Source organism: Streptomyces sp. NPDC005648, assembly GCF_040605395.1.
Classification (GTDB): domain Bacteria; phylum Actinomycetota; class Actinomycetes; order Streptomycetales; family Streptomycetaceae; genus Streptomyces.
The window spans coordinates 1-56,366 of sequence record NZ_JBEXCS010000043.1 but is presented as its reverse complement, the minus strand read 5'-3'; the positions used below and the strand labels follow the sequence as shown (position 1 = coordinate 56,366).

The following is a 56,366-nucleotide window of genomic DNA, read 5'->3' as shown; positions in this document are numbered from 1 at the left end:
ATGTAGCTGACGTACATGTGGAACAACCCGTCGGGCGCCCGCACGATCTCCGGGGCCCAGAAGGTGTTGGTTCCGGGTTCGAACGAGAGGCTGTCCAGCACGCCGCGGTAGAGCCAGTCGCGGCCGTCCGTGCTGGTCGCGACGCCGATGGCGGTGCCGTGCACCCAGGCGACGCCGGGGGCGGCCACGTCGGAGCGGCGCTGTGTGTAGAACATCCACCACTGTCGGCCGTCGTATTGCACGACGGGATCGGTCGGGCCCGCGTGGACGGGGTCCTCGTACAGGGGTGCCGGGGCGGGGGCAAGGGAGGCCATGACGACCTACTTCTGCCGGCGAGCGCCGGCTTCGTCGGGAAACGTACGCCGCAACCGGGTTAACCGGATGTTACGGCTGGGGAAGCGGGATCAGGATGTCCGGCAAGTACATCGTCGTCAAGCCTCTTCTGTCCGCCTTTTGCCGGACCGAAATCCAGGGGCGCCTTCGAGTAGCCCCACTCAATCCTCTGTCTCAGCAGTTCAGAGCGTCTGTCTTTGTCGCATTCTCCAAGCTTCGGTCGGCACGCAACGAGCTCCCTCCCGCGTCATCGGAGTTCTCGCTCTTTGACAACGATGAATCAGCGATGCGAAGCTCGCCCTGCCCCACCCCCACAGACGAGGAGACCAGCCCCAGTGCCTCAGAACCCCCACCGCGAGCACCCAGCCGCAGGCACGGCACAGCCGGCCCTCGGTGCGGGAGCCGCACGGCCCGCCGGCTACCTCTTCGCCCACTTCGCAGGCGAACACCGTGCCGACGGCGAGCGGATCCGCTTCTCGCTCTGCGACAGCCCCCGCATGGACCGCTGGACGGAACTCACGGGCATTTCCCCGCTCGCGCCCCCTGGCGGCGGTGCGCGGGATCCGTTCCTGGTACGGGCCGCGGACGGTAGCGGGTTCCATCTGCTCGCCACCGACCTGCGCATCCATGGCAGCGAGGGCTGGGAACAGGCGATCGCCCACGGCAGCCGCAACCTGCTGGTGTGGAGTTCGGCCGACCTGCGCGGCTGGGACGGGCCGCACCGGGTCGAGGTCATGCCGGAGCGGGCCGGATGCGTCTGGGCGCCCGAAGCCGTGTACGACCCCGACCGGGGGGAGTACCTGGTGTTCTGGGCCTCCACCGTCTACCCGGACGACGACCCGCGGCACGAGAGTCCCTCGTACCAGCGGATGTACTGCGCGACCACCAAGGACTTCCGCACGTTCGGCAACCCACGCGTGTGGGTGGACAAGGGCTTCCCCGTCATCGACTCCACCGTCGTGGAACACGACGGCTGGTTCTACCGCTTCACCAAGGACGAGCGCCCACCCGGCACACCGGACGCCCCCCACGCCAAGTTCGTCTTCGTCGAGCGCTCCCGGGACCTGCCCGCCCAGGACTACGACTTTGTGGCGCAGGGCGTGGGACGCGGCACCGAGGAACAACCGGGCCTGGCGCACGCCGAGGGGCCGATCGTGCTTCCGGCACCCGACGGACGGGGCTGGCTGCTGTTGCTGGACGAGTTCCTCGGCCGTGGCTACGTGCCCTTCCGGGCCGACCACCTGGACAGTTCCGTGTGGCTTCCCGCGACCGACCCGGAGTTCTGCGTCCTGCCTCCGGGACTCCGACACGGGTCGGTGCTGCCGCTCACCGAGGCAGAGTGCGCGGGCCTGCGCTGTCCCGCCCCGGCCGAGGCCTAGGGTGCGGACATGTCCACGATGCATGAAGTGGCCCAGCGGGCCGGGGTGTCACTGAAGACGGTCTCCCGGGTGGTCAACGGCGAGCCCAACGTCAGCGAACAGACCCGGCGAAAGGTCGACGCAGCCATCGCCGAGCTGGACTTCCGGCCCAACTCCGTCGCCCGCAACCTGCGCACCGGCCGGATCGACCTCGTCGGACTCGCCCTGCCGTACCTGTCCCAGCCCTACTTCTCCTCGCTCGCGGAGGAGATCATGCGGGAGGCGGAGCGTCACGGGCTCACCGTGCTGATCGAACTCACCGAAGGAGACGCCGACGCCGAACTGGCGCTGGTGCGGGAGCACGGTCCGCACCTGGGCGGGCTGCTGATGTACCCGGTGGGGCTGTCGGACGAACAGGCCCTGACCGTGGCACGGACCGTGCCGACGGTGTTCATCTCCGAACGTGCCTACGACGCGCCCGTCGACCGGGTCGCCATGGCCAACCGGGAAGGCGTCCGGGCCCTTGTCGGGCACGTGGCCTCGCTGGGATACACCCGGATCGCGGCCCTCGGCGCCGATCACAGCGGGGGGCCCGAGCGGGCCGCCGCCCATCTGCGCCTGGAGGGGTACCGCGACGGGCTGCGCGACGCCGGTCTGCCCTACGTCCCCGACCTGGTCCTCGAAGTGGGGACCCCCCACTGGAACCGCCAGGAAGGAGCCACGGGCATGCGCCGGCTGATAGAGCGCAACATCCCGTTCGACGCCGTGATCGCCTTCGCGGACGCGTTGGCACTGGGCGCCCTGCACACCCTGCAGGAAGCGGGTCTGAGAGTCCCGGCCGAGGTGGCCGTCGCAGGGTTCGACGACACGGACGACGCCCGGTACACCTACCCGCCGCTCACCTCCCTCGCCCCCGGCAGGGCCCAGATCGCCCGGGAAGCCCTGTCTCTGTTGAACGACCGCATGAACGGTACGGTGGACCGGGATTCCGGCCGACTGATCGTCGCCGACCACCAACTGACCGTCCGCGAATCGACGTTGGGAGGGATGGCCGCATGGGGCGGAGCGTGACCATGCGTACCGTGGCCGAAAAGGCGGGCGTCTCCACGAAGACGGTTTCCAACGTCATCAACGGTACCGGCTCCTTCAGCCCGGAGACGGAACACCGCGTCCGGGAGGCCGTCGAGGAACTCGGCTACCGGATAAACCCCTTCGCCCGCGGCCTGCGCTCGCAACGCACCGGCACCATCGCGCTGGTCCTCCCGAACGTCTACCAGCCGTTCAACGCGGAGCTGGCCGAACAGGTCATCCGGGCTCCCGAGACCCAGGGGCTGAAAGTGGTCGTCGAGACCACGCGCGGAGACGCCGAACGGGAACGAGCCGTCCTGTCCACCTCCCACAAGGAACTCGTGGACGGGGTCATCTACGTACCGCAGGCCCTCACACCCGAGGAGTATCTACCCCTGCCCCTCACCCAGCCCACCGTCGTCCTCGGCGAACGCCCCCCTCAGGCGGCCGGGATGCATCTGGACTACGTCGAGATCGCCGACGAGCAAGGCACTCACGCCGCCGTCAGCCATCTGCTCGCCCAGGGCCGACGCCGCGTCGCCGCCCTGTGCGAACAGGCGGCACCACGCGCCGGCGGCCGACGTCTGAACGGCTACCGCAGAGCACTGGCGGACGCCGGGGTCGCCTACGACGACTCGCTGGTGATCGGCGTGGACAACGCCGACCTGTGGTCCTCCGGCGCCGGTGCCGTGGCCCGCCTGCTGCGCACCCGAGTCCGCTTCGACGCCCTGTTCTGCTACAACGACGTGGTCGCCATCGGCGCCCTGTCGGTCCTGGCCAGAAGCGGCGTCTCCGTCCCGGACGACGTGGCCCTGGCGGGCTTCGACGACATCGAGGCGGCCCGCTTCGCCTCACCGCCCCTGACCACCGTCGACCCGCAGCGCGCGTCGATCGCCCGCAGAGCGGTGGCGCTCCTGCGCGCCCGCATGGACATGGGGGACTTCCGGGATCTCCCCGGCCGCTGCGAGAGCGCCGGGTTCGTCCTGCGTGTGCGCCGGTCGTCCTCGGTCTCCGCGGAAACCTCCGCGGCCGACTGACCGGACGGGCGCCGTCGCTTCGCGGAGCACCGGCGGGACCCGGTGTCTGGCGGATGTTCAGGGTGCTCCGTGCGGCCTGCGGAAACGGACGCGGGCGAGGTGGGTGCGGTCAGGACCTGCGATGCCACCACCCCAACTCCGGGTCTGCCAGCGGCTCGTGATGTGTTCTCCCGAGGAGAATCTCGTCCAGGCGATCCACCTGCACCCGGAGTTCGCCGGCAGCCCTTGGCGGAAGCATGAACAGAACGTCTTGAAGCATGTCCCGGGCCCACCCCTCGCCGCAGCACGGGCAGGTGAACTCAGCTTCCCACTGCCTCCATGGGCGCTTGGTGCCGTGGACGCGCACGGACCACACGCTCAGCGCCACTGCCACGATGCCCGGAGACAATCGCTCCCGTTCAAGGACACGGACGGCGGCATTCGCGGCTCCCGAGAGACCTGGGACATCGCGATACCGCACCCAGGGCCTTCCCCAGCCGCGTTCCCGCGATCGAAGTGAAGCGGGTGTTCTACGCGGCACCGGCGTCAGGAAAGCGTGTCGTTTACCGTTCGCGGCGTTCTGGTGCCGCAAGCTCAGACCGCGCTGCCGATGATTTTCGTGTGCCGCACAGGTCTGTACCCGGGACAACAACTCACGGAAGGCTGGCGCCATGCGGAAGCTGATCTACGGCATGAACCTGTCCCTGGACGGCTACATCGCCGCCCCGGGCGACGACATCGGCTGGAGCCTGCCGAGCGACGAGCTGTTCCAGTTCTGGTCCGATCAGTTGCGGGCGACCGACCTGTCGCTCTACGGGGGCAAGCTGTGGCGGACGATGAGTTCGCACTGGCCGACCGCCGACGAGCAGCCCGACGCCACCCCGGCGGAGATCGAGTTCGCGCATCGCTGGCGGGACATGGCGAAGGTGGTGTTCTCCTCGACGACCGACAAGGTCGACTGGAACACCCGCCTCGTCACCGGCGACGCGGTCGCGGAGATCACCCGGCTCAAGGCCGAGGACGGCGGCCCCATGGACATCGGCGGCGCGACGCTCGCCGGGGCGGCCATGCGGGCCGGGCTGATCGACGAGTATGTGCTGGCCACCGCGCCGGTCCTGGTGGGCGCCGGCACGCCGTTCTTCGCCGCGCTGGACAGCTGGGTGAACCTGAACCTGGTGGAGACGCGGACGTTTCCCGGCGGCGTGATCCTGACCAGGTACGAGACAAGGCGCTGAGCGTCCGTCACGCTGAACTGCTCGGGATAGCCGCAGAGGTCTCTCCGGAGTGGCTGCTCCCGCGGTGCCAAGCTGCGTACGACGTCGAACTCGATGCACCCAGGAACCGATCTCGACCTTGCTCTCGCTCCGGTCGATCACCTTGAAGTCCAGGACCTCGCACCAGAAGGCCGCCAGCCTCTCTGGATCATCGCAGTCCACGGTCAACTCGGTGAATCTGCTTGTCATGCTTCTCCCAGACAGCGCGGACGGGGTGCAGCGTAGGGCGGCTGCCCGACAGATCCGAGATCCTATTGAGATCTGGTGTCCGCAAGCGGGGAGACGATCAGATCCCCGCCGGGAACATCGCATTTGCGCCGTCGCCGCACACGTTCGGCAGGTGGTCGAAGGGAGCCGCCCACGACCGCCGGCCCGGCGGGCCGCACTGGTCCGCACACTCATCCGCTCAGAGGATGAACGGCTGTCCTTCAACGATGCCGGTCTGCAGCCGGGCTTGGCCGCTGTGGGTGTCGACGTGAAGGAGGAAGGCGTAGGGGCGCTGCCTGCACCTGCGCGCGATGCGTCGCCAGTTGGCCAGCAGAAAGGCGACGCTGGCCTGTGTCGCGACGTCGCTGCTGCCGGCACAGATGGTGATCTTCGGCCCCGAAGTCTGTGTGGAGAAGGACTGGATGGTGGCGATCTCCGTATCGGGAGCGCTGTTGCGTCCTGCGAAGAACTGTCCGTTCAGAGGCCCAGTCCTGACCCGTAAACCCCATTCACCGTCGCCCCCTTGTTGCTCGGGTACCGCCTGGGCGGCGGGGTGTTGGAAGCCAAGCTCTGTGAGGTGGTTGTAGACGGGACCTCCGATGAGCACCAAGCTCCGTCCTGCCACCTGGCTGGGCAGGTGCGAGAAGGGATCCTCAGCTTCGAACGCGGCGGCGAGGCTGCTGCTGGGTGGGCAGAATTCCGTACCTTCCACGGGGCCGGCGGCACCGATTCTGCCGGACGGCTGCACCGGCGTACGCGGACGTACCAGTCGGACAAGTGGATCGGTCAGGGAATCACGCAGAGCGACGGCAGCCTCGAACTCCCGGCGGGACACGACGTTGCCGACGAACCCGTCTCGCCGGTAGCCGCCTACCGTCCCGCCGCTCTGCACCTGGATATCCGGAAGGACGATCAACAAGCGGCGGTCACCCGCGGCACCCAGAAGGTGTGCCAGCCCGCGGGTCTGCCGACGCAGAAGCAAATATCCGAAGCCGAGTGCCAGTACTGACCAGATGAGGTCGGCTAGAAGATTTCCCACAACGTCCATCACTGTCATGAGTGCCGCACGAATATGTGAGAGTTCACCACGGATCTCCGCTCCGCAGGTTGGTGATGAGATCCCCGTCGGGGTCAACGGTGCTATGTCTGGGGAGCCGGAACATCACGGCGCCTCGATCCGGCCCTCTGGCCTCGATTCCGTGCTCGGTCTCGACGAAGGTCTGCCCACGCCATTTGTCCCAGCCCAGCCGCTCGTAGAACGAGTACTTGCTGGCAGCGAACACCCCGATATCGTAGTTCAGCCGAATCTCAGCAGTGGCCATGGCTACGATAGTGCTGCCGAATCCGCGGTGACACCAGTCGTCCAGAGTGGCCATGGACTCCCCGTACATACCGCGCAGCACTCGGTCGCCCTGCCGCATGTAACGTGGCACCAGGGCGCCATGAGCGACGAGCTTGTCACCGTAGCGCAGGAGGTAATGGATGCCTCCCAAGCAGTGGTCCCATGCATTGTCGTCGTACCGAGCGCCGAATACCTCTACGAGCATCTTCCGCAGCTCATGGAGCTCTTTTTCGCTGAGCTCCTCTGTGTGACGTACTTGCACGGTGACGGGTTCGGTGAGCCGGGCCACATTCCCATTGTGTGTCATGTGAGTCTCTCGAACGGCAATGTGAACCGCAACGGGTGGAACATCTCGGCGTAATCGCAACCGATCGCCAGTCCGTGCCCGTGGGCTTTGGAGCGCACCGATTCGGCTTGTAATGCCCTGCGCTTGCTCACCTGTGAAGCGTGAACGGCCAGCAGTTCGATCTTCTGCTGAATCACGGAACTGATGTTGACGCCGATTCCGGTTTCGAGTTTCGGTGAATTCGGGGATTCGAAGAGGAGGACGTTCGCTACATTCCGGGTCGCCACGCGTACTGCCTGATGCGTCTGCACATGATCCTGGTGCATATCTGCCGGGAGATGTGTGTATACCAAGTCCGGTGCGCTGGCGGAGACCTCCGGCTCTATGAGATCAATGAGTTCGTGCGGTCGGCCAAGGTGAGCGTCGGGCAGGTTGAGCAGGATCACTTTTGCGCCGAGGAGTTGCCCGGCCCGCGCCTGTTCGCTTGCGCGTACCGTTGTGTCGCCGCCGCGGGCACCATCGCTCATCACCAACAGAGTGAGGGAGGCACCCGCCGCCGCGTGGCGTAACAGGGCACCTCCGCAGCCGAACTCGATGTCATCGGGATGGGCTCCGACTGCCAGGACTCGCTCCCACATACGCACACCCGTTCAAGTGCCGAGTCACGATCTTCCGGCCTTCACTATGCATAGGCAGGTAGTTGAAGTCACATAAGAGTGTCGTAAATAGGAACTTTCTACGGCGTTTTGATGATGTATTCGTATGTCATCAAGATCTGAACCTACGGTCCTCGGTGCGGTGGTCGGCGAGGTTTCGGCAATTCCAGCGCCGTGGAGTAGTGCGCGCGCTGAGGCCGGGCGTGGTGGTCGCCGCGCGGCAGGGTGACGCTGAATGTGTCGTCGTACAGGAGCACCGTAGTGCCCTTGGCGGACTAGCCTGGAAGAAAGCGGCACCGGGACGGACGGACCTTCCGATGCATCTTCCCACCGGGGGGACGTGAAGAGGGAGGCGACGAGCCATGCCCTGGAATCTGAACGGTACGTATCTGGAGAGCTGCAACTGTGACGTGGTGTGCCCCTGCACCACCTCGGGACTCACCGCACCGGCCGACCACGAGCGCTGCCAGGTGACCCTCGCGTTCCACGTGGACAGCGGGAACGTGGACGGCGTGGACGTGTCCGACCGCAGCGTGGCCGTCTTCATCGACGCGCCCCGGGTGATGGCCGAGGGCGGCTGGCAGGTGGCGCTGTACCTCGACGGCGGGGCCGACGACGGGCAGGCGGATGCGCTGGGGAAGGTCTTCTCCGGTCAGGCCGGCGGGCCGATGGCGGCGCTCACCCCGCTCATCGGCGAGGTTCTCGGTGTGGAGCGCGTTCCCATCGACTACCGCGACGACGGCCGTCACCACGCCGCGCGAGTGGGCGACGCCATCGACATCGAGATCGTGGACCAGATTGCCCCGCAGTTCGGCGAGGACGGGCCGGTCATGAGCCTGACCGGCATGTTCCATCCGGTGAACAGCACGCTGACCATTGCCCGCTCCACCCGGGCGACGGGTGACGGCGTGTACGGCCGGTCGTGGGACTTCGCCGGCGGCAACGGACACGCGGCGCCCTTCACGTGGTCGGCGTGACCGGTCGGCCGGTCACCGTGGGGCGTGGGGCGGGTCCAGCCGGATTGCTGCTGGTCGTGGCGGCCGCTGCCTGGGTCTGGGTGGTGACGGGCTGGGGCGGTGTGCAGGCGATGCCGGGGACCATGGGCCTGGGGCTGCTCGCCTTCCTGGCCGTGTGGACGCTGATGATGGCCGCGATGATGCTGCCCGCCACCACGCCCGTCGCCGCACTGTACGCACGCACCATCAACGTGCGCCGGGCACCGCGCATGGTCGTCTTCACCGTCGGCTACCTGCTTGTCTGGGCCGCGGCCGGGCTGCCGGTGTACGGGCTGGCCGTCGGTCTGGAACGGGCGGCGGACCTGCCCTCCGCCGCGGGCACCGCCTTGGCCGCGGCCGTGTTCGCGATCAACGGCGTCTACCAGCTCACGCCACTCAAAGACCGCTGCCTGGCGAGATGCCGTTCGCCGATCGGGCTGATGCTGCGCTACACCTCCTACCCGGGGCCCTCGCGCGATCTGCGCGCGGGAGCTCACCACGGGGCGTTCTGCCTGGGCTGCTGCTGGTCGCTCATGGTGCTGCTGGCGGCCTTCGGCGTGATGAACCTGTGGGCCATGGTGGCCCTGACCGCCGTGATCACCACCGAGAAGCTGGCTCCGGCCGGCCGCTTGGTGGCCCGTGCTGTGGGGGTCGTCTCGATCGCCCTGGCCGTCGCCGTCTTCTGGGTCCCGGCGCTCGCTCCGGGACTGACAGGCGGCGGTATGACCGGGATGTGAGGACGCAGGCCTCGGCGCTCGTTCCCGGCCCGGTACATGTCGGTGGCCTTTCGGGGGATGAGCGGGTTCAGGGCGCGAGGACGGGTGCGTAGTCGTGGAAGCCGCGGCCCGACTTCCGGCCGAGCAGCCCTGCCTCCACCATGCGCTGCAGCAACGGCGGTGCGGCGTACTGCGGGTCCTCTCGGCGTAGGTCCAGCCGCTGTCCTCGAAGACGAGGGCGGTCCATGTGCCACAGACCTGATCGCACGCGGCAGGGGCAGCCTCGCCGCATCCGTGGTCAGCGACGACCTCGCCTGGACGACCGCCTTCGTCCAACAGGCCGCACCTTGGCACGGACGACTGCACCTGCTCGACGCCGTGGGCGAGCTCCGCGGGTCCGGAACGCGGCGACGCGAGCTAGGCCATGCACCCCTTAGGTGACCTGCGGGCAGGCGACGGCTGGGACCGGTGCCGCAGTGCTCATGCGGTGGGCGTACGGCCGGCATGAGACGCCGTGTCCCCGGTGGGGACACGGCGTTCGTGGCGGGCGGCAGGCTCAGTCGCGGGTGGGAGGGGTGTAGAAGGAGCCGACGGAGGTCCAGACGCCGTTCTTGACGACCACGCGTTGCACGCTGCGGGTGCCGAGATGGTCGTCGGCACCGAATTTCATCACCGGCGACACCCCCGGATCCACCGAGGACGCCTTCTGGTACGCGGCGATGAGGGCCTGGGACGTGACCGGCCCCTTGACGGTCTTCGCGATCTGGGCGAACACCTTCGCGTTGCTCCAGCCCCACAGGGCGAGGAACCCGGCGTCCTGACCGGGTTCGTACTTCGCCATCGCGGTACGGAACTCCTTCACCGCCGGATCGGGGTCCGAGGGCGCCTTCACCAGCTGCACCGCCTTGAGGCCCTCGGCGGCGTCCTTGGCCAGCGCGATGGTCGACTCGGCGGCGACGGGGGCGTAGGCGTAGGTGGGCAGCGAAAGCCCCTGCAGCTTGGCCTCCTTGACGAAGGCCGCCGCCTCCGGCGAGGTGAGGACCAGGATCACCGCCTGGGGTTTCGCCGCCTTCACCTTGCTGATCACCGGCGTGTAGTCGGTGGTCTGGTACTTGACCGGCAGCCGGTCGACCTCGACCGAGGGATCCACCTTCTTCGCGACGGGCTCCACCTGCTTGGCGACGTTCACGAACGCGGCCGGGTCGCTGTGCACCACGAGGATCTTCTTCGCGCCGTCCTGCACGGCCCACGCGGCGACGGCCGCGGCCTGGTCCTCGTAGAGGGTCTGTGTGCCGAACAGGCCGGGGCGCGGCGGCTTGTACCAGTTCTCGGCGCCGCCGACCTCGTTGAGGATCGGGACCCTGGACTGGTTGAGGACGAACGGGAAGGCCGCCTCGGCCTGTGAGGTGCCGTTCGCGTTGACGATGGCCACGACCTTGTCCTGCCCGACCAGTTCACGGGCGATCTGCACGGTCTGCTGCGGGTCGGCCGCGTTGTCCTTGACGGTCCACCGGATCTTGCGCCCGTTGACGCCTCCCTGGGCGTTGAGCATCTTGAAGTAGGCGTCGGCACCCGCCTTCTCGGGCACGCCGTACGCGGCGGTGGAGCCGGTCAGCGGCAGCCACGCGCCGATGTGTATCTCGGACGAGCTCGCGGCGGATCCCGCGGAGTCCTGGCCGGCACACGCGTTGGCGGTCAACGCCACCGCGGCCAGGACGGCCGCCGTTCCCGCGGCGCGGCGGAGTTTTCTTACGGTCCGGAACATGGTCCACCTCGTTCGCTACAGGAATCAGTTCACTCGTGAGGTCCGGGCGGCAGCCGCCGCGTCCGGGGCGGCCTGGAGGCCGCCGCTGAAGTACGCCGCCTCCGCCTGTGCGGCGAACGCGGGATCGGCCGGCCGGCCGTGGGCGGCGACGACGCCCTCGTGCAGCACGGCCACCTCGTGGCAGACGGACAGGGCCCGGCTGAGCAGTTGCTCCAGCAGGACGACCGTCAGGCCGTCGCGGGCCAGCGCGGTCAGCCGGTCGTAGACCTCGTCGACCAGGGCGGGGGCCAGCCCGAGCGCAGGTTCGTCGACGATCAGGACGTCCGGACCGACGATCAGGGCCCGCGCGATGGCCAGCATCTGCTGCTCGCCGCCGGACAGGCCGCCGGCCGGCGCGGACATCCGGTCGCGCAGCCGCACCGGCAGCCACTCGACGGTCTCCTCCAGCCGCTCGCGCAGTCGCGCGCCGGTGACACCGCCCGCGTACGCGGCGACCTCGAGGTTCTCGCGCAGGGACAGCGTCTTGAACAGGGCCCGCCCCTCGGGCGCCAGGCTGGTGCGCACGCCCGCGCCCGCCTCCCTGACCCCGTGCGCGGGGGCGAGGGAGCCGTGCAGAATGCCGGCCAGGGTGCTCTTGCCCGCACCGTTGGCTCCGGCGACGCCGAGCACGATCCCCTGGCGGACGTCGAGGTCGACGTCGCGCAGGGCGACCACGCCGCCGTAGGTGTGGCCGATGCCGTGCAGGCGGATCATGCCGCGTCCGCCGGTGTGCTCGGGCGGTCGGGTCCTGCCATCGACCGTTCCCAGGTACGACGAGCGCACCTTTGGGTCCTGCAGCACGGTGTCCGGGGTTCCCTCACCGATGGTGCGGCCGAAGTCGAAGGCGAGGACCCGGTGGGCGACGGAGAAGAGGTCGTCGAGGACGTGGTCGATGACCACCACGGCGGTGCCGCCGGCGTGCAGTCGCCTGATGTGCCCGGCGAGCAGGGCGCGTTCACTCGCGTCGAGGCCGCCGAACGGCTCGTCCAACACCAGGAGCTTCGGGTCCTCCGCCATCGCGCGGGCGAGGTCGAGGCGCTTCTGCAGGCCGAACGGCAGCTCCCCGGGGCGGCGGTCGGCCACCTCCGCGAGGCCGACGGAGTGCAGCAGCCGCGCGACCTCGGCCCGGTCCCGGGCGGTGATCCGGCGACGGGTGCACAACACGTTCTCGGCGACGGTGAGTTCGGAGAAGACCTCCGCGTGCTGGAACGTACGGCCGATGCCCAGCCGCCGCCGCGCGGTCGCCCTCGTCCGCAGCAGGGGCCGGCCGGCGAAGTCTGCGGTTCCGCTCACCCGGCCGTTGCCGGTCAGCCCCGACAGGGCGTTCAACAGGGTGGTCTTTCCTGCCCCGTTGGGCCCGATGACGGCCAGGATCTCGTTCTGCCGCAGGGTCAGGGAGGCGTCCTCCAGGGCCTGGAGTCCACCGTAGGAGACCGACACGTGCTCCAGGCGCAGCAGGACGGAGTCGTCGGTCGGCGGCCGGAGAGGTGCGGGGGCGGTCGAGTCCTCGGCGGGCAGGGGGAGTTGGGCGTCCGGTCGGCGCAGCAGGCGTCGCACGGCACCGCGCGCGGGTTTGCCGAGGAACGGCACGACGCCACCCGGCAGGAAGAGGAGCACGCAGATCAGGACGAGGCCCTGCACCACCGGCTGGGACAGCCCCACGGCGGAGGACAGCGAGGGGTTCCACGTCAGATAGACCCCTCCGGCCACGGCACCGAGGATGCTGCCGACCCCGCCGAGCACACACGCCGCGATCAGCGAGATGCCGAAGGACAGCGAGAACGGGTCGGGGCTGACGAAGCCGGTGAGCAGCCCGAGCAGCACGCCCGCCAGGCAGGTGCAGGCCGCGCTCACGGCGAAGGACAACGACGACTGCGCCTCCGGGGCGATGCCGATCGTACGGGCGGCCAGGGGATGGGACTTGGCGGCCACGAGCCGCATTCGCAGCCCAGAGGCAGCGGCCGGCACCGCCAGCGCAAGCACCACCGCGGCCGCCCCGACCGCGAGGTACTGGGACTCGGTACTGCCGCCGAGGATCGTGCCAAGGCCGAGCGCGCTGCGCAGCTGGACGACCGGGACTCCCTGGTCGCCACCGGTCACGCTGCTCCAGCGGTTGACCAGTTCGAGGGTGACCATGGTGAAGGCGAGGGTCAGCAGGGCGATGTAGAGCACCGAGAAGCGGGCGCCCGCGTAGCCGAGGAAGGCGCCCAGGACGGCGCCGGTCGCGACGGCGCCGAGCACCACCGCTTCCAGGGGCCAGTCGTGGCCGCTGCCGTACGCCGCGAAGTAGGCGCCGATGGCGAAGAAGGCGGGGTGGCCCACCGACCAGATGCCGGACCAGCCGGCGAGCAGGCCGACCGAGAGCACGACGACGGAGTACACGGCCGCGAGCCCGACGGAGTACATCTGGTACGCGGGGATCGCGCCGGAGGCCATGAACACCATCAGCACCGCGCCGGCGGCCGGACCCAGGGCGGCCTTGGCCAGGAGGGAACGGTTGAAGACCATGGATACGACCCCTCAGACCCGTTGGAAGGTGCGGGTGCCGAACATGCCCTGCGGACGGATCAGCAGGACCAGCACGGTGAACGTGAACACGAAGGTGTCCCGGAAGCTGGCGGAGACGTAGTTGGCCGCCAGGTTGTCCAGGACACCGATCGTCAGACCGCCGAGGACCGCCCCGTACATGCTGGTCAGACCACCCAGGAAGATCCCGGCGAAAGCCCGGAACAGCGGGGCGACCAGCGCGGTGGGCACCAGGCCCGAGCGCGGCGCGTACAGACAGGCGGCGAGCGCGGCCAGCCCCAGGCCGAGCGCCCAGGAGATGCGTGCAAGACGCTGGGCGCCCAGTCCGACCACGCGGGCGGTGTCGGCGGACTCGGCGACGGCGCGCATGGCCGAGCCGAGCGTGGTGCGGGCGATCAGATAGCCGACCAGGGTCATCGCCACGGCGGCCACGCCGATCGTGACCAGACTCTGCACCGGCAGCGCGGCACCCGACCAGCGCACCGTCCCGTCGACCAGGCTGGGGAAGGCCTTGGGCTGGTCGCCCCAGATCGATCCGGCGGTGCTCTCGGCGATCAGGGACACGCCCATCGTGACGACGAGCGCGGAGAACAACTGGCCCTGGCCCAGGGGCCGGATCACCGTCTCCCGGACCAGCAGGCCCGCCGCGACGGTGACGGCGACGGCGGCGAGGATGCCGAGCACCGTGGCCACACCGCGGTCGTGCAGTGAGACCGCCACGTACAGGCCCAGTGTCGCGAGCGACGCCATCGCGAAGTTCACGACGTCCGTGGCCCGGTAGATGATGACCAGCCCCAGGCCCATGAGGCCGTAGACGGCTCCACTGGCCAGACCGCTGACCAGGACAAGCAGGAACTGACTCATAGTCCCTCCCCCGAGGAAGGGCGCGTTCGCGCCACGCATGCAAGCGGCATGATCACCTCACGGACCGCGAAGTTAAAGTGAACTCAATTCAGTAAGCTAGGCACTTCGGTGCGCGGCGGGCAACCCTCGTGCACGGGATTTGTGTACGGCGGCCCGAACGGGCTCAGCGGGAGGCGCTCGCCGGCGCCCCGGCGAGCGCGGTCCGCGCCGCCGCCAGACCGAAGACCAGCGCCGGGGCGAGACCGCCCGCGTAGGCGCGCCGGTACAGTCCGCCGGCGTCGGCACCCGCCGCCAGCAGCCCCGGGATCGGACCGGCCCCGCCCGAGTCCGCGGACCGCACGCGCGCCTCCGCGTCGATCAGCAGACCGCTGAAGGTGAACGTGATCGCCGGGGCCGCCTCGACGACATAGAAAGGCGGTTCGTCGAGCGGGAGCCGGTCCAGCAGCCGGCCGGGTGCCGTCGCGGCGTTCGCGCGCACGGCCGCGTTGAACTCCTCCACCCGGTCGCGGATCGTGGCACCGGGATAGCCCCACTCCTCGGGCATCGACGCGAAGTCCTCCAGGCTGTCGGCCACCGCACTGCGGGCGCCGGCGCGATGGCACAGCTGGAACTTGTCCACGCCGGGGATGCCCTCCACGTAGGAGGCGCTGATCCACTCCCGGTGCACGCGCGCGTCGGCGACCAGCAGACCGCGGGCCTCGGGCCGTTCCAGCAGCGCCATCGCGGTCAGATGGTCCCCGATCGTCTCGTCGACGAAGCGCTCGCCGGTCGTGTCGAAGAGCAGGGCGTGCTCACTGTAGTACAGCGCCAGGTCGACGAAGCGCGCGGGGTCGGCCAGGGAGACGCCCGCCGGCATCAGGTGGCCGTAGAAGCCCGCGTCCTTCTTCCCGAAAGCGGCGCCCATCGAGCGGCCGAGCTCGAGGCCGTCGCCCCGGCTGTGCGGGTTGGCCCGCAGTCCGATGCCGGCGGCCTGCTGGTGGACGTGCTCCGCGCGCAGGTCCGGATCGCCCTGGAATCCGCCGGTGGCGAGGAGCGTCCAGGTGGCCTCGATCCGGCGCAACGATCCGTCCGGCAGGACGCACTCCGCGCCCTTGACCACGCCGTCGTCCGCCACCAGGGCGCGGGTCCAGGTGTCGGTCAGCACCTCCTGGCCGCGGTCGCGGATCAGCCGTTCGCAGGTGTCGAGGTAGTGGTTGGTGTCGACCTGGTGGCCCCGGCCGAAACCGAGCACGGGCACCGGCGGGCGGCACTCCACGCCGAGCGAGCGGATCCAGGCCACCCCGTCGGCGAACCCGTCCACCAGGGCGGTGGCCAGCTCCGGGTCGCCGTCCGGGTTGACCCGGCGCATCTCCTCGATGGTCGGGGTCGTCCAGACGAAACCGGCGAAGCGCGCGGAGCCGCCGGTGCGTTCCGCCTTCTCCACCAGGACCACCGTGCCGCCCTCGGCGGCCACGCTCGCGGCGGCCGAGAGACCGGCCATGCCGCCGCCTATCACCAGAAGATCCACTGTCTCCGCATCCATAGCAGGTCCCACCGCCTTCGTGTCGCCGAGTGGGACAAGACGCTAATTGAACTCACTTCTGGAGTCGAGAGGGTGGATGGCGCGAGGTGGGGCGGTACTGGTTCCGGCCGTGTCGGCGGGTGCGCGCCGGTCCCTCGGGATACGGCACTTCAGTCGGGAACCAGCACCGCGCGCCCCCGCACTTCGCCGGAACGGAGTCTCGCGAGGGCCTGCGGTGCCTCCGACAGCGGGAATTGCTCGACCTCCACCCGCAGGACGCCGTCGCGGGCCAGGGCGACGACCGTCCGCAGTTCGGGCAGGGTTCCCCAGAACGGCAGCGAGATCCGCGTGCCGGGAGGCAGGGCGCCCGGTTTGCGGACCGTCAGCTCTCCGCCGCCGCTGCCCACCACGGCCAGCTCCCCGCCCGGCCGCAGCACGTCCACGGCCAGCTCCAGGCTGGACCGGCCGCCGACGAAGTCGAGCACGGCCGCCGCACCCACGCCGCCCGTCCTGCTCCGCAGGTCCGCCGCGGTGCCGGGCCGCAGAAGGGTGCCGAAGTGCGCGCCGCACCGCTCGGCCAGGGCGAGCGCCTCCTCGCGCACGTCCACGGCCAGCACCCGCGCGGTCGTCGTGGCCCGCAGCAGCTGGACCGCCAGATGCCCCAGGCCGCCGACGCCGATGACGACCACGCAGGCGTCCTCGCCCAGGGCGCCCCGGACCGTTTCGATGGCGTGACAGGCCGTGAGCCCGGCGTCCGACAGGGGTGCCGCCTGTACGGCCGGCAGGTCGCCCACCGGCACCAGCAGCCGCCCGGACGGCACGAGCAGCAGATCGGCCATCCCGCCGTCCCGCCCGAGCCCCGCCCCGGTCCCCACGCGGTCCGCGTCCAGCGCCGCCCGCCGGTCGCAGTAGTTGTCGGCTCCCGCCGCGCAGCGCGCGCAACTCCCGCAGCCCCAGGGGCCGTACACGACCACGCGCTCGCCGACCCCGGGGCCCGTGGCGAGCGGACCGCGCTCGACCACCCGGCCCGCGGTCTCGTGCCCGAGGGTGAACGGGAGCCGGTACGGAAGGGCGCCCGGGGGTGCGTCGATGACGTGGAGGTCCGACCGGCACAGGCCTGCCGCCTCCACCTCGATGAGGACCTCTTCGCCCGTCGGGCTCGGCCGGGGCACCTCGGTGAGTTCCGGCGGACCGCCCCAGCGGGTCAGCCGGACCGCTCTCGTCCTGCCTGTTGACATACCCAGGACATTAACAAAAATGAAGTCAGTTCAGTAGTCGGCCGGGAGGTGGTGACCGTACATGGACGGTGAGCATACGGGGCGCTTCGGCGGGCGGGTGGCGCTCGTCACCGGCGCGGGATCCGGCATCGGCGCGGCGGCCGCCCGGCGACTCGCCGCGCAGGGCGCCCGGGTTCTCGTGGCGGACATCGACGGCCAGGCGGCCCGGGCCGTCGCCAAGGAGCTGCCGCGGGCGCACCCCCTGACCGTCGACGTGGCCGAACCGGCCCAGGTCGACGAGGTGTTCGACGAGGCCGTACGGCGGCACGGGCGGCTCGACGTCGTCGTGCACGCGGCCGGCGTCGACGACCCCGCCGCCAAGGAGTGGATCGCGGAGGCGCTGCGCGCGGACCGGCCGCCGGAGGTGACGGCGCGGCTCGGCGACGAGGCCTGGCGCCGCGTCATGCGCGTCAACCTCGACGGCACCTTCCATGTGCTGCGCGCGGCCGTGCGGGTGATGGCGCCGCGCCGGTGCGGGGCCGTTGTCACCGTCGGCTCCTCCTCGGCCTTCGACACCCTGGTCGGCTACCCGCACTACGCGGCCTCGAAGGCCGGGGCCCATGCCCTGAGCCAGTCCGTCGCCAAGGAGGCGATCGCGTTCGGCGTCCGCGTCAACACGGTGGCACCCGGGCCGACCGAGACCGGCATGGCGGCGCGAACGCCAGCGGCGCTGCGGCAGGGCTTCGCGGACGGCCGGGTACGGCCTTACGCGACACCGGAGGAGATCGCCGACGTCGCCCTGTTCCTGGCGAGCGAGGAGGCGGCGAACCTCGTGGGCGCGGTGCTGCTGGCCAACGGCGGACGGTTCACGGTGTGAGCACCGAACCGCCGTGGGAAGCCGCCGGATCCCGGCGGACGGCGGCGCACGTCCCGCGCAGCCGCACGATGTCACAGCCCCGCGCCCCCTGGGAGGGGCGCGGCCGAGGGAGGTACGCATGTTCCGGCTCGACGCCGACTCCGCGCTGCTGCGGGAGACCGAGGAGCAGCGCCAACTGCGCTCCGTCCTGCGGGACTTCCTCACCGAGACCTGCGGACCGGAGGAGGTCCGCAAACAGGCCGACAGCCCGCGGGGCCACGACGAGGTGCTGTGGCACCGGCTCGCGGACGAGATCGGCGTCCATGGGCTCGCCGTTCCCGAGGAGTACGGCGGCGCCGGCGGCACGTTCGCCGAACTCGCCGTGGCGATGGAGGAGACCGGGCGCGTGCTGTGCCCGGCGCCGCTGCTGAGCACCGTCGTCCTCGCGGGGTACGCCCTGCTGGACAGCGGGGACCGGCAGGCCTGCGCGCGCTGGCTGCCGGGCATCGCCGACGGCACGCTCACCGCCACGGTAGCCGGGATCCCGCATCCGGGCGGTGTCACGGCCCAACAGGGCGCCGACGGCTGGGTGCTGCGCGGCGAGACCGATTTCGTGCCCGACGGAGCGGGCGCCGATCTGCTGCTGGTCGCGGCCCGGGTGCCGGACGGGGAGCGGTTGTTCGCCTGCGAGCCGGACCCCGCGACCTGCGAGCGTACGGCTCGTCGCGTCCTCGACCCGACCCGCCGGCAGGCGCTCGTCCGCTTCCGGGGAGCACCGGCCGAGCCGGTCGGTGAGCCCGGCCGGGCGCCGGAGACGGTCGCCGGGGTCCTCGACGCGGCACGGGCGGCGCTGGCCGCCGAGCACGTCGGCGGGAGTGCGCACGCCCTGGACGCCGTCCTCGCGCATGTGGTGCGCAGGACCCAGTTCGGGCGCCCCATCGGGTCCTTCCAGGCGGTCAAGCACCGGCTGGCCGACCTGCTCGTCGAGGTCGAGGGCGCGCGCTCGGCGGCGGCGTACGCGAGCGCCTGTCTGGCCGGGCGGCGGACGGACGAACTGCCGGTGGCGGCGAGCGCGGCCGCGGTGGCCTGCGCCGACGCCTACCGTCTGGCCACCGCCGAGTATGTGCAGCTGCACGGCGGCATCGGCTTCACCTGGGAGCACCCGGCCCACCTCTATCTGCGCCGGTCCCGGGCCGACGAGGCGCTGTTCGGCACCGGCGACGACCATCGTCTGCGCCTGGCCGGGCTGCTCGGGCTCACCGGCCGTACCGACTGACTTCTCGGGCCGACCGGCAGCGGTCGGTCCATTGACAGGGGCATCCACTGCCCACAGAATCGAACTCAATTCAGTTCAGTTTGGAGGAACTCATGGCAGTCGAGGACGAGATCCAGTTCGAGCGCGACGGACATGTGGCGCGGGTCTGGCTGAACCGCCCGCACAAGAAGAACTGCGTGACCGTGCCGATTCTCCAGCGGCTCGACGAGATCATCACCGAGGTCGACGCGGACTCGGAGCTGCGCGTGCTGATCCTGCGCGGACGCGGCAACACCTTCTGCTCCGGGTTCGACCTGGACAGCCTCAAGGCCGACTTCGTCGGCCGCTCCAACGCGATCGACGTCGCGGTGCTGTCGGCGAAGGTCTGCGACCGGCTGTACTCGATGAAGACGCCGTCGATCGCCGTCCTGGAGGGCCACGTCACCGCGGGCGGCTTCGAGCTGATGATCTCCTGCGACTTCGCGATCGCCGCGGACGACGCCCTGATCGGTGACTTCCACATCCGGCGCGCGCTGTTCGGCGGCGCCGGCCCGATCTACCGGGTGCCGCGCATGATCGGCGTCCGCAAGACCAAGGAGCTCATGCTCACCGGCAAGCTGCTCACCGGAGTCGAGGCGGCCGACTTCGACCTCATCAACGCCTCGGCCCCCGCCGACAAACTCGACGCCACCGTCGAGGAGTTCGCCGACCAGCTCGTCGACAAGAGCCCGTTCACCATGTGGATCACCAAGATGACCATCGACCGCAGCCTCGACGCCGACATCCAGTCGCTGATGGTCATGGAGCACCTCGCGGTCGGCGTGATGCTCAACTCCGAGGACGCCGCCGAGGGTGTGTCGGCGTTCCTGGAGAAGCGGGAGCCGCAGTGGAAGGGCCGCTGAGCGAAGTGCCGGAGACCGGGGGCCGGCTGCGCGGCTCCCGGTGCGCCGACTGCGCGGTGGCCGTCTACCCCGCCGACCCGGCGTGTCCGCGCTGCGGGGGACCGGCCGAGCCGGTCGTGCTCTCCGGCACCGGCACCCTGTGGACCTGGACCGTGCAGCACTACGCGCCCAAGTCCCCGCCCTACGTCCCACCCGCCGCCGGCTTCGCGCCGTTCACCGTCGGATACGTCGAACTGCCGGAAGGAGTACGGGTGTTGGCCAGGCTCGACATCCGGCCCGAGGACGCGGAGATCGGCATGCCGGTGACGCTGACGGCCGGCGACGGGGTGCCCAGGGGCACGGGAGCCGCCGTATGAGTGGCGACGACGTACTGGTCTGCGGCGCGGGGATCACCTCCTTCGCCCGTACGGAGGCGAGCGGCCGGCACCTGGCCGTGCAGGCGGTGCGGGCCGCCCTCGCCGACGCCGGACTGCCGTGGTCACGGGTGCGGGTCGCCTACGGCGGCAGCGACGCCGCCGGCAACGCCGACACCCTGGTCGCCGAACTGGGCCTGACCGGAGTGCCGTTCACCAATGTGCGCAACGGCTGCGCGACCGGCGGCAGCGCCCTGGTCTCCGCCGCCCACGCCATCCGCTCCGGCGCGGCGGACGTGGCGCTCGCCGTCGGCTTCGACAAGCATCCCCGAGGCGCCTTCGACCCACGGCCCGCCGACTGGGGGCTCGACGAGGCCTACGGCCGCGACGGGCTGATGGTGACCACCCAGTTCTTCGCCATGAAGATCCAGCGGTACATGCACGACCACGGCATCAGCGCCCGCACCCTCGCCCTGGTCGCCGAGAAGGCGTACGCGAACGGCGTGCTCAACCCGCACGCCTGGCGCCGCAAGCCGCTCGACGCGGACGAGATCCTGGCGTCCGGGATGGTCAACGACCCGCTGACCCGCTACATGTTCTGCTCGCCCGGCCAGGGCGCGGTCGCCCTGATCCTGTGCAGCCCCGCGGTGGCCCGCGAGATCGAGGCGAGGGTCGTCGCCCTGCGGGCAGCGGTCGTGCGCACCCGCCGGTTCGGCTCCTTCGAGGTGTTCAGCCCGTGGGCGCCCCCCGGAACCCCGACCAGCGTCAGCGCGGACGCCGCCCGAAGCGCCTTCGAGCAGGCCGGACTGGGGCCAAGGGACATCGACGTGTGCCAGCTGCAGGACACCGAGAGCGGCGCCGAGGTGATGCACCTGGCCGAGTGCGGGTTCTGCGAGCACGGCGAGCAGGAGTCGCTCATCCCGTTCGGGTCGACCGGGATCGGCGGCTCGCTGCCGGTCAACACCGACGGCGGATGCATCGCCAACGGCGAGCCCATCGGCGCCTCCGGACTGCGCCAGGTCCACGAGATCGTGCAGCAGCTGCGCGGCCGGGCCGGCGAACGACAGGTGCCCGGCGATCCGCGGACCGGCTTCACCCATGTGTACGGGGCGCCCGGCGTCAGCGCCTGCACCGTGCTGACCCGTTGAGAGGAGGACCATGGACGGCATACCCGGCCCGGACGAGTTCCGGGCGCAGGCCCGCAGCTGGCTGAGGACCGTGGCACCGGCGCGCGCCACCCACCTGGAGTGGGGCCGAGGCGACGACTCGGTGGCCGTCTTCGAGAACTGGACCGAGGACGAGGAACGCGCCCACACCGAGCGGACACGGGCCTGGGAGCGCGTCCGCCACGACCAGGGCTGGGGCTCGCTCTCCTGGCCGGCGGAGTACGGAGGACGCGAACTCCCCGCGCACTACGAGCAGTTGTACCGAGCCGAGGAGTCGGCGTTCGACGTACCGCGGCGCACCGAGATCTTCCCGGTCACGCAGCAACTCGTCGCCCCCGCCCTGCGTATCTGGGGCACCGAGGAGCAGAAGCGGCGCCTGCTGCGCCCCCTGCTGCGCACCGACGAACTCGCCTGTCAGCTCTTCTCGGAGACCGAGGCGGGTTCCGACCTCGCTGCCGTCCGCACCCGGGCCGTGCGGGAGGACGACGGCTGGAGGCTGAACGGCCACAAGATCTGGACCTCCGGAGCCCGGGTCGCGACCTGGGGCGTGGCCGTCTGCCGGACCGACCCCGAGGTGCCCAAGCACGCGGGCATCACGGTCTTCCTGGTCCGGATGGACGAGCCGGGCGTGACCGTACGGCCCATCCGGCAGATGACCGGCGGCTCCAGCTTCAACGAGGTCTACCTGGACGACGTGTTCGTCCCCGACTCCGACCGGCTCGGACCCGTCGGAGAGGGCTGGCGGGTCGCCCTCACCGTGCTCGCCGCCGAACGCCTCGACTCCGGCGGACTCGGCCTGGACAACGCCGACCGCGCCCTCGACCTCGCCCGGCACCTGCCCCGACCGCTGAACAACGGCGAACGGCAGCAGGCGGCAGGTCTGTTCGTCCGCGCCCTGGTCCAGCGGCTCATCGCCGTACGGGTCACCTCGGCGCTGGCGGCCGGCCGCGAACCCGGCGCCGAGGCTTCCGTGGGCAAGCTCCACGCCACCGCGACCATGCGCGCCACCACCGACCTCGTCCAGCAACTCCTCGGGCCGCGGCTGGCCGCCGACACGGGGGAGTGGGGCACGTTCGCCTGGACCGAGCACCTCCTCGGCGCACCCGGCTACCGCATCGCCGGCGGCAGCGACGAGATCCAGCGCAACATCCTCGCCGAACGCGTCCTCGGACTGCCCAAGGAGCCGAAGGGAGCCGGGCGTTGAGCACCACGACAGAATTGAGCGAACTCGCCGACCGGGTCCGCGGGCGACTGACTCCACGGCACCCCGACACGCCCCTCGGCGACCTGCGCACCCTGCCGGGCGGCCACTCCGGGCTCACCTACCGCATCGCGGCCGGACCGGTGTCGTACGTCATCAAGGCGGTGCCACCCGGTCGGCGTCCCTCCGGCCGCAACGACGTGCTGCGGCAGGCACGGATCCTGCGCGCCCTCGCCGGATCGACCGTCCCCGTGCCGGAGGTCGTCGCCGTCGACGAGACCGAACCGGCCTGGTTCGCCATGGAGTTCGTGGACGGCGAGGCGATCGAACCGGTCCTCGACGAGCACCGGCTCGACCCGGGACTGTGCCGGACACGGATGCTGGCCCTGGCCCGCGTACTGCGCGATCTGCACGACACGAAAGCGCCGGACGCCGCCGAAGCGCTCGATCCGGCAGCGGAGTTGGACCGATGGAGCCGCACCATGCGCGCGGTGCCGGCCGAACTCCGCCCCGGAGCCGAGAATGTGCTGGAGGCACTCGCCTCCCGTGTCCCGGACGGCGTTCCTCCGGTGCTCACCCACGGCGACTTCCGCCTCGGCAACGTCCTGTGCCGGGGCGAACGACCGGCCGCGGTCGTCGACTGGGAGATCTGGGGACCCGGCGATCCGCGCATCGACCTCGCCTGGTTCCTCCTCTTCGCCGACCACCGCAACTTCCCCCGGCTGGGCCGCGCCGTCCCCGGTCTGCCCACCGAGCGGGAACTGCTCGACGCCTACCTCGACGGCCGCCCCGAACCCCCTGCCCTCGACTGGTTCCGGGCCCTGGCCCGCACCAAGATGGCCGCGATCATGGGTCACAACCTGCGCCGGCACCGTGAGGGCACCCACCTCGACCCCGACCAGGAGCGGCTGCCGCCGACCATCGCGGCGATGATCCGCTCGGCCCACGGCATCCTCGCCCGACGGCCCTGAAGGAGCGCCACCATGGATTTCGCACTCTCCCCTCGGGCCGACGAACTCCGTTCGCGCATGGCCGCGTTCATGGAGGAGTACGTCCTGCCCGCCGAGCCGGTCCACGACCGGCAGCTCGCCGAGGCCGACGACCCGCACGAACTCCCGCCCGTCATGCGCGAGTTGAAGGAGAAGGCTCGGGCCGAAGGGCTGTGGAACCTCTTCCTCGCGCACGGCGACTGGGGCGCGGGCCTCACCAACCTCGAGTACGCGCCGCTGGCCGAACTCGCCGGACGCTCGGTGATGGGGCCCGAGGTGTTCAACTGCTCCGCGCCCGACACCGGCAACATGGAACTGCTCGCCCTCTTCGGCACACCCGAGCAGCAGGACCGCTGGCTGCGGCCGCTGCTCTCCGCCGAGATCCGGTCGTGCTTCGCCATGACCGAGCCCGAGGTGGCCAGCTCCGACGCCCGCAACATCCGCACCCGGATCACCCGCGACGGCGACGAGTACGTCGTCAACGGGCACAAGTGGTACACGTCCGGAATCCTCGATCCGGACTGCCGGCTGATCATCCTCATGGGCGTCACCGACCCGGACGCGCCGACGTACCGACAGCAGAGCATGCTGCTCATCCCGCGCGACACCCCGGGCATCACCGTCCTGCGCGATCTCCCCATGTTCGGCTACACCGACCGCTGCGGCCACGGGGACGTGCTCTTCGAGGACGTACGCGTGCCCGTCTCGGCGCTCCTCGGCGGAGAGGGCGAGGGATTCGCCCTGGCGCAAGGGCGGTTGGGTCCCGGACGGATGCACTACGCCATGCGGGCGGTCGGATTCGCCGAGCGGGCACTGGAGTTGATGTGCCGCCGGACCCTGACCCGCAGCGCCTTCGGCGGCAGGCTCGCCGAACAGGGCGTCGTCCGGGAGTGGATCGCCCGCAGCCGCATCGAGATCGAGCAACTGCGGCTGCTGGTCCTGAAGTCGGCCTGGCTGATGGACACCTCCGGCAACGCGGCCGCCCGGACGGAAGTCGCCGCGATCAAGGTGGCCGCCCTGGAGGTCGCGCACCGGGTGGTCGACCGCGCGGTCCAGGCGCACGGGGCCGCGGGGGTCAGCGACGACACCGTCCTGGCCCGGCTGTACGCCATCACCCGGGCCCTGCGGATCGCGGACGGACCGGACGAGGTGCATCTGCGGACCGTGGCCCGGCGTGAACTGGCCAAGTACCCCGAGGAGTCGGCATGAACGGACGACAACTGGACGGCCGGGTAGCCGTCGTCACCGGCGGCTCCCGGGGCATCGGCCTCGGAATCGCCAAGGCGTACCGGGAGGCGGGCGCCCATGTGGTCATCGCCTCCCGCAAAGCGGAAGGGCTGGCCGCCGCACGCGAGGAACTGCTGCGGATCAAGGGGGACGGCGAGATCCACGAGGTCGTCGCCAACGTCGGCGAACCCGAGGACGCCGAGGCCTGCGTCGCGGAGACCATGTCCAGCCTGGGCCGACTCGACGTCCTGGTCAACAACGCGGCCACCAACCCCTACATGGGCGACCTCCTCGGCCTGGATCTGCCGCGCGCGGAGAAGACCGTACGGGTCAACCAGTACGGCATGCTCGCCTGGACCCGGTACGCCTGGCAGGCGTGGATGAGCGAGCACGGGGGAGCGGTGGTCAACATCGCCTCCGTCGGCGGGCTGATCGTCGATCCGCACATCGGCTGGTACAACGCCACCAAGGCCGCCATGCTCCACATGACCCGCCAACTCGCCTACGAACTCGGGCCGATGGCGCGCGTGAACGCCATCGCGCCCGGACTGATCAAGACGGAGCTGGCCCGCGCCGTGTGGGAGCCGCGCGAGCCCGTCCTGACCGCGAGGCTGCCGCTGCGCAGGCTCGGGACGGTGGAGGACGTGGCGCACGCCGCCGTCTTCCTCGCGTCCGAGGCATCGGCCTGGATGACGGGTCAGACGCTGGTCCTGGACGGCGGGGCCACCGTGCTGCCGATCGGGGTGGACGCGTGACGCCCGAACTGTTCTCGCTGCGGGGGCGGACCGCCGTGGTGACCGGGGCCTCCTCGGGGCTCGGGGCTCGGTTCGCCACGGTCCTCGCGTCGGCCGGCGCCAGCGTGGTCGCCGCCGCGCGGCGACCGCACAAGCTCAAGGAACTCGCCGCCGACGACCCCAGGATCCACCCCGTCGTCTGCGACGTCTCGCGCGAGGAGGACCGGCTCCGGCTGATGGGGACCGCGCTCGACGCTACCGGCCGGATCGACGTCCTGGTGAACAACGCCGGCGCGCCGGGCGCCGTACGCGCGGAGGACGAGAGCGCGGAGGACTTCGCGGGGGTGCTGGACGTGAACCTGGTGGCTCCGTTCCACCTCGCGCGGCTCCTGGCCGAGGCGCCGGTCGCGGACCGCGGCCGTACCCGATCGGTCATCAATGTCTCCTCCGTCCTGGGACTGGTCTCCGGTGCGCCGCTGGGAGGCGCGGCCTACGCGGCGTCCAAGGCCGGGCTCGTCGGGCTGACCCGGGAACTGGCGGGACAGTGGGGGAGGTCGGGGGTGCGGGTGAATGCGCTCGCACCCGGCTGGTTCCGGTCGGAGATGACGGATGAGCTGTTCTCCGACGAACGCTCACGGCGCTGGGTGGAACGCGGCACGATGCTCGGGCGCGGCGGGGAGCGGGGGGAGCTGGACGGGGCGCTGCTCTATCTGGCCTCGGACGCGTCCTCGTACTGCACCGGGCACGTGCTCACCGTGGACGGCGGATGGACGGCGCGATGAGGGTCACGGTCGAGGTCGACGACGACGGGCTGGCGCGGATCGACATGTGCCGGGGAGCGGGCAACGCGATCGATCTGGCGATGGCGCGGGCGCTGCTGGACGCCGCGCGGGAGTGCGAGAAATCGCGGGTCCGGGCGGTGCTGCTCACCGGGCGAGGGCGGTCCTTCTGCGTCGGCGGCGACCTGAAGGAGTTCGCCGAGCTGTCGGGCGGCCGGTTGGCGGAGCATCTCACCGAGGTCACCGACGCGCTCCACGGGGCGCTGCGGATCCTCGCCGGCCTGGACGCCCCGCTGGTGGTCGCCGCCCAGGGAGCCGTCGCGGGGGCGGGTCTGGGCCTGCTGGCGGCGGCGGACGTCAGCCTCGCATCGACTGACGCGGGTTTCACGGCCGCCTACACCGCGATCGGGTACACACCGGACGCAGGGGTCAGCTGGTCCCTGCCCCGGCTGGTCGGACCCCGACGCGCGCTGGACCTGCTGCTGACAAACCGGCGCGTGACGGCCGAGGAGGCGCTGGGGCTGGGGCTGGTCGGCCGGGTCGTCGCCCCGGAGCGGCTGACCGAGGAGGCCGTGGGCACGGCCCGGGCACTGGCCCGTGGAGCCACGTCGGCGTACGGAGTGACCCGCCGCCTGGTCACCCGGGCACTCACCACCGACCTCGCCGGGCACCTCGACGAGGAGTCCCGTCACCTGGCGGCCGCGGCGGTGTCGGCGGAGGGCAGGGAGGGCGTGGCTGCGTTCCTCGCGGGGCGCCGACCGGACTTTCGGGGGCTCGATGGGTGAGGGGCCGGAGCCCTTTCCCGTCGGCATCCGTCCTGTCCCCGATTCGTGACCGACTTGAACTTGGGTCTACTCTCGGACGACCGGACGGTGATCGGAATCGTCCGTGAAGAAGAGGGAGTGGCGATGGCGAGGGCGCGGATCGTGGATCCGGAGGAGGGGCCCAGGTCGAAGCGCGGCGCGATTCTCGTGGCCGCCGTGGAGCGGTTCGGGGAGGACGGCTACGAGAACACCAAGTGGTCGGAGGTCGCCGACCGCGTCGGCATCGGGCAGACCGCCCTCTACCACTACTTCGAGTCCAAGGCCCACTGCCTGCTCACCATCATGCGCCTCGAACTCCAGCGCTCACACGACCAGTTCGTCGAGGCCACGAAGGACGAGACGGAACCGGTGGAGGAACTGCGCGCCGCCGTGCGCACCGCCTTCGCCGTCACCGAGCACGAGATCCGCCAGATGCGCATCCTGCAGGCCAACATGTCGCTGCTCGCCACCCCGCGGAAGTCCAAGCGCGAGGAGACCGAACGCGTCGCGGCCCGCCAGCTGGTGCAGATGGTCGAGCGGGACTGGACCAACCTGCTGATGCGCGGCATGTCCAAGGGCGCCTACCCGGTCCGCGACGCGCACACCCTTGGCCTCGCCGTCCTCGGCATGATCGTCAGCGTCTGGCGCTGGTACCGCCCGAGCGGGGCGATCCCCCTGTCGGAGATCAGCGAGATGATCGAGGGTTGTGTGGTGCGGATGGTCGCGGAATAGGCCTGAGCATCGCGGAAAGAAGCCGCCGCCCCGCTCAACAGGTCTCGGCCCCGCCCCTTGTCGGCGGCGGGGCGGCTGCCTTACAGTCAAACTGAACTGAACTCAGGTTGTTTATGGCGCTGAGGGAGAGCGATCGGCAATGGTGATTCGCGAATACATGGCCAGGATGGACGGCCACGACCCGGACAAGGCCCTCGAACTCCTGGAACCGGACTTCCGGTTCCTCATCTCCCTCCCCGGCGGTCAGCACACCGGCACCTCCCGCGAGGACTTCACCGAATACATCGCCGGCCGCGCTGCGGTGGACCGCCGGCACGAGATCGTCCGGTACACGGTCGACGGGGACGTCGAGACGGCGTACGGCTTCGTCGTCGATGAGGGCGTGACGACCGGGGCCTTCCTCTCCGCCGCGCAGGTGTCGCCCGCCGGGCTGATGGCGCGCTACCAGTCGTTCTTCACTCCCGATTTCGACCTCGTGGACCGGCCGTGAGCGCGCCGGCCACCTCCGCCGCCCCGTTCCTGACCACCTGGTTCGGGATCCTCGACAGCGACGACGCCGACCGCATCCTGGACCTGATCAGCGAGGACTTCTCCTTCTCGATCCTCTTCTCCACCGGGGGCGACGCCGGCACCGACTTCCACGGCGGACGGGCCGAGATGGAGGGCTACCTCGCCCAGCGTGAGGTGGGCGTACGCACCCACCACCTGCTCACCGCCTCCACGGTCGGCCGGGACGAGCTGTATCTCGGCGAGGTCCGCAGGTCGGGCGTACCGGAGGCGACCTTCGTGGCCTCGGCCCGACTGGACGACGAGGGCCGGGTACGGCGGCTGCTGATCGGGCGCTCGCCCGCGGTTCTGTTCACCTGAGGAGGCGCGATGTACAACCTGGTGCTGCTGGCCGCCCGGCCGCCCGAGTGGACCCACGAGCGGTTCATCGCCTGGTGGCGCGGCGATCACGCCGAACTCGCCCGGCGGCTGCCCGGTCTCAGGGCCTGGCGGCACACCGACCTCGACGCCGCCCTCGAACCGCGCTCGGAGGGCTGGGACGGCCTGTCCGTGCTGAGTTTCGACACCCCCGAGGACCTGCGCACGGCACTCCGGAGCCCCGAATGGGCGGCGGCCGTCGCCCAGGTCGGCGACATGCGCGGACGCCGGATCGCCGTCATGGGCGGCGAGATGGAGATGTACGGCGGCTGAGCCCGCCCGGGGCCGAGTCCCCGGGCCGACCCCGCCCACCCTCCTACGCGCGGTGGGCCCTTCGCGACGAGGCGAGGAAGCGGATGCGACAGACAGTGCGGGAGTTCCAGCAACGGTCCCAGGAGGCCGACTTCACGGCCGTCGTCGACGACCACGGACGTCACGGCGCGCGCGATCTGCTGCGGCGGGCGAGTGAGCTGGCCGAGGCGATGACCCCGGACGGCACGCCGGGCGGCACCGTGCTGCTCCAGGCCGACAACTCCTGGCGCACGGTCGCCGCGACGCTCGCCGTCGGACTGACCGGCGGGGTCCTGGCCCTCGTCAACCGGCACACCACCCGCGCCGAGTTCACCGCCGCCCTGGAGGACATCCGCCCGGACGTGCTGATCGCCGAACCGTCCGCGATCGAGGACTGGGGTGGCGCGGGAGCGCTGCCGGACGCGTCGGCGACGCAGGCCCTCGACGGCTGGACCGTCCTGGCCGGCCGGGGCCCGCGCGATGTCTCCCGGTGGTCCGGCGGTGCCGTCATCGGTCTGACCTCCGGCTCCACCGGCCGCCCCAAGGGTGTCGTCCAGTCGGAGAGCGCCCTGCGCTACGCGTGCACGTGCACCGCCGAGGTCAACGGTCTGCGCGAGGGGGACGCGGTCGCCGCCGTAGTCCCGCTCTCCTCCACCGCCGCCTACTGCTTCGGGGTCTGCCTCGCGCTGATGCTGGGCGGGCCGCTCGTCCTGTCCGGGCGGTGGGACCGCGAGGAGGCGCTCGCGCGCATGGCCGCCCATGAGGCCCGGTGGACGATGTGCGTGCCCACGATGGCCCTCCAGATGGGCTCCGCCGCCGCCGGTTCGAAAGTCCTCGACGGGGTCCGCTCGATCACCGTCGGCGGCGGCCCCATGGACCGCGGAGCCCTCGCTCGTGCCGAACGCTCCCTGGGGACGACGATCCTGCGCGTCTTCGGCATGTCCGAGTGCCTCGGCCACACCTCTCCCCGGCCCGACGACCCTGAGGAGGTGCGTCTTGGCCGCGACGGACGGCCCTTCCCCGGCACCGACCTCCGGGCCGTGGCCGCCGACGGCACCGTCCTGGGGCCCGGCACGACCGGCCGCGCCCAGGTCCGCGGCCCGTCGCTCTTCCTCGGCTACGCCCGCGACGGCAAGGTCGAACCGCCGGCCCTCACCCCGGACGGCTTCTTCCCCACCGGCGACCTGCTGATGACCGCCGAGGACGGCACGGTCACCGTCATGGGCCGGGAGAAGGACGTCATCATCCGCGGCGGACGCAACCTCGACATCACCGAGATCGAGCGCGCCGTCGCCGCCCACCCGGCGGTGGCGCGCGCCTGCGTGGCCCCCGTCCCCGACCCGCTCCTAGGCGAACGCGCCGCCGTGCTCGTGGTGGTGGAGGACGGACACGCCGAACTCGGCCTCGACGAGATCACCGCACACCTCGCCCGCACCGGTCTGTCCAAGGCCAAGTGGCCCGAGTTCCTCTTCACCGTCCACGAACTGCCGCAGACCACCGTCGGCAAACTCGACCGCTCCGGCGCCCGCGCGCTCGTCCACGACCTGCACGCGAGGCTCGCCCCCCACCCCGAACAGCACCGCCGAGGAGATGCATGACCACCCCCACGACCCACAGCCCCCGTTTCGACCGCGGCCGCTGGGCGCACCCCGGACCGGAGACCGTGGGACCCGGCGTCCACCGCATTCCACTCCCGCTACCGGACGACGGCCTGCGCGCCGTCAACGTCTACGCGCTGGAGGGGCTGACGGAGGGGCTGGTCCTCATCGACGGAGGATGGTCGATCCCCGAGTCCCGCACGGCACTTGAGGACGCGCTGGGCGAACTCGGCCACGACCTCGGCGAGATCAGCCACGTCCTGGTGACTCACATCCACCGCGACCACTACACCCAGGCCGTCGAACTGCGCCGGCTGCTCGGCTCCCGGGTCTACCTCGGCGCGGGCGAGCGTCGCGGCCTGGAGCTGCTGGGCGAGCTGCGCACCGACGAGCCGATCGGCTCGCTGGCCACCCTGCACGCGGCCGGCGCCCACGAACTCGCCGGGCGGGTCGCCGCGATGTACGACGGCGACTTCGACGCCACCGTCTGGGAGGCCCCCGACCGCTGGCTCCAGGCCGAGGAACTCCACTTCGGCGACGTGCGCCTGACGGTCGTTCCGACACCCGGCCACACCCAGGGCCACGTCGTCTACCTCGACCAGGCACGCGGACTGCTGTTCTCCGGCGACCACGTCCTGCCGCACATCACCCCCTCCATCGGCTTCGAACTCGGCGGCCCCGCCCTGCCGTTGGGCGACTACCTCGACTCACTGCGGCTGATGACCACACTCACCGACGCCCGGCTGCTGCCCGCGCACGGCCCGGTCGGCGACAGCGTGCACACACGGGTCGGGGAACTCCTGGCCCACCACGACGACCGTCTCGCCGAGACACTGGCCGCCCTCGACGGCCGTACCCGGACCGCGTACGAGGCGGCGGGGGAGCTGGGATGGACCCGCCGACGGGTCCCCTTCTCCAAGCTCGGACCGTTCGACCAGATGCTCGCCGTCAACGAGACGGCGGCGCACCTGGACGTGCTGGTGGCCCGGGGAAGGGCCGACCGCACGCGGACCGACGAGGTCAACCGGTATACGCCCGTGGGTGGTTGACGGGTCCGCTCACGGGGCGGTCCAGCCGCCGTCGACTCACCGCGCGGTCCAGCCGCCGTCGACGTAGAGCTCGGATCCGGTCATGAAGCTCGACTCGTCCGAGGCGAGGAAGGCCACGGCGGCCGCCACCTCCTCGGGCGTGCCGAGCCGGCCGAGCGGCGTCCCCTCGAGCATCGCGGCCAACCGGGGTGTGTCGCGCCACAGTTCGCGCGAGCGCGGTGTCTCGATGAACCCGGGATGCAGGGAGTTCACCCGGACACCGCGCTTCGCCCAGTGCAGCGCGGCGTTCTTCGTCATCAGACGCACGGCTCCCTTGGCCGCGTGGTACGAGAACTGGGCGCCGAACCCGCCGACCGTGCCGAAGATCGACGCGACGTTGACGATGGAGCCGCCGCCGGCCCGCTCGATCGACGGCCCGGCGTGTTTCATGCCGAGCCAGACACCCGTCTGGGTCACCCCGAGGACCTGCTCCCAAGACTCCATGGTCTCGGTCACGACCGTGTTCATGCTGGCGATGCCGGCGTTGTTCACCAGCACGGACAACTCGCCCCGCCGGGCGCTCACCTCGGCGACGACCTCCTGCCAGGCCGCCTCGTCGGAGACGTCCAGGGCCAGTCCCAGGGCGCCGCCCCCGACCTCCTCCGCGAGCTTCTCGCAGCGGTCGGCGTCGAGGTCGGTCACCACGACCGCCGCGCCCTCGGCCGCGAGCCTGCGCACGACGGCGTCGCCGATGCCTCCCGTGGCACCGGTCACCAGCGCGGTCCTTCCAGCCATCCTGGAGTGCATCGGATCCCCTTGCGTCTCGGCCCACGTCTTGGCCATGTCGGTGGTGGTCAGTCCCGTACGCCGAGCCAGGCGAGCGCCCCGCCGTCGATGACGTACGACGACCCCGTGATGAACGCGGCGTCGTCGGAGGCGAGGAAGCACGCCAGCGCGGCGACCTCCTCCGGGCGTCCGAGCCGCTCCACCAACTGGGGCGCGGTCAGCTCGCGTTCGGCGGCCTCGGGATCGGTCGCGGTGGCGAGGAAGTCCCGGGTGAGCCGCGTCTCGATGACACCGGGGCAGAAGCAGTTGCAGCGCACCGGGGCCAGGTCGACGGCGGTGACCTTGGTCAGATGGATGACGCCGGCCTTGGTGACGCCGTAGGCGGGTGCGTTGGCGAAGCCGGTGAGGCCGGAGACGGAGGCGGTGTTGACGATGGCGGGCCCGCGCGTGGAGCGGCGCAGATGCGGTGCGGCGAACTTGGTCGTCAGCCAGACCGCCTTGAGGTTGACCTCGTAGACCGCGTCCCAGACCTCCTCCGGGAGGGCGTCGACACCGCGGTCCGGTTCGGCCGTGAACGCGGTCTCGATCACCCCGGCGTTGTTGACCAGGACATCGAGTCCGTCGAAGCGCTCCGCGGCTCGCGTGACCATGCCGGCGATGTCGTCGCGGACGCGCAGATCGCAGACGATCGGTTCCGCGCGGGCCCCGGCGGCGCGTACCAGGGCCGCGGTCTCGGCGGCGGTCTCCGCGTCGCGGTCGGCGACGGCCACGGCTGACGCGCCCCGACGGGCCAGCTCCACGGCGATCGCCCGCCCGATGCCCTGCCCCGCGCCGGTGACCAGTGCGGTCTTGCCGTCCAGGGAACCCACTGCTCCACCCTCCCGAGCCGCTACCCATGAAATGAACTGAACTAGCTTCAATTCATCGGAGTCTACGGTCGGCTGAGCGGGGGCGACAAGCCCCGGGCGGACTGAACCCGATTCCGGCCGTTGAGGGTGAACTCAGAGCCGCAGGACGACCAGGGCGGTGTCGTCGGTGCTGCCGGTCGCGGGGAGGAGGTCTGCCAGCAGGGCGTCGGCCAGGGGCTCCGGGTCGGCGTGGCGATGGCGGGCGAGGGAGTCGGCGAGGCGGGCCAGACCGACGTCGATGTCCTCGTCACGCCGCTCGATCAGGCCGTCCGTGTAGAGGACCAGGGTGGCGCCCTCGGTGAAGGACACGGTGGCCTGGAGGCGGGGGAGATGCTCGGGGCGTGCGCCGAGCGGCGGATCGGTGGCCTGGTCCAGGAAGGTCACGGTGCCTTCGGGGTCCACCAGGGCGGGCGGTGGATGTCCGGCGCTGCTGTAGGTGATGGTGTGGCTGTCCCAGTCGACGAAGGTCTTGACCGCCGTCGTCGACTCGGCCCCTTCGACGTAGCGGGCATACAGCCCCAGCGCGTCCAGCGCCTGCGCCGGGCCCTCCACGACCCGGGAGGCCGAGCTCAGCGCGCTGCGCAGCTGGCCCATGACGCATGCGGCCGCGAGACCGTGGCCGACGACGTCGCCGACGGCCAGTGCGATCCGGTCGCCGGGGGTGGGCAGGTCGACCAGGTCGTACCAGTCGCCGCACACGTTGAGCGCGCCGATGGCGGGCCGGTAGCGCACGGCCGTCCGGTGCTGCTCGATCGGCCGCGGGGCGGGCAGTAGCGCCGCCTGCAGTGCCAGCGCCACCTCACGTTCGCGTGCGTGCGCCTGGCGAAGGCGTTCGTTGACTTCCTGCAGCTCACGCGCGCGTGTGTAGAGCTCCGCCTCCAGGACGCGGGCCTGCCGGTCGCTGCTGCCGGTGCCGCCGCGGGCCCGGATGAGCTCCGTGACCTCCTCCACCCGGTGGGCGATGAGGGTCACTTTCCCGTCCGCGCCGAGGATGGGCGCGTTGACCGGGCTCCAGTAGTGCTCCTGCCAGTGGCCGGGCCGCTCCGGGTCCTCGATGTCGTAGCGCTGCAGGGCCATGGTGTCGCGCTCGCCGGTGGCGACCGCCCGCAGCATGGAGGCCTTCACGTCTCGCATGCCGGCGGCCGCCGGGTCGTTCGGGTTCTCCGGGAAGACGTCGAAGATGTAGCGGCCCACCAACTGCTCGCGGGTGCGTCCGGACAGGCGCTGGAAATCCTCGTTGGCGTCGGCGTACACCAGGTCGGGGGTCAGCAGGGCCACCATGCCCGGTAGGCCTCGGAAGACCGCCGCGTAGTCGATCTGCGGTTCCGTCATGCACTGCCTGCCTCGCCCCGAGCCGTTATATGAGTGATTTTCCACGATAGAGGGCAAAAGGCCGCGGGGGTGCGGGAGTGCTCCGTCCGGGGGCAGTCGGTTGACGCGGTGCCGGCGGCGGAGGGCGGCCGCACGGGCCCGGCCGGGCCACCCTCCTGGGACCGGCTCCACCCGGGAACCCTGGACCAGAAGGGCCCAAAGTTGAAAGTGAGCGGGAGCCGGCGGAGTCGCCCACCGTGGTGGTGATCGAGGCGGGACCCGCCGGGATGACCGTAGCCGGCCGGTTGCGCCGCCGCGGCGTCGACTGTGGGGTTTCCGGAGCGGCGCATCCGCGAGTCCGTGAAGCAGCCGCAGCGGGCAGGGATCGTGGAGACAGGGCACGGCGGCGGGCAGCCGCGCGCCTCGACGCCCAGGGCACGCTGGTCATCGCTCAGTGGGGCCAGGGGGCGGTGCCGCCGTCGACGCCGAGGGCCATGCCGGTGACGTAGCTCGCGCGGTCGCTGAGGAGCCAGGCGGCGGCTTCGGCGATCTCGTCCGGCCGGCCAGGGCGGCCGAGGGCGGCGAGGGAGCTGAGGCGCTCGACGATGCCCGGGTCGCGCTGCTGCCAAGCGACCATCATCTCGGTCATCGTGGCGCCGGGCGCGATCGCGTTGACACGGACACCGTCGCGGCCGTATTCGGCGGCGGCTGCTCGGCTCATGGCGATGACGGCGGCTTTCGTCGCCCCGTACACGCTCTGCCCGGCGGCGCCGAAGGTGCCACCGATGCTGCTGACGTTGACGATCGAGCCACCGGCGGTTCCCTCCGCGGTCATCGCCTGAAGTTCGGCGCGCATCGCCAGCCATACGCCCTTGAAGTTGGTCTCGAGGACGGAGTCGAAGGTCTCGTCGGTGACCTCGGCGAGGCGGCCGCCGCCCTGGCTGCGGCCCGCGTTGTTCAGAGCGCCGTCGAGGCGCCCCCACTCCTCGACGGCGGCCGTGACGGCTCGCTGTATCTCTTCGGCGTCGGTGGTGTCGGTCTGAATGGCGAGGACGTTGCCTCCGCCGGCGGTGATGTCCTTGGCGACACGCTCGAGTTCGGGCTTGCGGCGGGCGGTGATGACGACGTTCGCGCCTTCGCGGGCGAACAGAAACGCGGCGGACCTGCCGATACCGGACGAGGCGCCGGTGATGAGGATGGTCTTGCCCGCGAGCAGGTCAGTCATGGTCGTTGCTCCGTTGTGAGGGTTGTCAGTCGATCCGGGGGCGGATCGCCCATCGGTCAACCGTGTGCCGGGTCGCCGACGAGCGCCTTGATGAGAGCGTCGCGGACGACGACGGACGTCAAGTCGTTGTCGTCGCTTCCAGGGTTCGCGGCGACGGCATGGGCGACACCGCGTAGGGCCGCGCGGAGCGCGTTCGTCGCCAGCGCCGCGGTGATCCCGGGCCGGAGGGCGCCCATTTGCTCAAGCTGGTCGAACCCGGCGCGCAGGAGTGCACCGCTTCGTTCAACCTGTCCTGGCAGCGGGCCCGATGTCGGGTACATCGCCGGGTAGAGACCGGGGTAGGCGAGTGCGAACGCGACGTGCGCGTCCCATCCAGCGGCGAGCCGGGTGCGCGGATCCGCGTCGTCGGTGGCGACAACGGCGTCCTTGCGGTGGAAGTACTCCTCGAACGCGAGATCGACGACCGCTCGGATCAGGCCTGCCCGGTCGCCGAAGTGGTGGTACAGCGACGGAGCCTGTACACCTGCGGCGGCGCAGACCGCGCGCGTGGAGACCGCGTCGACACCGTCGCGCGTGGCGATCTCGAATGCCGCCGCAAGCATGCGCCCGCGGGCGTCACCGACCATGTTCTGTAGCACGGCTACAGACTATAGCACCGCTATAGGAGCCCTGTATAAATCCCACACCCCTTGTCCCTTTTTGCAGGTCAAGCCGCTTCGGCGATCGGAGGGTCAGATGCAAGCGGCGGTCAGGCTTGCCGTGCCTCGGGTGACCCTCACCGCTTCGTTCGTGACGCCTCGGCGTCGGACACGCTCTGGTGGTCTCGGATCTCGCGGTGGTGATCGGCGGGCCAGGCGGCCAGGTACAGGACCGTGGACAGCAGCGAGGTGCCCAGGTCGGTCAGGGAGTGCTCGAATCGGGGCGGAACCTCCGGGTATGCGGTGCGGTTCACGATCCCGCTGCGCTGGAGGTGCTTGAGGGTGAGGGTGAGCATGCGCGGGGAGATGCCGGGGATCGCTTCCGCGAGCTCGGAGTAGCGCACCGGGCACTCGGCGAGCGTGCCGATGATCAGCACGCTCCACTTGTCACCGACCCTGTCGAGGATCTCGCGGATGAAGTTCGTCGCCGCGCTGTCCCAATGCGCGCGAGCGGTTGTCCGGCTCGACGGTCGGGAAACCGCCACCGGCGGGCGGTGTTGATGTTGTCCCGGCTGTCGAGGTTGCCGGTCCCGCGGCCTGCGTCTGGGCGACCGCGGAGGCATCAGCCGGATACGCCGCCGCCCCCTCCCTCCGGCAGGTGCTCACCCTGGCGGGCCCAGACGCGGCCGTACTCGTCCTGACTGCGACCGCGACCGCAGCCGTGCTCGCGGTGCGGCGAAGCAGACCGCACCAGTAAGAGGTCGCGCAGATAGGCGGCAGGCGGGCTCGGCTTGCAGACGGGACAGGCACAGGGTTCGCGATCATGGAGTTGCGCACTCTCTGTGATCGCTGACCTGTGTTGTCCTTATGGCCGGCCGAATCGCTGCGGTGTCGGCGGCTTGCTGGCGGTGGCTGCGGGCGTCGACGCGTCGCAGGCGGGAGCGGCTGCTCGAAGCGCAGCGGTCAGGTAACGGTGAACGATGTCCAGTTCACCCGAGGTGAAGTCCTCGGCCGCATCGACGAGGTTGGCGATGAGCGAGCCGAAGAAGGACCAGCCCAGCTCCACGGCCTTCCGCTCGACCGTCAGCATGACGCGGCGCCGGTCGTTTTCATCGCGCTTGCGACAGACGAGCCCCAGGCGCTCCAACCGGTCGAGCAGGGCAGTAGTGCCCGCCGAGTTGAGCCGCAGCGCCGCACCGAGCCGTCCCGGGGTGACGCCGGTGCCTGCCCGGTCGGCGTCAAGCAGGTGAATGAGGGCCCGCAGATCGGTGGGGTGCAGGCCGTTTCGCGCGGCGAACTCCGCGGCGCGCAGATCGAATTCCACGGTCACTGCGCGCAGTAGATGGACCAGCCGCATCGCGGGGTTGTTGTCATCGCTCACCGGGCTAGTATCTCGCCGAGCGAGAGAATTGGTCAACGAGATGATTCCCCGGAGGGTTCGTAATGTCCTCATCCCAAGAGTTCTTCGCGGCCTACGACGCAATGCTCGCCCGCTGGCCCACTGGTACCACCGAGATCGACGTTCCCACCCCATACGGCATCACCCGCGTCCATGCCTACGGCCCGGCCGGAGCCACCCCCGTTCTCCTCCTGCATGGCGGCGGTTCCACCGGCGCCGTCTGGTTCGCCAATGCCCCGGCACTCGGCACGCACCACCGGGTGCTGGCCGTCGACATCCTCGGCGACGCCGGACACAGCATCCCCAGCGGGCGCCCGCTGCGCACAACCACCGACCTGATGGCCTGGTTGGACGCGCTGCTCGACGGCCTCACTGTTTCCCGCGTGCACCTCCTGGGTCATTCCTACGGCGGCTGGATGGCCCTCACCTACGCCCTGCACGCCACACAGCGAGTGGATCGGCTGGTACTGCTCGACCCGACCCAGTGCTTCGCCAACTTCCGCCCGGGTTTCCTGCTGCGCTCGCTGCCGATACTGCTCCGCCCGACGCAAGCCCGCGCAGGCGCGTACCTGGACCGTGAAACGGCGGGCACGGACACCGACCCGGGCTGGAAGCGGCTCTACGCCTTGGCGGTCTCCGGCTTCACGAACCGGAAACTGGTCGTCGGCCGCCGCCCTGACCCCACCGCACTGAGCGTCCCGCTCCTGGTCCTTCTCGCCGGCCGCAGCGACGCCCACGACGCCGCGAAAGTCGCGGTCCGCGCCCGCAAGGCCGTACCGGATGCCCGGATCGAGATCCTCACCGAACTCACCCACTTCGCTATGCCCACCGCAGTGCCCGCGCAGACGAACCGCCGGATCAGCGACTTCCTGGCAGACAACCACGAGAAGCAAGCCGCCTTGGGCGCGGTTTAAGTGGCTGTTGTCGTTCCGATCTTGAGGAGTGTTGGCCGAACGGGAGCTTCGATCGGGAGTCCTTGCCCCAACCCGGCTGGTCCGCTCCGTGACCTGGGCGCGGCGGCCCGATTGCAGGTCCGGGTCCGGACCCGGCAGCCCCCAGCAGCCCAGACCACGACCCGCCACGATCATCTGCTGGCTCAGAGGCATGTTGATCACGCCGATAGCAGGCCCGTGCTCGTCCTCGTAGGCGAGATCGTTCGAGACAGCGGCACTCGGTGGGCGAAGTACTTCGTGCCGTTGATGAGGTCGATGATCCATCGCCGTCCTGATAACCCGCTGGTCGCACCGCCCTTCTCTCCGAAGATCCCGTCGTCCGGCACTGGCCGGGCGTTCCGCGGTCGACCGCGGTAAACAGGGCCTGAAACGCTCTGGTATGACGGACGGTTACGGCATTCCGCTGGGCCGCGTCCTGGCCGGAGCCAACCGCCACGACTCCCCGCTGCTCGCCCCGACCCTGGACCGCCTGGACGACCTCCAACCGTTACCCGACGACATCACCGTCCACCTGGACGCCGGCTACGACTCCGACAAGACCCGCACCCTGCTCGACGAACGCGGCCTGCACGGCCGGATCGCGCACAAAGGCGAGAAGGCGCCGAGCCAGGCAAGTCGGAGGTGGCACGTTGAGCGCACCCATGCCAGGCAGAGCGCCTTCCACCGTCGCGCCCGCTGCTACGAGCGCCGCCGGGCCACCGTCATCCAAGCCTTCTTCGACCTCGCCGACACGACCATCACCGTACGTAGCCTGATCCGCCAGGCATGGACGACCCACCGCTGGGAGGAACGCCCGCACCGCTGCCCATGAGTACCTGCCTATCTGCGCGATCTCCAAGGAAGGTGCGGCGGTGACCGTCCACGCAGGCGCCGGTCGGCTCCCGACTTGTCGTACGGCGTCGCCTGCTCATGGGGCAGCGGTCTGCGTGGTAGATTGTTGGTTATAGGTCGACCGCTAACGTAGGAGTGAAGATGACAGTCAAGGAAGACGACGCCGGCCGCCGGGCGGTCGCGCAGCACGCACTGGCCGAGCACCTGCGCCTCACTGCCGCGGGACGCGTCGAGGAATGGGTGGAGCTGTTCGCCCCGGACGCGGTGCTGGAGTTCCCGTACGCCCCGGCCGGTGTGCCCCGGCGGGTGACGGGGCGCGACGCCCTGGTCGCGCACATGAGCAACTTTCCCCAGACCTTCGACGTGGACTTCGTCGACCTGGTCTTCCACGACACGGTCGATCCGAGTCTGGTGATTGCCGAGTTCCGTTCGAAGGGCACGGCGCTGCCGACCGGTAAGCCGTACGAGCAGACGTGCATCTCCGTCGTGCGGACCGATGAGGACGGGCGTATCAGCCATTACCTGGACTACTGGAACCCGCTGGTGGCGATCGAGGCGCTCACGCCCGACGACGTGCCGTCCGACTCCGGCCTCGGCGTGACGTTTGGGGGCTGAGAGGAGGCATGTTTGACTGATGTCCATGCCTGCCGCCGGTACCAGCACGAAGAGCGACGAACGACGCCGGGCCATCATGGCCGCTGCTGTCGACTGCTTCGCGCAAAAGGGTTTCTATGGTACGACGACCCACGAGATCGCAGCGTGGGTCGGCGTCTCCCAGCCGTATCTCTACCGCCTGTACCCCAACAAGGAAGCGCTGTTCGCGGCGGCGGTGGACCATGTGTCGGTGGTCATGACCGATACGCTGGTCGCGCACTCACCGGCGTCGGGCGGGGCCGGTCTGTCGCCCGAGGCGAGGTTGGATGCCGCACGCGGCGCCTACGCCGCGCTCGTCGCGGACCGCAATGTCCTGCGCTTCCTCATGCACGCCAACTGCGCCGTCGGAGAGCCGCTGGTGGCACAGGCGGTGCGCCGGTGCTACGCGAAACAGGTCGACACCGTCCGGCAGTTGCTGGGCGACGACGAGGCCGTACGGCGCTGGTTCGGCGCCGGAATGCTCGACAACGTGGTCGCCGTACTGGGGCTGGCCGACGTGGATGAGCCGTGGGCCCAGGTCCTCACGGCTCGATGAGCCGCCACCCGCCACCCGCGACACACTTCGCCGCACGTGTGACCTCCATGATCGGCAGGAGCTGACACCTTGTCAGTCATGGGTGTCGCCGAGCAGGTGTGAGCGGATCTCGTTCTTGAGTACCTTGCCGACCTTGGAGCGGGGGAGGTCGGGCCAAACCTCGATCTGCTTGGGGGCCTTGACGCTCCCGATCCGGGCCTTGACGAAGTCGCGTAGCGCCGCGTCGGTGACGTCCGCCGTGCGTGCGGGGGCGTGCAGCTGGACGACGGCGGTGACCCGTTCGCCCCATGTGTCGTCGGGCAGGCCGATGACCGCGCAGTCCTGGACGGCCGGGTGTTCCATCAGCGCCTGTTCCACTTCCGCGGAGTAGACGTTGAACCCGCCGCTGATGATCATGTCTTTGGCGCGGTCGACGATGAACAGGTAGTGGTCGGCGTCGAGGTAGCCGATGTCCCCGGTGTGGTGCCAGCCGTGGCGGGAGGCTTCCGCGGTGGCGGAGGGGTTCTTGTAGTAGCCCGCCATGACCAACGAGCCGCGCACCACGATCTCGCCGCGCTCGCCGGGCGGCAGCAGCTTCCCGTCGGGATCCATGATGGCGACGGTCACCAGGGGGGAGGGCCGGCCGGCGGAGGTGAAACGCTCTACGGCCAGGGAGCCGTCGGGGCGGAAATGGTCCTGGGGAGCCATCGTCGAGATCATCATGGGTGCCTCGGACTGGCCGAACAGCTGGGCCATGACGGGGCCGATGCGTTCGATGGCCTCCTGAAGCCGGGCCGCGGACATGGGGGCAGCGCCGTACCAGAGGCAGCGCAGCGAGGTCAGGTCGGCGGCGGGCAGGCCCGCGTGGCCCAGGAGCATGTAGATGAGCGTCGGCGGCAGGAAGGTGTGGGTGACGCGGTGGCGTTCGACGAGTGCGAGGAACCCGGTGAGATCGGGCGCCGGCATGATGACGATCTCGCCGCCCAGCGACAGAACGGGGAAGCACAGCACCCCGGCCGCGTGCGTCAGCGGGGCCAGCGCGAGGTAGACCGGGCGGGGGCCGAAGGGGTAACTCATCAGCGTCAGCGCCGACATGGTCTCGATGTTGCGGTCGGTCAGCATCACACCCTTGGGCCGGCCGGTGGTGCCGCCGGTGCCGACGAGCATGACGGTGTCGTCTGCGGGTGCCGCCTCCCACGGACCGGCGGGCAGGCCGTCCAGCCATGCGTCGAGGGAGTCCGCGAAGGACGGGGAGGCGTCGAGGCAGACCAGGGTGGTCAGCTTCGGCAGGTCGGGAAGGATCTTGGTGACCAGAGGGGTGTACGCCTCCTGGAAGATCAGGCAGACGCAGTCGAACAGGTCCAGCAACTCCCGGTTCTCGGCGGCCTCGTTGCGCGGGTTGACGGGGCACCACACCGCGCCCGCCCGGGAGATGCCGAACACGCAGGAGAAGGCGGTGGGATCGTTGGCGGACAGCACCGCCACCTTGTCCCCGGGCCGTACGCCCGACCGGTCCAGTGCCCGGGCCACCTGCCAGGACAGTTCCTGGACCTCGCCGTAGGTGAGCGTGTCTGCCCCCGTGGTGAGGCAGGGGGCGTCGGGCCCCAGGGAGGCGCCCTTGTCGAGATAGTCGGTCAGACGCACGGCGTCATCCTCGTTTCTCCGGGTCTTTCGGGGGAGTGCGGGACTCAGCTGCGGACGGTGAGGACCGGGTCGAGGACGAGCCCGAACGCCTTGAGCGCACCGAGCAGTTCACGGTGGCCGAACGCCTGGCAGGCGGAGGCCGGACCGACCCGCCGCGGCGGCTGCTGCAGCAGCGAGTACGCGGCGTACGCCTGCAGGAGCCCGGTCTGCTTGTAGTTGCTGTGGCCGTGGATCACGCAGTGGGCTCGCCCCAGCGGACCCGAGGCGTGGACGGAGTCCACGGTGGTGTTGACGCGGGGGTTCTCCCGGGGCGGCATGCCGGCCTGCACCGAGGCGGCCACCTCGGCCAGGGCGGCGTCCTGCTGTTCGGCGGGCAGGGTCTTGATCTGGGATTCGACCATCTTGACCGTCTCCACCACGCCCTGCATCACGGAACGGTCCATGACACCGCCGAGGGCCTTGCAGGTCGCGACCCTGGGGTCGTTCTTGAACCACACGGGATGCAGGGTGCCGCCCCACGGCGTGGCGAGTGCCGTTTCGTGCTGCCCTGGGACGGCGGCCTCGACGGCGGTGAGCGGGTCCCACGTGCGGAACCGGTTCTCCTCCAGGTAGTGCCAGTCGGCCTTGAGGATGGTGAAGATCGTCTGGGTCGAGGCGTACGTGGGGAAGCCCTTCCACAGCACCAGGATGTCGAGGGTGTCCAGGCCGGGGGTCTCCAGGCAGATGTTGGCGGCGATCTCGCCGGTGGTGTACATCTGCGCGACGCCGGGGGACAGGAGCAGCCCCTTCTCGGCGTAGGCGTCGCCCCAGCGGGCCTGGGCGTCCAGGGCCCAGTCCTGCTCGCCCGTCGTGTCGAGATAGTGGCAGCCGGCGGCGAGGGCGGCCTCGACCACCTCCGGCCCGTACTTGATGAAGGGACCGACCATGTTGCTCACCACCTGGGCGCCGCGGAAGAGCTCGGTGAGCGGTCCGACCGCGTGCTCGACCTCGACGACCTCGTGCTCCACGGTGTCGATGCCGGGGACCTTGTCGAGAACTTCCTGGATACGGGCCTTGTCGCGTCCGGCGGCGATGAAGGGGATGTTGTACTCGCGGAGGTACTCGCAGACCAGACGGCCGGTGTAGCCGGAGGCTCCGTAGACGACGACGGGCTTGGCGTTGCTCATGATCGATCGGCCTTTCGTGCGGGGTGGAGGTGTCGGCGGGGGCCTGTCACATGCCCATGCCGCCGTCGACCGGCAGGCCGGCCCCGGTGATGAAGCGGGCGGCGTCGGAGGCGAGGAAGACCACGGCGTCGGCGATGTCGGCGACCTCGCCGAGGCGGCCGAGCGGGGTCTGGCCGATCACTTCCCCGACCGCCGCCTCGGCGCTGGGGAAGAGCCCGAGGCTCTCCATGTCCGCGGCGAGCCGGGCGCCCATCTCGGTCGGTACCAGGCCGGGGTAGAGACAGTTCACGCGCACGCCGTAGCCGAGCTTGCCCGACTCCATCGCCGCCACCCGGGTCAGCCGGTCCACCGCCGACTTTGTGGCGGAGTAGCCCGAGATGCCGGGGAAGGCGATGGTCGCCGCGACCGAGGCGATGTTGACGACCGCGCCGCCGGCGCCGGCCGGACCGCCGGGGCGCATCGCCCGGAAGGCGTGCTTGATGCCGAGGGCCGTCCCGAGGACGTTCACCTCCAGCATGCGCCGGACGTCGGCCGGGTCGAGGTCGACGACCAGAGCGGAGATCTCGATCCCGGCGTTGTTGACGACGATGTCCAGGCCGCCGAGTTCGCCGATCGTCTGCGCGACGGCCGATTCCCAGCTCGCGTCCTCGGTCACGTCGAGGTGGACGAACCCGGCGGTGGCGCCGGATGCCCGGAGGGAATCGGCCGTCGCCTTGCCCGTCTCCTCCTGGATGTCGCCGATGACGACGGAGGCACCGGCCCGGGCCAGCGCCTCCGCCATCCCCGCGCCCAGTCCTCGGGCCCCGCCCGTCACCAGCGCCCTGCGCCCCGTCAGGTCGAACACGCTCATGGAACATCTCCTCGTCGAGATGGCTGTGTGCCGGCTGCGTGCCTGCAACGCCAGAGTCGAGCACGCCTTGACACTCGTCAAGAGTTTCTTGGACGACTGTCAAGATTTTTCTGGACGAGCGTCAAGGGAAACTCTGGGTGCGGGCCGTCGATCGCGATAGCCTGGGGCTGAGTCCGCGGGGTGCGGGCCACCGGAAGGGCGGACGGAAGGCTCACCGTGACCCAGACCGCGGACAAGAACCAGGACCGGATCTCCCGGCGCCAGGTCGACAAGTTCGCCGAGCGGCGGGCGCAGTTGGCGACGTCCGCGCTGCAGACCCTCTCGGAGCTCGGCTACGCCCGCACGAGCCTGCGTGAGATCGCTCAGAACTCCGAGTTCTCCCACGGCGTCCTGCACTACTACTTCCGCGACAAGGTGGAGCTGATCACGTACTGCGTACGGCAGTACAAAGCCGAGTGCGTCACCCGCTACGACCGGATCGTCGTCACAGCCGACACCGCCGAGGAGCTCAAGGAGGGCTTCGCCGAGGCGATGGCCGGCACCCTGCGCGAGGACGCGACGATGCACCGGCTCTGGTACGACCTGCGCAACCAGAGCCTGTTCGAGGAGTCGTTCCGCGACGACGTCCTCGCCATCGACCAGAGCCTGGAGCACATGATCTGGCGCATCGTCAGTCTCTTCGCGGAGCTGTCCGGCGCGTCCCCGATGGTTGCGTCGCCCATGGCGTACGCTGTCTTCGACGGGCTGTTCCAACAGGCGCTGCTGGGGCAGCTGAGTGGCCGTGAGAGCGCCGCGGCAGAACTGAAGGCGAGCGTGACACAGCTTCTGGACCGGCTGGTGGCGCCCGTCTGAGCACGGCGGCACAGCCGAGCGGACTGAACTGGGCGTTGGCTCGGGCGCTGGGGGAGTCAGGGCGGGCGTGGCCATCGCGACCACCCCGTCCGCTACCCCTGATCGATGCCGCGGGCATCATCCGACTCCATCAGCCGGCTGACCGGTGCGGAGTCTCCCGGCAGGCCATCAACCCCATCGAAACCGAGCGGTACGACCCCAGCTTGCAGCGATAGCGTCCCGCAGCCATCGCAGCCATCGCAGCCATCGCAGCCATCGCAGCCATCGCAGCCATCGCAGCTGGCAGAGGGCACGGCTCGGCGCTAGAGGCCGACCCCGGTCCGGGGGCGCACGGTCATGCGCAGGGCGCGCGGGCGTACGGTGAGCCGGGCGACCTGGCGGATGACCTGGCCCTCGGGGAGTTCCAGCCGTACCGAACGCAGCATCGTCGCGAGTGCCACGACCATCTCGGTGAGGGAGAAACGGTCCCCCATGCACTTGTGCTTGCCGTCCCCGAACGGCACGAACGCTCCCGGCGGAGGCTCCTGAGCGGCGTCGGTCCAGCGGTCCGGGTCGAAAGTGAGCGGCTCGGGGAAGCGCTCGGGATCGCGGTGCAGGGCGTGCTGGCAGTAGGCGAGCTCGGTGCCGGCGGGCAGCGTCCACTCACCGAGCCGGGTTTCCTCGGTGGTGCGGCGGGTGACCAGCCAGCCGGGGTGGTGCAGCCGTAGGGTCTCGGTGATCACCCGGTTCAGGTACGGCAGCCGGATCACGTCGTCGAAGGTGACCGGCCGTTCGCCGAGGACCTCGTCCAGCTCGGCCAGGATCCGGGCCTCGACGTCGGGGTTGCGGGCGAGCTCGTACAGGGCCCAGGACAGCAGGGACGCGGTCGTCTCGGTGCCCGCGACGCCCAGGAGGAAGATCTCGGAGGAGATCTGATGCCCGGTCAGCGGCTCGCCGGTCTCCTCGTCGATCGTGCGCAGCAGCATGGAGAGCATGTCCCCGGTGTCGTGCCCGGAGGCACGCAGTTCTTCGACGGCGGTGTTGATGGTGGCGCGCACCCTGGCCCGGGCCTGGTCGAAGCGGCGGTTGAAGGGCAGCGGCAGGCGCTCGGCCCAGTCGGGCAGCATCATGCGCAGACCGACGCCGCTCATCACCACCGACACGTCGCTGCGCAGCTGGCGGAAGACGGCGTCATCGAGGCTGCCGGCGAGCACCGTCTTGGCCAGCATGTCGAGACTGAGGCCGACCATCGCCTCGTGTACGTCGAGGGGCCGTCCGCGCTTCCAGGTGGCGACGGTGGCCGTCACCTCGGCGCGCATGAGGTCGACGTACCGGTTGATTTCGGTGTGGGCGAAGGCGGGTTGCAGCTGGCGGCGTTTGCGTACGTGGTCGCGGCCGGTGGCGGTGACGACGCTGTCGCCCAGCAGCTGGCCCAGCTTTTCGTAGAGCCGGCCCTTGTCGAGGCTGGCGCCCGGGGACTTGAGCATCTGGTGGATCAGGGCCGGGTCCTGGACCACGATCGTGCGCGTCCCGGGCTGCAGGACGATCTCGACGAGTGGTTCCCGTGTCTCGCGCAGCGAGTCGATGAAGCCGAGGTTGTCGCGCATCTTCAGCGCGTGGCCGATGAGCGGAAACGATCCTGCAGCCCGGGGTATGGGGGGAGGCGCAGTGGACGTCACGGGTCATCCCTTCACGGCAGTCATGGGCGCCCCTATGGCTTCCCTGGACCTTCCCCAGCGCAATCGTGTCATGAACGTGTCTTTTGCCACGTGGGTCGATCCGGTTGGTCACCTGCGGTGCCGGGTATCAGTGCGGTCACGCCGGCGAACTGTTCCGGCTCCTCGTACCCCAGCAGTCAGTGGTAGCCGTCGATGTCGCGGCAGCGTCCTTGAACCCGTGCAGGCGTCATGGCGTCGCTCTGGCCGGGAGCACTGCCTCGGGTGACTCGGGCAGGGTCTGGCCGCCGTCGACGGTGAGGACCTGTCCCGTGACGAAAGAGGCGCGCTCGCCGGCGAGGAACTCGACGGCGTCGGCGATTTCCTGGGGCCGGGCCAGGCGGCCGAGCGGGATCGTTGCCGTCGTCGGCGCGAGGTAGTCCTCACCCATACCGTCCAAGCCTTCCGTCGCCACGTTCCCGGGAGCCACCGCGTTGACGGTGATCCCGTAGGGAGCGAGTTCCAGGGCCGCCGTGCGCATGAAGCCGAGTTGGGCCGCCTTGCTCGCCGCGTAGTGGCTCCACCCCGGGAAGCCGGTGACGGGACCGGTGATCGACGAGGTGAGCACGACCCGGCCCGCCGCCGACTCGCGCAGCAGCGGCAGACAGGCCGCGAGGGCGAGCATCTGGCTCTCGACGTTCACCGCGAACACCTCGCGGACATCGGCGTACGTCAGTTCGGCCAGCGGCTTGTTCGGGAAGATTCCCGCGTTCAGGCACAGGACGTCGAGCCCGCCGAGTGAGGACGAGGCGGCCAGCGCGAGCCGCTCGGCGGAATCCGGCAACCCGGAGTCGAGGGCGAGGGCCTGGACCATCTGGCGCTCCCGTGTCACCTCGGCACGGAACTTCTCCACGACCGCTTCCGGGACGGCACGCCCGGTCAGCAGTACGTCGCGTCCGGCGCGCAGTCGCGTGAGTCCCTCGGTGATTTGGCTGATGCGTCGGCGGACGTTGTCGCGGGTCTCGGACCGCTGGGTGATCTCCAGGACGTTGGCGGCGACGGCGCAGCCGAGTTCGGCGCCTCCGAAGGTCGCCATGTGGGCGAAGCCGTCGCGCTGCAGCCAGCCGCTCGCCGTCGGACCGAGCAGGGTGGCGCTGATCGGGTAGAGGCCGCCGCCGAGGCCCTTGCCGGTCACCAGGATGTCGGGGGTGACCCCTTCGCCGTGGATCGCCCACAGGTCACCGGTTCTGCCCAGGCCGGTCTGGACCTCGTCGGCGATGTAGAGGGTGCCGGTGGCCTCGCAGGCCTGTTTGACGCCGGCCAGAAAGCCGGGCTCGGGCAGGGGAAAGCCGTACGTCGCCGGAACGGTCTCCATGATCACGGCGGCGGTGTCCCGGTCGGCGAGAGCCGTCTCCATCGCGCCGAGGTCGTTGAAGGGGACCTGCGCGAACTCGGCGGGGTTGTCCGAGTGGAACAGCTGCGAGAACCGCGCGTCTCCCGTGGCCACGGCCAGCCCGGTGTGCCCGTGGTACGCCTTGACGACCGACACGATCCTGCGCCGCCCGGTGGCGTACCGCGCGCTCTTCAACGCGACGTCCACCGCTTCCGCGCCGCTGGATCCGAAGACGACCTTGTCCGCGCCGGGCGTGGCCTCGACGAGTTGACGGGCCAGCGCCGCGCGGCCAGGGGTGGGGAAGTGGTGGTTGCCGATGTCGAGGTGACGGATCGCGTGAGTGAGGGTGTCCACCAGCTCGGGGTTGCGGTGCCCCAGGTTGTAGGTACCGCCATTGAGATGGACGTCAATCACCTCGTGCCCGTCGACGTCGGTCAGGCGGTACCCGGACCGGTCCCCGACGACGAGCGGAACACCCTCGTCCTGCCAGAACGACGTCTTGTCGGGATTCCAGTACCGCCGCGCGTCCGCGAGGACCTCCGCCTTCGACGCGTACCCGTACATGGACAACTGCTCGACACCCACTGCCCGACCTCCTCGCCTGCGGCTCCGTGAACGACTCCACCGTGGGCGGGGGTGTTTGCGGCGCCATGTGGTGGCTGGATCGGGTGCGTAACGCTTGAGGTCCGGTTGTGGTCCGGTGCCCGACCGGCGACGTCTGTTGTTCCTGGGCGGTGAGCCCACCCCTGTGCGTAACGCGCCTGGGTCGTGCCGGATGCGCTTCACGGTGGACTTGCGCACGGCCTGTCGAAAACGTACTGTCGAAAACGTGTTTTCGATGTGTGGTCGTCCGGGTGGACGGACGTGGGCCGGCAAACGGGACGACGGGAATCGCCGATGAGCAAGCAGGCACCGGCCTCAAGCCGGCGCAAGCGGCTGACGGAGGAGCGTGAGCGCGAGATCCTCGACGCCACCTTCGACCTGGTCGCCGAGGTCGGCTACGAGCAGGCGACCGTGGACGAGGTGGCCCGGCGGACGAAGGCGAGCACGGCCACGCTGTACCGGCAGTGGGAGAACAAGCCCAAGCTGGTGATCACCGCGATGATGGCCCGCAAGTACCCACCCCTGCCGCACATTGACGCAGGCAGCCTCCGCGACGACCTGGTGACGCTGGCCCGCATGATGCCGGCACCGCACCCCAAGGGCGCCCCCACCCTGGGCATCTGGCAGGCAGTCATCTCCGACCCGGCCCTCGCCCAGGCACTGCGGGACGTCCTGTTCGCCCCCTACCTCGACGCGCTGCGCACCATCCTGGCCCGGCATGTCGAGCGCGGAACGATCCGTCCCGACAACCCGGCCCTGGCACACGCCGAGATGTTCCTCATGGGCAGCGTCTTCGTGGAGAAGCTCTTCACCGGCACCGAGGCCGACGCCGACCAGCTCATCGCGGTCATGGATGCCCTGCTGCTTCCGGCGCTGACCAGTCGCAGCTGACCCTTCCTCATCCGGCTGACGTCCCTTGGACCGGCCACCACGCCGCACGACGGAACAAAGGAACTTGTTGGCCATGAGCAGCACTGCGACCGATACCGTCCTGGTCACCGGAGGCTCCGGGTTCCTGGGCGGTCGTGTGATCGCCCAGGCACTCGGCGAGGGGTACCAGGTCCGCACCACCGTGCGGTCCCTCCATCGGGAGGCGCGGGTCCGCACGGAATTGGCGGCCATGGGCGTGGACGCGGATGAAGAACTCACTTTCGTGGAGGCGGACCTCACCGCGGATGAGGGGTGGGCCGAGGCGGTGGCGGGCTGCCGCTACGTCCTGCACACCGCCTCGCCGTTCCCGGGCGGCGAACCAGACCACGAGGACGACCTGATCCTCCCGGCGCGGGAAGGCACGCTGCGCGTGCTGCGCGCGGCCCGCGGCGCAGGAGTCGAACGCGTGGTGGTCACCTCCTCGTTCGCCGCCATCGGCTACGGCAGGCCCGCCACCGAGCAGCCCTTCACCGAGGACGACTGGACCGACCCGGACAGCGACATCCCCGCCTACATCAAGTCCAAGGTGCTGGCCGAGCGAGCGGCCTGGCAGTTCGTCGAGCGCGAGGGCAACGGCCTCCAGCTCGCCACCGTCGCCCCGGTCGGCATCTTCGGCCCCGTCGTCGGCAGCGACCACTCCTCCTCGATCAGCATGATCACCGGCCTGTTCAGCGGCGCCATACCGGGCACACCCCGCCTGTACTTCGCCGTCGTCGACGTCCGTGACGCCGCAGCCCTGCACCTGAAAGCCATGACCGACCCCAGGGCCGCCGGCGAACGCTTCATCGCCTCCGCCGGTGACGCCGTCTCCCTGCACCGGATCGCCCTCGCCATCCGCGACCGGCTCGGCGACGCGGCCAGTGCCGTACCGGCGACCGAGCTTCCGGACGAGACGGTACGCAGGGCCGCCGAGGCGAACCCGTTGCTGAAGGCCATGCTGCCCAACCTCGGCAAGGTCCGACACGTCAGCAACGCCAAGGCCCGTACCGTCCTCGGGTGGAACCCCCGCAGCAGCGACGACGCCGTCGCGAGCACCGCCGAAAGTCTCCTGGAACTCGGCCTGCTGCCCATGAGCCATCCCGCATAGTCGCAAGCGCAAACCCGCGCACTCGTTCCCGACGGAGGAGATATGTCAAAAGCGATCACGCTGACGAACTTCGGTGGTCCTGACGTGTTGCGGTGGGCGGACGTGCCCACGCCTCAGCCGACCGAGGGGCAGATCAGGGTGAAGGTGAAGGCCGCAGGCGTCGGCCCGACCGACCTCGCTCTGCGGTCGGGCCGTCTCAAAGCCTTTTCGTTACGGGAGAACGCCGTCCTCGGATTCGAGGTGGCCGGCACCGTCGACGCCTTGGGGCCCGGAGTGAGCGGAACACAGATCGGCGACGACGTAGCGGCGCTGCTCTTCGACCTCGGTGGATACGCCGAATACGCGGTCGCCTCGATGTGGGTCGAGAAGCCGGCGTCCGTCCCGTGGGCAGCCGCGGCCTCCCTGCCGGCCTCGGCGGAGGCGGCAGCGGGGGTCCTGCGGCAGTTGGGGGTGAAGACAGGCGACAGGCTGCTGGTGTTCGGTGGTGGCGGAGCCGTCGGCTTGATCGCGACCCAATTGGCCATCGCCCAGGGCGTCACAGTGGTGAGTGCCGTGGGCGAGCGGGACGACGCACTGGTCACGTCCCTGGGTGCCACGCCCGTACGCTACGGCGCGAAGCTGGTGGACGCGGTCCGGAGCCTTGGGGCTGTCGACTTCGCGTTCGACGCGTCCGGCAAGGGGGTGCTGAGCGATGCGATCGCGTTGACCGGGGCCGCCGACCGAGTCGTCACCTTGTCCGACCCCGCGGCGGCGGACTTCGGCGTCACCCTGTCACATCCCACTCCGGAGCGGGCTCCTCACGCGTTGGAGGACACGATGTCCATGATGGCGCAGGGGCGGCTGCGACTGCGGGAGTACAGGACCATGCCCATGCGGGAGGCCGGCGAGGCGCACCGTCTCCTTGAAGGCGGTCATGTGCACGAGCGCATCGTGTTGACCCTCTGATCACGCTTCTGGGCACGCAGTTCGCCGTCGCCGAGGGCCGCGCGAACGACGTCCGTGTGAGCTAGGGAGCGAGCACGGCTTCCCTGGGGGGTTCCGTAGGGGAGCCGTGCTCGCTGGAGGATGGTCAGACGGGGAGGTTGCCGGTCAGCTCCAGGGGGAGGCGGTGAGCCAGCTGGTGTCCTGGGCCCACGAGGATGTGGCGTCCCAGGCGTTGGAGCCGCCGTTGCTGGCTATGTAGACCGTGTAGTTGTAGTGGCGGAGGTACTTCGTCGGGTAGTTGACGGACTGGAAGGAGTGCCCGACCCCGCTGTTGCCCGTGGTGGGGCAGAAGGTGGCGTCCTGGGCGAAGGTGCTGCCTCCGTTGTCCGTATTGAGGTAGAGCTCGTAGTTGTAGTGCCGCAGGTATTGGCCGGGGTCGTTGGCGGACTCGAAGGACAGGCAGGAGCTGTTGGCCAGGCCCGCGCGGACGATCCAGGTGGCGTCGGCCTTGTCGGTGGCCGAGCTGGAGGAGCTGATGTTGGAGATGACGACCTTGGTGTCGGCGTCGTCGTGGCGGAGGTAGTCGGTGGTGCAGCAGGGTGAGGTGGTGGCCTGCAGGGAGATGCGGGAGCCGGGGGTCAGCGAACCGGTGCTGGTCGAGCCACTGTTGTAGCCGGCGGCGGTGATGTTGGCCTGTACGGCGTTCTCGGTGGCGTCCGAGGGATAGCCGGAGGTCATGACGCCTTCGTAGAAGGTGCCTTGGGCGCCCTTGCTGTTGTCGCCGCCGATGCCGAGGATGATCGCGCCTTCCTTGTGCATCGGGTTGTAGCCGGAGACGTTGGGGCGTACGCCGCTGTAGTAGGTGGACAGGGCGCCGGACTGGGCGTCGCCGCCGCGGATGGCCCACTGGTTCGGGCCGCCCTTGACCATGGCGGTCAGGAACCGGTTGGTGACGGTGGGGTCACCCGAGTTGAGGTGCTGGTTGACGCCGGAGAACAGGCCGTTCTCCAGGTCGGCCATGATCCAGGGGCCGTTGCCGCTGCCGTAGCCCCAGGACTTGCTGTTGCCGAAGTAGATGGCCTCCATATGGCCGTTGCCGGTGTCGGTGCTGCTGGTCTCGGCGTTGCCGTAGTCGAAGCAGCAGCCGCCGTTGAAGTGCGTGCCGTCGAAGATCGCGTACTCGCCCTCGGCCTGGTCGCCGGTGGCGATGCCGTTGGTGTTGTTGTTGCGGTAGCCGGTGCCGGGCGCGACGTACACGCCGTACGCCTCGTGTCCGCCGACGGTGACCGGCGCCTCGAAGGCGTTGGCGAGGTTGTCCGGTCCGCCGGCGGCTCCGCCCGCGGGCGCCTGGGTGAGGTTGTTGCCCTTGCCCGACTGGTCGTAGATGACGGTGATGACACAGCTGGTGTTGGCGCAGAAGGTGTCCTGGGCGGCGGCGTTCGCGTAGCCGCCGGCGCTCAGGACGCCGATGTTCTGAGTGGCGTTGTCCGAGGCACGCCTGACCTGGTAGAGCGCGCCGTTGTACGCCGCGTACAGGGCGCGGGTGGTGCTGTGCGCGGCGACGCAGGGGGTACCGCCGGCGGCGTAGATGTCGCACGGCCCCTGGGCGGCGGCCTGGGAGGGGGCTGCTGTGGCGGTGAGGAGGCCGGCGGCCAGGGCGGCGGTCGCACCGGCCGCGAGGAGTGCGCGTCTGACGCTGCGTATCCACTGTGGCTTGAACATGCGGAGACTCCTTCACAGGATGGGTGATGGGCGTGTCGGCGAATCCCGGGGTCCGGCTGCGCGGACGGCGCGGGTCGCGCGGACGCCTACCGGGTTCGGCGCGGCTACGGCTCTCTTCGGCACCGGACCCGGGGCTTGTCGCTCGTCAGCTCCAGGGGGAGGCTGCGAGCCAGCTGGTGTCCTGGGCCCACGTCGACGCGGTGTCCCAGGTGTTGGTGCCGCCGTCGCTCGCGATGTACCCGGTGAAGCTGTAGTGGCGGATGTACTTGGCCGGGTAGTTGAACGATCTCAGCGAGTAGCCCGTGCCGCTGTTGCCCGAGGTGGGGCAGAAGGTGGCGTCGGCGGCGAACTGGCTGGTGCCGTCGTTGGGTTGGAGATGGAGCTGGAACGCGTAGTGCCTGAGGAACTTGCCGGACGCGTTGGCCGACTCGAAGGAGACGCAGTTGCTGTTGGCCAGGCCGGCGCGGACGATCCAGGTGGCGTCGCCCTTGTCCGTGGCCGAACTCGAGGAGGTCACCGGCGCGATGACGACCTTGTCGTCACTGGTGTCGTGCTGCAGGTAGTCGCTGGTGCAGCAGGAGGTGGTGGCCTGCAGGGACAGCCTTGCGCCCGGGGTGAAGGGAGTGCTGGTGCTGTAGCCGACGGCTGCGATGTTGGCCTGGACCGCCGCCTCGGTGGTGTCGGAGGGGTAGCCGCTGACCATGGCGCCTTCGTAGAACGTGCCCGCGCTCGCGTTGTGGTTGGTCTGGCAGCAGTCGCCGCCGCTGCCCAGGATGATGGCGCCCTGCTTGTGCATCGGGTTGTATCCGCTGGGCAGTGCGCCGCTGTAGAACTGGGTCAGGCTCCCGGACTGGGCGGCCGCGCCTTTGAGGGCCATCTGGGTGGTGCCGTTGTTCTTGAGCATCGCGGTGACGAAATGGCTGGTCTCGGAGACCTGGTTGGGGTTCCACGCCTTGCTGCCGCCGGTGAACAGGCCGTTCTCCAGGTCCGCCTGCACCCATGGACCGGTACCGCTGCAGCCGCCGAACCAGCATTCCGTGCTGAAGTTGATGGCGTCCATGGCGCCGTTGCCGTCGGCGTGGTGGTCGGTCTCGGTGTTGCCGTAGTCGAAGCAGCAGCCGTTGTTGGCGTGGGTGCCGCTGGTGATCATGTACTCGCCCTCGGGTGAACTGCCGGTCGGCACGCCCCCGGTGGAGTTGTAGGCGAAGTAGCTGTTGCCGGGGTTGATGTACAGCGCGTAGGCCTTCTGGCCGCCCACGCTGACCGTTTCGGCGGTCGCGCCGGCCGCCGTGTCGGCGCCTCCGGTCCCGCCGGGTCCCTGGTACACCAGGGTGTTGCCGCCGCCGGTCTGGTCGTACACCCGGGTGATGGTGCAGGTGGTGCCGGCGCAGAAGGAGTCCTGCGCCGCGGCGTCGGCGACCCCTCCGGCGGACACGACCCCGATGTTCTGCAACGCGCTGTCCGATGCCCGCTGCACCTGGTAGAGGGGGCCGTTGTAGGCGGCGTAGAGCGCGCGCGTGGTGCTGTGCGCGGCGACGCACGGGGTGCCACCCGCCGCGTAGATGTCGCAGGGTTCTTGTGTGGTGGCGTGCGAAGTGCCGCTGAAGGCGACCAGGCCGGCCAAGGCGAGAGCGATCGAGGCCAGGAAGACGGTCACTTTGCGGCGCAGGCGGCGGAAGTTGAACAGGGCGGGCACCTTGAACTCCCTTGTTCGTCGGTACGGAGCGGCAGGCCGCGCCCCCAACCGGCTTCGCGGTGGGCTCTGGAGGGCGGGCTGATCGGGCTGAGGTGGGCGAACGCGTCCGGCGATCGGGGACGGGGATCGGAACACGCTCTGTGATTGTTAGCGCTAACAATTTTGGACGGACTGGGTCGTTGGTCGATACTGCCTGGTGAGTGGAGTTGTATGGTGAGCGGGTCCAACGGCGGGGCAACCCGGAATTGTTAGCGCTCACAATTTGAAGGGCAATCCGACTTCCCTTTGGTCGGCCGGATCAAGGCATGACTATCGACGAACGCCCCATCGGCGTCAAGAGGTTGAACCGCACGTTCCACGAGCGCGGCGAAAGGGGGCCGCAGTGCCAGATGCGTCTCATTCGTTGAGCCCGCAGGTGGCGGACCGGGGTGCGGGCGACGGCGCATGAAGGACTTGACCAGCTTGGTCCCTGCGACCTCGACGACGCCCGGAGCGGTCGTGACCCGCTCCGACTCGGCGGCCATGGCCAGGTCGTCGGCCTCACCCGCGCGTTCGGCCGGCTGCACCCAGGTCGCGGCCATCGACCTCGCCGCGGGCAGGAAGTTGTGGACGAAGACCGTCGACTACGGCGGCCAGCCGATGAAC

At 70.2% G+C, this 56,366-nt stretch carries 54 protein-coding genes and 2 pseudogenes (1 of these 56 running past the window's edge); 31 read left to right on the top strand and 25 right to left on the bottom strand.

All coding sequences use genetic code 11. The annotated features are described in order from the left end of the window. Positions 1-314, bottom strand: the beginning of a protein-coding gene (locus ABZT17_RS24180; protein WP_356351659.1) for a glycosyl hydrolase. Its footprint begins 625 nt before the window's first position; 314 of the gene's 939 nt are visible here — the first part of the coding sequence; the start codon lies at positions 312-314; its stop codon lies off the left edge, out of view. A gap of 354 nt (positions 315-668) precedes the next feature. Between ABZT17_RS24180 and ABZT17_RS24175 the strand changes: the two genes are divergently transcribed. The 4 genes from ABZT17_RS24175 to ABZT17_RS24160 all read left to right on the top strand — a co-directional run bounded on the left by ABZT17_RS24175 (position 669) and on the right by ABZT17_RS24160 (position 5,010). Further along, positions 669-1,712, top strand: a complete 1,044-nt coding sequence (locus tag ABZT17_RS24175; RefSeq protein WP_356351658.1) for a glycoside hydrolase family 43 protein — start codon at positions 669-671, stop codon at positions 1,710-1,712. A 9-nt stretch (positions 1,713-1,721) separates the two neighbouring features. Further along, positions 1,722-2,762: a LacI family DNA-binding transcriptional regulator gene (locus tag ABZT17_RS24170; RefSeq protein ID WP_356351657.1), complete on the top strand. Its 1,041-nt coding sequence runs from the start codon at positions 1,722-1,724 to the stop codon at positions 2,760-2,762. Between the two features lie 2 nt (positions 2,763-2,764). Further along, entirely contained in the window at positions 2,765-3,796 is a 1,032-nt protein-coding gene (locus tag ABZT17_RS24165; RefSeq protein WP_356351674.1) for a LacI family DNA-binding transcriptional regulator, read from the top strand. A gap of 650 nt (positions 3,797-4,446) precedes the next feature. After that, positions 4,447-5,010, top strand: coding sequence for a dihydrofolate reductase family protein (locus ABZT17_RS24160; protein ID WP_356351656.1), 564 nt, complete (start codon positions 4,447-4,449; stop codon positions 5,008-5,010). Positions 5,011-5,109: 99 nt separating this feature from the next. Here the strand turns inward: ABZT17_RS24160 and ABZT17_RS24155 are convergent. From ABZT17_RS24155 to ABZT17_RS24140, 4 genes and pseudogenes are all read right to left on the bottom strand, one after another. Then, positions 5,110-5,238: pseudogene (locus tag ABZT17_RS24155) on the bottom strand (VOC family protein); the annotation flags it as partial. Between the two features lie 217 nt (positions 5,239-5,455). Next, a complete protein-coding gene (locus tag ABZT17_RS24150) occupies positions 5,456-6,304 on the bottom strand; it encodes a hypothetical protein (RefSeq protein ID WP_356351655.1) in 849 nt (282 codons plus the stop codon). 34 nt (positions 6,305-6,338) lie between these two features. After that, positions 6,339-6,887 carry a GNAT family N-acetyltransferase gene (locus ABZT17_RS24145; RefSeq protein WP_356351654.1) on the bottom strand — a complete coding sequence of 183 codons (549 nt, stop codon included), beginning with the start codon at positions 6,885-6,887 and terminating at the stop codon, positions 6,339-6,341. A gap of 14 nt (positions 6,888-6,901) precedes the next feature. Next, positions 6,902-7,522, bottom strand: a complete 621-nt coding sequence (locus ABZT17_RS24140; RefSeq protein WP_356351653.1) for a PIG-L deacetylase family protein — start codon at positions 7,520-7,522, stop codon at positions 6,902-6,904. Between the two features lie 380 nt (positions 7,523-7,902). Between ABZT17_RS24140 and ABZT17_RS24135 the strand changes: the two genes are divergently transcribed. Then, a complete protein-coding gene (locus tag ABZT17_RS24135) occupies positions 7,903-8,517 on the top strand; it encodes a DUF1326 domain-containing protein (RefSeq protein WP_356351652.1) in 615 nt (204 codons plus the stop codon). Then, positions 8,514-9,272, top strand: coding sequence for a DUF2182 domain-containing protein (locus ABZT17_RS24130; RefSeq protein WP_356351651.1), 759 nt, complete (start codon positions 8,514-8,516; stop codon positions 9,270-9,272). The genes ABZT17_RS24135 and ABZT17_RS24130 overlap by 4 nt, the downstream gene beginning before the upstream one ends. Before the next feature lie 67 nt (positions 9,273-9,339). Here the strand turns inward: ABZT17_RS24130 and ABZT17_RS24125 are convergent, their stop codons facing one another. From ABZT17_RS24125 to ABZT17_RS24100, 6 genes are all read right to left on the bottom strand, one after another. Next, positions 9,340-9,543, bottom strand: coding sequence for a 3-hydroxyacyl-CoA dehydrogenase family protein (locus ABZT17_RS24125; protein WP_356351650.1), 204 nt, complete (start codon positions 9,541-9,543; stop codon positions 9,340-9,342). A 264-nt stretch (positions 9,544-9,807) separates the two neighbouring features. Continuing rightward, positions 9,808-11,016 carry an ABC transporter substrate-binding protein gene (locus tag ABZT17_RS24120; protein ID WP_356351649.1) on the bottom strand — a complete coding sequence of 403 codons (1,209 nt, stop codon included), beginning with the start codon at positions 11,014-11,016 and terminating at the stop codon, positions 9,808-9,810. Positions 11,017-11,040: 24 nt separating this feature from the next. Further along, complete coding sequence (locus ABZT17_RS24115; protein ID WP_356351648.1) at positions 11,041-13,563, bottom strand: ATP-binding cassette domain-containing protein; 2,523 nt, start codon at positions 13,561-13,563, stop codon at positions 11,041-11,043. A 12-nt stretch (positions 13,564-13,575) separates the two neighbouring features. Beyond that, positions 13,576-14,445: a branched-chain amino acid ABC transporter permease gene (locus tag ABZT17_RS24110; RefSeq protein ID WP_356351647.1), complete on the bottom strand. Its 870-nt coding sequence runs from the start codon at positions 14,443-14,445 to the stop codon at positions 13,576-13,578. A 163-nt stretch (positions 14,446-14,608) separates the two neighbouring features. Then, on the bottom strand, positions 14,609-15,967 hold the full coding sequence (locus ABZT17_RS24105) for an FAD-dependent oxidoreductase (RefSeq protein WP_356351646.1): 1,359 nt from the start codon (positions 15,965-15,967) through the stop codon (positions 14,609-14,611). A gap of 149 nt (positions 15,968-16,116) precedes the next feature. After that, positions 16,117-17,184 (bottom strand): NAD(P)-dependent alcohol dehydrogenase, encoded by a 1,068-nt coding sequence (locus ABZT17_RS24100; protein WP_356351645.1) that lies wholly within the window; start codon positions 17,182-17,184, stop codon positions 16,117-16,119. Between the two features lie 61 nt (positions 17,185-17,245). Between ABZT17_RS24100 and ABZT17_RS24095 the strand changes: the two genes are divergently transcribed. The 17 genes from ABZT17_RS24095 to ABZT17_RS24015 all read left to right on the top strand — a co-directional run bounded on the left by ABZT17_RS24095 (position 17,246) and on the right by ABZT17_RS24015 (position 32,022). After that, a complete protein-coding gene (locus ABZT17_RS24095) occupies positions 17,246-18,040 on the top strand; it encodes an SDR family oxidoreductase (protein ID WP_356351644.1) in 795 nt (264 codons plus the stop codon). A 118-nt stretch (positions 18,041-18,158) separates the two neighbouring features. Beyond that, complete coding sequence (locus ABZT17_RS24090) at positions 18,159-19,295, top strand: acyl-CoA dehydrogenase family protein (protein ID WP_356351643.1); 1,137 nt, start codon at positions 18,159-18,161, stop codon at positions 19,293-19,295. Positions 19,296-19,387: 92 nt separating this feature from the next. After that, the gene (locus tag ABZT17_RS24085) at positions 19,388-20,176 is read left to right on the top strand and encodes an enoyl-CoA hydratase/isomerase family protein (RefSeq protein ID WP_356351642.1); all 789 of its coding nucleotides are present in this window, start codon (positions 19,388-19,390) and stop codon (positions 20,174-20,176) included. Beyond that, a complete protein-coding gene (locus tag ABZT17_RS24080) occupies positions 20,161-20,532 on the top strand; it encodes an OB-fold domain-containing protein (RefSeq protein ID WP_356351641.1) in 372 nt (123 codons plus the stop codon). The genes ABZT17_RS24085 and ABZT17_RS24080 overlap by 16 nt, the downstream gene beginning before the upstream one ends. Next, positions 20,529-21,677, top strand: a complete 1,149-nt coding sequence (locus ABZT17_RS24075) for a thiolase family protein (RefSeq protein ID WP_356351640.1) — start codon at positions 20,529-20,531, stop codon at positions 21,675-21,677. The genes ABZT17_RS24080 and ABZT17_RS24075 overlap by 4 nt, the downstream gene beginning before the upstream one ends. A 10-nt stretch (positions 21,678-21,687) precedes the next feature. After that, positions 21,688-22,899, top strand: a complete 1,212-nt coding sequence (locus ABZT17_RS24070) for an acyl-CoA dehydrogenase family protein (RefSeq protein ID WP_356351639.1) — start codon at positions 21,688-21,690, stop codon at positions 22,897-22,899. Further along, the gene (locus ABZT17_RS24065; protein WP_356351638.1) at positions 22,896-23,867 is read left to right on the top strand and encodes a phosphotransferase family protein; all 972 of its coding nucleotides are present in this window, start codon (positions 22,896-22,898) and stop codon (positions 23,865-23,867) included. Before ABZT17_RS24070 ends, ABZT17_RS24065 begins: the two co-directional genes overlap by 4 nt. A 12-nt stretch (positions 23,868-23,879) precedes the next feature. Next, entirely contained in the window at positions 23,880-25,094 is a 1,215-nt protein-coding gene (locus ABZT17_RS24060; RefSeq protein WP_356351637.1) for an acyl-CoA dehydrogenase family protein, read from the top strand. Further along, positions 25,091-25,867, top strand: a complete 777-nt coding sequence (locus tag ABZT17_RS24055; RefSeq protein ID WP_356351636.1) for an SDR family oxidoreductase — start codon at positions 25,091-25,093, stop codon at positions 25,865-25,867. The genes ABZT17_RS24060 and ABZT17_RS24055 overlap by 4 nt, the downstream gene beginning before the upstream one ends. Continuing rightward, a complete protein-coding gene (locus tag ABZT17_RS24050) occupies positions 25,864-26,628 on the top strand; it encodes an SDR family oxidoreductase (RefSeq protein ID WP_356351635.1) in 765 nt (254 codons plus the stop codon). The genes ABZT17_RS24055 and ABZT17_RS24050 overlap by 4 nt, the downstream gene beginning before the upstream one ends. Further along, a complete protein-coding gene (locus tag ABZT17_RS24045) occupies positions 26,625-27,410 on the top strand; it encodes an enoyl-CoA hydratase-related protein (protein ID WP_356351634.1) in 786 nt (261 codons plus the stop codon). The genes ABZT17_RS24050 and ABZT17_RS24045 overlap by 4 nt, the downstream gene beginning before the upstream one ends. Before the next feature lie 123 nt (positions 27,411-27,533). Next, on the top strand, positions 27,534-28,160 hold the full coding sequence (locus ABZT17_RS24040) for a TetR/AcrR family transcriptional regulator (RefSeq protein WP_356351633.1): 627 nt from the start codon (positions 27,534-27,536) through the stop codon (positions 28,158-28,160). A 139-nt stretch (positions 28,161-28,299) separates the two neighbouring features. Next, positions 28,300-28,650 carry a nuclear transport factor 2 family protein gene (locus ABZT17_RS24035; protein WP_356351632.1) on the top strand — a complete coding sequence of 117 codons (351 nt, stop codon included), beginning with the start codon at positions 28,300-28,302 and terminating at the stop codon, positions 28,648-28,650. Next, complete coding sequence (locus ABZT17_RS24030) at positions 28,647-29,027, top strand: nuclear transport factor 2 family protein (protein WP_356351631.1); 381 nt, start codon at positions 28,647-28,649, stop codon at positions 29,025-29,027. Before ABZT17_RS24035 ends, ABZT17_RS24030 begins: the two co-directional genes overlap by 4 nt. 9 nt (positions 29,028-29,036) lie before the next feature. Continuing rightward, a complete protein-coding gene (locus ABZT17_RS24025; RefSeq protein WP_356351630.1) occupies positions 29,037-29,357 on the top strand; it encodes an EthD family reductase in 321 nt (106 codons plus the stop codon). 83 nt (positions 29,358-29,440) lie between these two features. After that, the gene (locus tag ABZT17_RS24020; RefSeq protein WP_356351629.1) at positions 29,441-30,973 is read left to right on the top strand and encodes a class I adenylate-forming enzyme family protein; all 1,533 of its coding nucleotides are present in this window, start codon (positions 29,441-29,443) and stop codon (positions 30,971-30,973) included. Then, entirely contained in the window at positions 30,970-32,022 is a 1,053-nt protein-coding gene (locus ABZT17_RS24015; protein WP_356351628.1) for an MBL fold metallo-hydrolase, read from the top strand. The genes ABZT17_RS24020 and ABZT17_RS24015 overlap by 4 nt, the downstream gene beginning before the upstream one ends. A gap of 36 nt (positions 32,023-32,058) precedes the next feature. On the opposite strand, the gene ABZT17_RS24010 is transcribed toward ABZT17_RS24015, so the two are convergent. From ABZT17_RS24010 to ABZT17_RS23980, 7 genes are all read right to left on the bottom strand, one after another. Further along, entirely contained in the window at positions 32,059-32,808 is a 750-nt protein-coding gene (locus ABZT17_RS24010; RefSeq protein WP_356351627.1) for an SDR family NAD(P)-dependent oxidoreductase, read from the bottom strand. 47 nt (positions 32,809-32,855) lie between these two features. Next, positions 32,856-33,656 (bottom strand): SDR family NAD(P)-dependent oxidoreductase, encoded by an 801-nt coding sequence (locus ABZT17_RS24005; protein WP_356351626.1) that lies wholly within the window; start codon positions 33,654-33,656, stop codon positions 32,856-32,858. Positions 33,657-33,788: 132 nt separating this feature from the next. Continuing rightward, positions 33,789-35,027, bottom strand: a complete 1,239-nt coding sequence (locus ABZT17_RS24000) for a SpoIIE family protein phosphatase (protein WP_356351625.1) — start codon at positions 35,025-35,027, stop codon at positions 33,789-33,791. Positions 35,028-35,457: 430 nt separating this feature from the next. Continuing rightward, positions 35,458-36,231, bottom strand: coding sequence for an SDR family NAD(P)-dependent oxidoreductase (locus ABZT17_RS23995; protein ID WP_356351624.1), 774 nt, complete (start codon positions 36,229-36,231; stop codon positions 35,458-35,460). A gap of 56 nt (positions 36,232-36,287) precedes the next feature. Further along, positions 36,288-36,857 carry a TetR/AcrR family transcriptional regulator gene (locus tag ABZT17_RS23990; RefSeq protein WP_356351623.1) on the bottom strand — a complete coding sequence of 190 codons (570 nt, stop codon included), beginning with the start codon at positions 36,855-36,857 and terminating at the stop codon, positions 36,288-36,290. 149 nt (positions 36,858-37,006) lie between these two features. Beyond that, entirely contained in the window at positions 37,007-37,414 is a 408-nt protein-coding gene (locus ABZT17_RS23985) for a helix-turn-helix domain-containing protein (RefSeq protein WP_356351622.1), read from the bottom strand. A 320-nt stretch (positions 37,415-37,734) separates the two neighbouring features. Further along, positions 37,735-38,250, bottom strand: coding sequence for a helix-turn-helix domain-containing protein (locus ABZT17_RS23980; RefSeq protein WP_356351621.1), 516 nt, complete (start codon positions 38,248-38,250; stop codon positions 37,735-37,737). A gap of 62 nt (positions 38,251-38,312) precedes the next feature. Between ABZT17_RS23980 and ABZT17_RS23975 the strand changes: the two genes are divergently transcribed. The 4 genes and pseudogenes from ABZT17_RS23975 (at position 38,313) to ABZT17_RS23960 (ending at position 41,241) form a co-directional block, all read left to right on the top strand. Further along, entirely contained in the window at positions 38,313-39,182 is an 870-nt protein-coding gene (locus ABZT17_RS23975) for an alpha/beta hydrolase (protein WP_356351620.1), read from the top strand. A 367-nt stretch (positions 39,183-39,549) separates the two neighbouring features. Next, a pseudogene (locus ABZT17_RS23970) lies at positions 39,550-40,032 on the top strand (transposase); the annotation flags it as partial. 161 nt (positions 40,033-40,193) lie between these two features. Continuing rightward, positions 40,194-40,667, top strand: coding sequence for a nuclear transport factor 2 family protein (locus tag ABZT17_RS23965; RefSeq protein WP_356351619.1), 474 nt, complete (start codon positions 40,194-40,196; stop codon positions 40,665-40,667). 19 nt (positions 40,668-40,686) lie between these two features. Next, positions 40,687-41,241, top strand: a complete 555-nt coding sequence (locus ABZT17_RS23960; RefSeq protein ID WP_356351618.1) for a TetR/AcrR family transcriptional regulator — start codon at positions 40,687-40,689, stop codon at positions 41,239-41,241. Between the two features lie 72 nt (positions 41,242-41,313). On the opposite strand, the gene ABZT17_RS23955 is transcribed toward ABZT17_RS23960, so the two are convergent. Genes ABZT17_RS23955 through ABZT17_RS23945 form a run of 3 tightly spaced genes read right to left on the bottom strand, consistent with a single transcriptional unit; the run spans position 41,314 to position 44,880 of the window. Then, positions 41,314-42,864: a long-chain fatty acid--CoA ligase gene (locus ABZT17_RS23955; RefSeq protein WP_356351617.1), complete on the bottom strand. Its 1,551-nt coding sequence runs from the start codon at positions 42,862-42,864 to the stop codon at positions 41,314-41,316. 44 nt (positions 42,865-42,908) lie between these two features. Then, positions 42,909-44,030, bottom strand: a complete 1,122-nt coding sequence (locus ABZT17_RS23950; RefSeq protein ID WP_356351616.1) for a DUF5938 domain-containing protein — start codon at positions 44,028-44,030, stop codon at positions 42,909-42,911. Between the two features lie 46 nt (positions 44,031-44,076). Further along, positions 44,077-44,880 carry an SDR family NAD(P)-dependent oxidoreductase gene (locus ABZT17_RS23945; RefSeq protein WP_356351615.1) on the bottom strand — a complete coding sequence of 268 codons (804 nt, stop codon included), beginning with the start codon at positions 44,878-44,880 and terminating at the stop codon, positions 44,077-44,079. 216 nt (positions 44,881-45,096) lie between these two features. Here ABZT17_RS23945 and ABZT17_RS23940 point away from each other — a divergent pair, with 216 nt between their 5' ends. Beyond that, positions 45,097-45,732: a TetR/AcrR family transcriptional regulator gene (locus tag ABZT17_RS23940; protein WP_356351614.1), complete on the top strand. Its 636-nt coding sequence runs from the start codon at positions 45,097-45,099 to the stop codon at positions 45,730-45,732. Between the two features lie 302 nt (positions 45,733-46,034). Here ABZT17_RS23940 and ABZT17_RS23935 read toward each other — a convergent pair whose 3' ends face one another. After that, on the bottom strand, positions 46,035-47,390 hold the full coding sequence (locus ABZT17_RS23935) for a cytochrome P450 (RefSeq protein ID WP_356351613.1): 1,356 nt from the start codon (positions 47,388-47,390) through the stop codon (positions 46,035-46,037). 226 nt (positions 47,391-47,616) lie between these two features. Next, positions 47,617-49,344 carry an aminotransferase class III-fold pyridoxal phosphate-dependent enzyme gene (locus ABZT17_RS23930; protein WP_356351612.1) on the bottom strand — a complete coding sequence of 576 codons (1,728 nt, stop codon included), beginning with the start codon at positions 49,342-49,344 and terminating at the stop codon, positions 47,617-47,619. A gap of 312 nt (positions 49,345-49,656) precedes the next feature. Here ABZT17_RS23930 and ABZT17_RS23925 point away from each other — a divergent pair, with 312 nt between their 5' ends. From ABZT17_RS23925 to ABZT17_RS23915, 3 genes are all read left to right on the top strand, one after another. Beyond that, complete coding sequence (locus tag ABZT17_RS23925; RefSeq protein ID WP_356351611.1) at positions 49,657-50,253, top strand: TetR/AcrR family transcriptional regulator; 597 nt, start codon at positions 49,657-49,659, stop codon at positions 50,251-50,253. A gap of 73 nt (positions 50,254-50,326) precedes the next feature. Next, the gene (locus ABZT17_RS23920; protein ID WP_356351610.1) at positions 50,327-51,379 is read left to right on the top strand and encodes an aldehyde reductase; all 1,053 of its coding nucleotides are present in this window, start codon (positions 50,327-50,329) and stop codon (positions 51,377-51,379) included. Between the two features lie 42 nt (positions 51,380-51,421). Then, entirely contained in the window at positions 51,422-52,324 is a 903-nt protein-coding gene (locus ABZT17_RS23915) for an NADP-dependent oxidoreductase (protein ID WP_356351609.1), read from the top strand. 144 nt (positions 52,325-52,468) lie between these two features. Here ABZT17_RS23915 and ABZT17_RS23910 read toward each other — a convergent pair whose 3' ends face one another. Together ABZT17_RS23910 and ABZT17_RS23905 are read right to left on the bottom strand one after the other, a co-directional pair. Next, complete coding sequence (locus ABZT17_RS23910) at positions 52,469-54,025, bottom strand: alpha-L-arabinofuranosidase B (RefSeq protein ID WP_356351608.1); 1,557 nt, start codon at positions 54,023-54,025, stop codon at positions 52,469-52,471. Positions 54,026-54,170: 145 nt separating this feature from the next. Further along, entirely contained in the window at positions 54,171-55,721 is a 1,551-nt protein-coding gene (locus tag ABZT17_RS23905) for an alpha-L-arabinofuranosidase B (RefSeq protein WP_356351607.1), read from the bottom strand. Positions 55,722-56,366 lie beyond the last annotated feature (645 nt).

Excerpts from the sequence above, each read along its gene's own strand:
- ABZT17_RS24020 (WP_356351629.1), top strand. The coding sequence starts at position 29,441 with ATGCGACAGACAGTGCGGGAGTTCCAGCAACGGTCCCAGGAGGCCGAC.
- ABZT17_RS24035 (WP_356351632.1), top strand. The coding sequence starts at position 28,300 with ATGGTGATTCGCGAATACATGGCCAGGATGGACGGCCACGACCCGGAC.
- ABZT17_RS24010 (WP_356351627.1), bottom strand. The coding sequence starts at position 32,808 with ATGCACTCCAGGATGGCTGGAAGGACCGCGCTGGTGACCGGTGCCACG.
- ABZT17_RS24170 (WP_356351657.1), top strand. The coding sequence starts at position 1,722 with ATGTCCACGATGCATGAAGTGGCCCAGCGGGCCGGGGTGTCACTGAAG.
- ABZT17_RS24100 (WP_356351645.1), bottom strand. The coding sequence starts at position 17,184 with ATGTCAACAGGCAGGACGAGAGCGGTCCGGCTGACCCGCTGGGGCGGT.
- ABZT17_RS23925 (WP_356351611.1), top strand. The coding sequence starts at position 49,657 with ATGAGCAAGCAGGCACCGGCCTCAAGCCGGCGCAAGCGGCTGACGGAG.
- ABZT17_RS24025 (WP_356351630.1), top strand. The coding sequence starts at position 29,037 with ATGTACAACCTGGTGCTGCTGGCCGCCCGGCCGCCCGAGTGGACCCAC.
- ABZT17_RS24125 (WP_356351650.1), bottom strand. The coding sequence starts at position 9,543 with ATGCGGCGAGGCTGCCCCTGCCGCGTGCGATCAGGTCTGTGGCACATG.
- ABZT17_RS23995 (WP_356351624.1), bottom strand. The coding sequence starts at position 36,231 with ATGACTGACCTGCTCGCGGGCAAGACCATCCTCATCACCGGCGCCTCG.
- ABZT17_RS23990 (WP_356351623.1), bottom strand. The coding sequence starts at position 36,857 with ATGGTCGGTGACGCCCGCGGGCGCATGCTTGCGGCGGCATTCGAGATC.
- ABZT17_RS23960 (WP_356351618.1), top strand. The coding sequence starts at position 40,687 with ATGTCCATGCCTGCCGCCGGTACCAGCACGAAGAGCGACGAACGACGC.
- ABZT17_RS24095 (WP_356351644.1), top strand. The coding sequence starts at position 17,246 with ATGGACGGTGAGCATACGGGGCGCTTCGGCGGGCGGGTGGCGCTCGTC.
- ABZT17_RS24015 (WP_356351628.1), top strand. The coding sequence starts at position 30,970 with ATGACCACCCCCACGACCCACAGCCCCCGTTTCGACCGCGGCCGCTGG.
- ABZT17_RS23950 (WP_356351616.1), bottom strand. The coding sequence starts at position 44,030 with ATGAGCAACGCCAAGCCCGTCGTCGTCTACGGAGCCTCCGGCTACACC.
- ABZT17_RS23910 (WP_356351608.1), bottom strand. The coding sequence starts at position 54,025 with ATGTTCAAGCCACAGTGGATACGCAGCGTCAGACGCGCACTCCTCGCG.
- ABZT17_RS24000 (WP_356351625.1), bottom strand. The coding sequence starts at position 35,027 with ATGACGGAACCGCAGATCGACTACGCGGCGGTCTTCCGAGGCCTACCG.
- ABZT17_RS24040 (WP_356351633.1), top strand. The coding sequence starts at position 27,534 with ATGGCGAGGGCGCGGATCGTGGATCCGGAGGAGGGGCCCAGGTCGAAG.
- ABZT17_RS24105 (WP_356351646.1), bottom strand. The coding sequence starts at position 15,967 with ATGGATGCGGAGACAGTGGATCTTCTGGTGATAGGCGGCGGCATGGCC.
- ABZT17_RS24075 (WP_356351640.1), top strand. The coding sequence starts at position 20,529 with ATGAGTGGCGACGACGTACTGGTCTGCGGCGCGGGGATCACCTCCTTC.
- ABZT17_RS24085 (WP_356351642.1), top strand. The coding sequence starts at position 19,388 with ATGGCAGTCGAGGACGAGATCCAGTTCGAGCGCGACGGACATGTGGCG.
- ABZT17_RS24165 (WP_356351674.1), top strand. The coding sequence starts at position 2,765 with ATGCGTACCGTGGCCGAAAAGGCGGGCGTCTCCACGAAGACGGTTTCC.
- ABZT17_RS23920 (WP_356351610.1), top strand. The coding sequence starts at position 50,327 with ATGAGCAGCACTGCGACCGATACCGTCCTGGTCACCGGAGGCTCCGGG.
- ABZT17_RS24070 (WP_356351639.1), top strand. The coding sequence starts at position 21,688 with ATGGACGGCATACCCGGCCCGGACGAGTTCCGGGCGCAGGCCCGCAGC.
- ABZT17_RS24140 (WP_356351653.1), bottom strand. The coding sequence starts at position 7,522 with ATGTGGGAGCGAGTCCTGGCAGTCGGAGCCCATCCCGATGACATCGAG.
- ABZT17_RS24115 (WP_356351648.1), bottom strand. The coding sequence starts at position 13,563 with ATGGTCTTCAACCGTTCCCTCCTGGCCAAGGCCGCCCTGGGTCCGGCC.
- ABZT17_RS23915 (WP_356351609.1), top strand. The coding sequence starts at position 51,422 with ATGTCAAAAGCGATCACGCTGACGAACTTCGGTGGTCCTGACGTGTTG.
- ABZT17_RS23975 (WP_356351620.1), top strand. The coding sequence starts at position 38,313 with ATGTCCTCATCCCAAGAGTTCTTCGCGGCCTACGACGCAATGCTCGCC.
- ABZT17_RS24120 (WP_356351649.1), bottom strand. The coding sequence starts at position 11,016 with ATGTTCCGGACCGTAAGAAAACTCCGCCGCGCCGCGGGAACGGCGGCC.
- ABZT17_RS24150 (WP_356351655.1), bottom strand. The coding sequence starts at position 6,304 with ATGGACGTTGTGGGAAATCTTCTAGCCGACCTCATCTGGTCAGTACTG.
- ABZT17_RS23945 (WP_356351615.1), bottom strand. The coding sequence starts at position 44,880 with ATGAGCGTGTTCGACCTGACGGGGCGCAGGGCGCTGGTGACGGGCGGG.
- ABZT17_RS24160 (WP_356351656.1), top strand. The coding sequence starts at position 4,447 with ATGCGGAAGCTGATCTACGGCATGAACCTGTCCCTGGACGGCTACATC.
- ABZT17_RS24055 (WP_356351636.1), top strand. The coding sequence starts at position 25,091 with ATGAACGGACGACAACTGGACGGCCGGGTAGCCGTCGTCACCGGCGGC.
- ABZT17_RS24045 (WP_356351634.1), top strand. The coding sequence starts at position 26,625 with ATGAGGGTCACGGTCGAGGTCGACGACGACGGGCTGGCGCGGATCGAC.
- ABZT17_RS24090 (WP_356351643.1), top strand. The coding sequence starts at position 18,159 with ATGTTCCGGCTCGACGCCGACTCCGCGCTGCTGCGGGAGACCGAGGAG.
- ABZT17_RS23965 (WP_356351619.1), top strand. The coding sequence starts at position 40,194 with ATGACAGTCAAGGAAGACGACGCCGGCCGCCGGGCGGTCGCGCAGCAC.
- ABZT17_RS24135 (WP_356351652.1), top strand. The coding sequence starts at position 7,903 with ATGCCCTGGAATCTGAACGGTACGTATCTGGAGAGCTGCAACTGTGAC.
- ABZT17_RS24060 (WP_356351637.1), top strand. The coding sequence starts at position 23,880 with ATGGATTTCGCACTCTCCCCTCGGGCCGACGAACTCCGTTCGCGCATG.
- ABZT17_RS24110 (WP_356351647.1), bottom strand. The coding sequence starts at position 14,445 with ATGAGTCAGTTCCTGCTTGTCCTGGTCAGCGGTCTGGCCAGTGGAGCC.